We start from the raw sequence: 57,061 nt of genomic DNA, 5'->3' as shown, positions 1-57,061 counted from the left end.
GAAGACCCGCGCCACGCCGGCGCGCGGCCGGACCTCAAGGACAAGGTGACGGTGCCTGATGTGCTGGTGCAGCCGCACTCGGCCTCGCTCGGCATGACCTTTTATCAGGGCACGCAGTTTCCATCCGAATACCAGGGCGATGCTTTCGCGGCCGAGCACGGCTCCTGGAACCGGTCGAAGCGCACCGGCTACAAGGTGATCCGAATCCGCATGAAGGATGGCAAGCCGACCGGCGAGTATGAGGATTTTGTCACGGGATTCGTGGTGAGCGATACCGAGGTATGGGGGCGGCCGGTCGGTGTTGCCGTGGCGAAAGATGGATCGCTGCTGGTGTCGGAGGACGGCAACGGCACGATCTGGCGGGTGAGCCGCTAGCCTCGCCACGATGGAGGTGCACCCTCGCCCCTTGTGGGAGAGGGTGGCTCGCCGCATAGCGGCGAGACGGGTGAGGGGTTCTATCGGCGAACTCGTCTGCGTGTGCGGAGAGAAACCCCTCATCCGGCGCCATAGCCGAAGCTTTGCTTCGGCGTTCTTAAGAACGGCGGCCGAAGGCCGCCTACGCCACCTTCTCCCGCAAGGGGAGAAGGGAAGACGCACTGCGCTTGCGGCGCTCACCCCCGTCGCACACTCGCGCCGCCATCCACCGGCAACGTCACACCCGTGATGAAATTCGCCTCGTCCGACGCCAGGAACAGCGCGGCATTCGCGACGTCCCACCCCGTGCCCATCTTCCTGCGCAGCGGCACCTTGCTGTCGCGCTCGGCTTCGACTTCGGCGCGGGTCTTGTGCCATTCGCGGGCGCGGGTGTCGACGGCCATCGGCGTGTTCATCAGGCCCGGCAGGATGACGTTGGCGCGGATGCCGTATTCCGCGTTCTGGTAGGCGAGCTGTTCGGTGAAGGCGATCATCGCCGACTTCGTCGCCTTGTAGGCGACGTAAGGGTAGGTGGTGATCGCCGCCATCGAGGAGATGTTGATGATCACGCCGCTGTTCTGCGCGCGCATGATCGGGATCACCTCTTTCGCCGCCCAAATGCAGCTCTTCAGATTGATGGCGACGACGCGGTCGAACGCCTCCTCGGTGATTTGCAGCAGCTCGGCGTCGCCGCCGGAGAGGCTGACCCCGACATTGTTGTGCAGCACGTCGATCCGGCCCCAGCGCGCCTGCGCCTCCGCGACCATCGCCTTGATGTCGGCGGACTTTGTGACGTCGGCCCTGAACGCCGCGGCGGTGCCATGCTTCGCCGCGATCATGGCGGCGGTTTCCTGCGCGGATTCCAGATGATGATCGACGCACAACACCCTGGCACCCTCGCGCGCGAAGGTCAGCGCAGTGGCGCGGCCGTTGCCCATGCCCTCGCCGGGGCTCTGCCCGGCGCCCACGACGACCGCAACCTTGTCCTTCAAGCGCATGTCAGTTCACTCCCGGGATCGGGTACTGCTGGAGTACCTCTTTGTAATATGGCTCGTTGTCGATCTTCATGGTGGCGAGCACGCGCACCACGCCGCAATAGAAGGCGATGGTCAGCACGAGGTCGACCATGTGTTCGTCCGAGAGATGCTGCTTGATCTCGGCAAAAGTCGCATCCGACATCGCGAGTTCGCGTACCATCTCGCGGGCACCTTTCAGGATCGCCTTGGCCTGTGGCTCGAGCGTCGAGGGCTTGCCCTCGGTCTCAGCCATCAGGCCGGCGATGTCATCATCGGTGACGCCGAACTCCCTGCCGATCTTCACGTGATGAGTGAACTCGTATTCCGATTTCTCCATCCAGCCGATCTGGAGGATCGCAAGCTCGCGCAGGCGCGGGTCGAGCTTGCTCTTGAAGCGGATGTAGCCGCCGATGCCGTTGAAGGCGCGCGCCATCTCCGGCGAATTGACCAGCAGCTTGTGCAGATTGGTGTTGCGCTTGAGCATGTCGCGATATTCGGGCGCGACCTGGTCGGCCTCGAGATAGGGCAGGCGGGCCATCCCTGATGTTCCTTTCAGTGTTCTTGTGATTCACGTTCGGGCGCTTGCAGCGTCACCCCGCCGTCCACCACCAGCACCTGTCCGGTGATGTAGCGCGCAAAATTGCTGAGCAGGAATTTGACGGCATGACCAACGTCCCAGCCGGTGCCTTCCATTTTCAGCAAAGACGCCTTGGCCCGCTGGGCGCGCGCCTGTTCGCTCATGCCGCGGCCATAGACCATCGGCGTGTACATCGGCCCGGGGCAGATGCAATTGACGCGGATGTTGTCGCGGCCGTGATCGACCGCCATTGCGCGGGTCAGGCCGATGATCGCGGCTTTCGAGGTCGAATATGTCGTCAGGCCGCGCGGCCGCAGCGCCGAGATCGAGGAGATGTTGACGATCGCGCCGCCCTTGGCGGTCTTGATCATTGCGGGGATCGCGTGCTTGGAGAGCAGGAACATGCTCTCGACATTGACCTGCATGACGCGGCGATATTGCTCGGGGGCTTCATCGACCACGCTGCCGCGGCTGCCGATGCCGACATTGTTGTCGAGGAAATCGATCCGGCCCCAGCGGTCGAGCGCGGCTTCGACCAGCGTCCTGCAATCGCTATCGCTGGTGACGTCACCGCCATGAGCCGCGGCCGTGCCGCCTTCGGCTGCGATCATCTCCACGGTGCGTTCGGCGAGCTTGAGGTCGCGATCTGCCACCAGCACTTTGGCGCCGGCGCGAGCCAGTAGAATTGCGGCGGCGCGGCCGTTGCCGATACCGTCGCCGGCAGCGCCGCCGCCGCTGACCAGCGCCACCTTGCCGGCGAGACCGGGATCGTCCTCGGGCCCCTGCATGTCGTTTCATCCCAAATATTTTCGTGCAGTCTAGCAATCGCGCGGAGCGGCGAGAAGGGCCGGGCTCCCGCTTTCATGTCATTGACATCGCATGGAATTGCATGCCGCCGCACGAGAAGGGCGAACGGTCGACCCGCGCCGTTAGGAACCGACCTCGCGCGATCGCGTTTGCTGCCGGAGCCTTTCCCGCGTTAGGCTCTGTCCCGGGGCTTCCCAACCGCCAGTGGCTTGCCGATGAATCTGCTCGATCCACAAGGGCCTGTGGCTGCGGCCAACAGCACCATCCTGGTCGATTCCGTCTTCATCATGCTCGCGATCGTGGTGCCGACCATCATCGCCATCCTGGCGTTTGCGTTCTGGTTTCGCGCCTCGAATCCGAAAGCAAAGTTTCAACCCGACTTCGTCTATTCCGGTCGGGTGGAGATGGTGGTGTGGGCGATCCCCGCGCTCACCGTGATCCTGCTCGGGGGTGTCGCCTGGATCGGCTCGCATCAGCTCGACCCCGCAGCGCCCGTGCCCGGCACCGGCAGTCCGGTCCGCATCCAGGCCGTCTCGCTCGACTGGAAATGGCTGTTCATCTATCCGGACCAGCGCATTGCCACCATCAACACGCTGACGGTGCCGGCCGGCGCCGAACTGAATTTCCAGCTGACGTCGTCGAGCGTGATGAACGTATTCTTCATCCCGCAGCTCGGCAGCATGATCTACACCATGAACGGCATGGTGACGAAGCTGAACCTGCGCGCCGACAACGAGGGCAAGCTGCAGGGACTGTCGGCACATTTCTCCGGCGACGGGTTTCCGGACATGATGTTCGACGTCAACGTGGTCTCGCCGCTCGCCTTTCCGGATTGGGTGGCGACCACGGCGAAGAGCGATGCCGTCCTCAATGAGGACAGCTACAAGAAGCTGATGCAGCAGGGCATCGAGAAGGGCAGGCCGAGCTACAGGCTCGATGATCCCCGACTGTTCGACCTGATCGCGACCCAGCATATTCCGCCGGGACCGGGGCCGGAGCTCGCATCCGAAGCAGGCCGGTCGCACAGTGGAGGCCATGATGCTCGGTAAGCTCGATTGGTCGGCGATCCCGTTCGACCAGCCTATACCGCTGATCGCGGGCGCCGTGGTGCTGGTCGGGATTCTCGCCGTGCTGGCCTGGGTCGTGGTGAAGGGACATCTGCCCTATCTCTGGCACGAGTGGATCACCAGTGTTGACCACAAGCGGATCGGCGTGATGTACATCCTGCTGGCCTCGGTGATGCTGCTGCGCGGCGGCAGCGACGCCATCATGATGCGGATTCAGCAGGCGGTCGCCTACCAGTCGCAGGGCTATCTGCCGCCGGAGCACTACAACCAGATATTCTCCGCGCACGGCACCATCATGATTTTCTTCGTGGCGATGCCGTTCGTGATCGGACTGATGAATCTCATCGTGCCGCTCCAGCTTGGCGTACGAGACGTCGCTTTCCCGACGCTCAATTCGGTCGGCTTCTGGCTAACCGCGACCGGTGCGCTGCTGGTCAATCTCTCGCTTGTCATCGGCGAGTTCGCCCGGACCGGCTGGCTCGCGTTTCCGCCGCTGTCGGAACTGTCCTACTCGCCGGGCGTCGGCGTCGATTATTACGCGTGGTCGCTGCAGATCTCCGGCGTCGGCACGCTGGTGGCCGGCATCAACCTCGTAACGACGGTGCTGAAGCTGCGCACCAAGGGCATGAACTATCTGCGCATGCCGATGTTCTGCTGGACCACGCTGGCCTCGAATCTCCTGATCGTCGCGGCTTTCCCGATTTTGACCGCCACCCTCGCGATGCTGCTGCTCGACCGCTATCTCGGCTTCCACTTCTTCACCAATGAGGCCGGCGGCAATGTCATGATGTTCATGAACCTGATCTGGGCCTGGGGGCATCCCGAGGTCTACATCCTGGTGCTGCCGGCCTTCGGCATCTTCTCCGAGGTGGTGTCGACCTTCTCCGGCAAGGCACTGTTCGGCTATCGCTCGATGGTGCTGGCGACCATGGCGATCTGCGTCATCTCCTTCATGGTTTGGCTGCATCACTTCTTCACCATGGGGGCGGGCCCCGACGTCAACGCCATCTTCGGCATCGCCAGCATGATCATCGCGATACCGACCGGGGTGAAGATCTACAACTGGCTGTTCACGATGTATGGCGGGCGCATCCGCTTCGAGACGCCGATGCTGTGGTCGATAGGCTTCATGGTCACCTTCATCATCGGCGGATTGACCGGCGTGCTGGTCGCGGTGCCGCCGGCCGATTTCATCCTCCACAACAGCATGTTTCTGGTCGCGCACTTCCACAACGTCATCATCGGCGGCGTGCTGTTCGGCGCATTCGCCGGCTTTGAGTACTGGTTCCCGAAGGCGTTCGGCTTTCGCCTCGACGACCGTTGGGGCAAGCTCGCGTTCTGGTTCACTTTCCTCGGCTTCTACGTCACCTTCATCCCGCTCTACGTCGCCGGCATGCTCGGCATGACGCGGCGCATGCAGCACTACGACGTCGCGGCGTGGCGGCCCTGGATGCTGGTTGCAGCCGTCGGCATGGCCGTGCTGACGATTGGCGTGATCTGTCAGATCGTGCAGCTCGTGGTCAGCATCCGCAACCGCGAGGCCCTGCGCGACCGTACCGGTGATCCCTGGGATGGTCGCTCGCTGGAATGGGCGACGTCGTCGCCGCCACCGGTTTTCAATTTCGCTTTCAATCCCGATGTGCGCGGCGAAGATGCCTATTGGGACGTGAAGGCTCGTGCCCAGCAGCAATCGCTCGAGCACGGCCGACCGGAATATCAGGACATCGAGATGCCCAGGAATTCGCCGACCGGCTTTGTCTGCGCGTTCTTCGCTACCATCATGGGCTTTGCGCTGATCTGGCACATCTGGTGGATGGTGATTTTGGGTGGTATCGGAGCGTTCGCGACGTTCGTCGTGTTCGCCTGGCGCGACCATGACGAATACGTCATTCCGGCCGCAGAGGTCGCGGCGATCGACCGCGTTAATCTCGAGGAGCGGCGCGATCTTGTCAGCATGGCGGGGACAGTCTGATGTCAATGACCGCGACCGCCGGCCATGCGCACGCCGATCCCCACCACATCGGGCTCGTCATCGAGCATCCCGGCCCTGCGCCGAAGCGCATCGTGACCGCCTATGGTTTCTGGATCTTCCTGCTCTCCGACATCGTGATGTTCTCCTGCTTCTTTGCGGCCTACGCGGTGCTGGCCGACCAGACCGCCGGCGGCCCGAAGGGTTCGGAGATATTCGAGCAGCGGAACGTCGCGATCGAGACTGTCTGCCTGCTGCTGTCTAGTTTCACGTGCGGCATGGCGAGCATCGCAGCCGATGTGCGCAACCGGTTCTGGTTCTATCTCGGGATGGCGGTGACGTGTTTGCTCGGCCTCATCTTTCTCGTCATTGAGTTTCGCGAATTCGCTGATCTCGTTGCCCGCGGCTATGGCCCATCGCGCAGCGCTTTCCTGACCTCGTTCTTCTCGCTGGTCGGCTGCCACGGCCTCCACGTCTCGGCAGGCATATTGTGGCTGCTCACCATGATGGCCCAGGTCTTCGCAAAGGGTTTTCGTGCCGACGTGCTGCGCCGGATGATGTGCTTTGCGTTGTTCTGGCATGCGCTCGACATCGTCTGGGTCGGAGTCTTCTCGGTCGTCTATTTGCTTGGGAGTGGCGTATGAGCGATCAGACGCATATGCCGGCCGGTCATGACCTTGCGCCGGGCGATGAGGAGCAACACAGTGTCGGGACGCGCATCCTCGGCTACGTGGTCGGTCTTGTCCTCGCGCTGCTGCTGACAGCGACCTCGTTCTTTATCGCCGGCACGGATCTGGTCTGGCAGCCTTCGATTCCCGTCGCGCTGATCGTGCTGGCGATCGCGCAGATGGGCGTGCACCTCGTGTTCTTCCTGCACATCACCACCGGCCCTGACAACACCAACAACGTGCTGGCGCTGGCCTTCGGACTGCTGGTGGTGTTCCTGGTGGTCGGTGGTACCGTCTGGATCATGGCGCATCTGAATGCGAACATGCCGGCCATGGATCAGATCATGCCGATGCGCCGCTAAGGGCGCACAAAAAAGAAGAGCCGCTTGTTGTGACAAGCGGCCCAAGTCTAGGGAGGAAACGCCCGAGCAAAGCAATCGGGCCGGAGCCGGATTGCCGCCAAGGAAACGCTCGCGCAAAGCGCTTGCGTACGCTTACAAATGCAGCAACTCCCGATAGAGTTCAATTCCGGATGAATACTGTCTCCGGCTGCCGCTCACGGGTGCGTGATGGGCTGCGCTATTTCGGTCGTCGGCAATTGTACGCCTTGCGGAAGCCCGCAGCCTGGGCGTCGTCCTCAGAGCAGAACCAGCGGTCCGGCTTGGTGGTCGCGGGGTAGCTCGGACAGCCCCGTAAATGGTAGATGCCGATATTGCCGGTCACGCGCGCGCGGACCGCAAGCTTGCCCTTGATGCCACAGCTCGGCGGCATCGTCAGATCCTCAGGAAACAACACCGCGCGAATCTCCTTGTCGCGGTCGGTGCGGCAGGCGGCGCCCAGGAGCGCGCCGTCCTTCTTGCCGGCGCGGAATTCTTGCGGTGCAACAAAGCAGCCCTTCCAGATTCCGGCCGAGGTTGATTTCGCGTCGGCCGCGGCCGACTTGACGTTCGCCTTGACCGGCTCGCGAGCAATGGCATAGCCGAGCTTGACCAGCTGCTCGTTCAAGCTGGTCTTGTCGCCCTCGGCCGTGCAGATCGCGCGGTGCCGCTTGCCAAAACTCTTTTCCGGTCCGACATCGTCGCAACGCACCGATCGCTTGCCAATCAGCTTGGCGAGCTGGTCGCGGGCCTCGATGCCGCAGGTCCAGGGATCGGCGTGATCGTCGATGCAGACCTGGTCCAGCTCGGGTGCGTCGACGCCGTCAAGGCGGTAGGTGACGTCGCCGAGCTGGATGGCGTTGCCGTCGCGGACCGTCGCGGCGGCGGTCAGCGCCGAGGCGGGGCCGGATGTGCCCAGAAATCCGGACAGGGCAATAAAGCAAACGAGCGCAAAAGCGCGCGCGCTGGCAAAGGACTTTCGGAAGGACATAAGGTCTCGCTATCGATGGCTCGTGCGCCTTGTTCCTAGCATCCGGATGTGGCGATACCAATGGTCTGCGCCCCGCGAAGTGCGACATTCCGGCCTCGCGGCTTTACTCAGCCGTAGCTCTGATCCTATCGTTCGCCGGCCTTGCGGAGCGGAGGCCGAATCGCCCGGGAAGCGGCGAAGGGAGGAAAAATTTGCGATGAAAGACCCCGTGGACGTCCTGATCATCGGCGCCGGCGCTTCGGGCGCGGCGGTGGCGTGGTCGCTGGCCGAGACCAAGATGCATATTCTCTGCCTGGAGCAGGGCGGCTGGATGAACCCGGCGGAATATCCCAGCACGGGCCGGGACTGGGAGGCCAAGTTCTACGGTGAGTGGTCGTCCAGCCCCAACGTCCGCGGGCGGCCCGAGGACTATCCGATCAACGACGACGATTCGCTGATCAAGGTCGTCAACTACAATGCGGTCGGTGGCTCGACGGTGATGTACACCGCGCACTGGCCGCGGCTGCATCCCTCCGATTTCAAGGTGAGGACGCTCGACGGCGTCGCCGACGACTGGCCGATCGACTACGACGCGCTGACCCCGTTCTTCGAAGAGAACGACCGGATGATGGGCACCTCCGGCCTGTCGGGCGATCCGCTGTCACCGCTGACGCATCCGCCGATGCCGCCACAGCCGATGGGGTTGTCCGGTGCGATCATCGGCAAGACCATGAACAAGCTCGGCTGGCACTGGTGGCCGTCGGATACGACGGTCGCGACCATGGACTACGAGGGCCGAGCGCGCTGCATCAACCTCGGCCATTGCACGCCGGCCTGTGCGCAAGGCGCGAAGTCCTCGACCGACATCACCTATTGGCCGCACGCGGTCCGCGCCGGCGTCGAGCTGCGTACGCACTGTCGGGTGCGCGAGATCACCACCGACGAGAACGGCATGGCCACCGGCGTGGTCTATTACGACAAGGATGGCGTCGAGCAGTTCCAGCCGGCGCATGTCGTCATCATCGCCTGCAACGGCGTCGGCACGCCGCGGCTGCTGCTGAATTCGGCATCGAACCGCTTTCCGAACGGGCTTGCCAATTCGTCCGGCCTCGTCGGCAAGAACCTGATGTTCCATCCTTATGCGCAGATCTACGGCTATGTGAAGGAGCCGACCGATAGCAACCGCGCGCCGCCGACCTGCCTGTGGAGCAAGGAATGGTATGACACGGACCTCTCGCGCGGCTTCGTGCGCGGCTATGGCGTTCAGTTCGTGCGCGGCGCGGGGCCGGTGTTCGAGGCTGTCGTCAGCGAGCAGAAGGGGATATTGCCGTGGGGCGCCGATCATCACCGCATCTTCCGCAAGCTCAACGGCCACCGGCTCGGCTTTTCCGCGATCTGCGAGGACCTGCCGGAGGAGCATAACCAGGTCACGCTCGATCCGGTGTTGAAGGACAGCCACGGCATTCCCGCGCCGAAGATCAACTACACGATCAGCGAGAACAGCCGGAAGATGATGGAGCATGCGCTGGCGCGCGGCCGGGAGATTCTCGAGACCGCGGGGGCGAGCGACATCTGCGTCAACTCGCCGATCCCGTGGGGCGGCTGGCATCTGCTCGGCACGGCGCGCATGGGCACTGACCCCGAACGCTCCGTCGTCAACGAATGGGGCCGCTCGCACGACGTCAAGAATCTCTTCATCGTCGATGGCAGCATCTTCGTCACCTCGGGCGGGGTGAATCCGACGTCCACCATTCAGGCCCTTGCGCTCTACATCGCCGACCAGATGAAGCAGCGCCTCGCCAATTTGTTCGATTGAGGCCGACATGTCCGCAGACAATCAACTGACACGCAGCCAGCGCGACGACCTCCGCGCTATCGCCGCGATGATCGTGCCCGCCAGCGACGAGTACAAGGTGCCGGGCGCCGACGATCCCGCGATCCAGGCCGACATGCTGGCGACGCTGGGGCGTGACGCCAAATTGGTCGCGGCGGCGCTCGACCATCTGGGGCGGCTCGCGGGCCAGCCGTTGGCCGAGCTCGATGCGGCCAGGCGCGATGCGGTGGCGCAGGAGTTTCGCAGTTCCGGCGGCGCGGCTGCCGCGACGCTCGTCCGCGTGGTGCTGCAATGCTACTACCGCGACGACCGTGTGCTGCGCTCGCTCGGGCTCGAGCTACGCGCGCCGTTCCCCCTGGGTTACGTGCTGCCGGATGGCGACTGGTCGCTGCTGGACCCGGTCAAGACAAGGGCGGGCACGCTGCGACGGGCACCCTAGCCACCTGGGCAGTCCAGCCTTGCGCCCCGGGCGGGTCCCTTGCGCCTAAAGGAGCAGGCCACCATCTGTGTGAGCCTCAAGGACTCCTACCATGTTGGATTTTACTTCAGACATCGTCGATGACGCCGCGTCATCGCGGGCGACAGCGGCTGTCCGGGACAACGACCGGGCCCTGCTGGACGCCTATTCCAATGCCGTCATCGACGTGACCGACCGGGTCGGCCCAGCCGTCGTGCGCGTCGAGACCGGACCAAAGGTGCCGAACGGCCGCGAGCGCGGCGGGCTCGGCTCGGGCATCGTGATCTCGCCGGACGGACTCGTGCTCACAAATAGCCACGTGGTCGGCTCGTCGAAGGAGATCCGGCTGCGCGACGTCGAGGGCCATGTCGGCGACGCCCGGGTGCTCGGCGTCGATCCCGACACTGATCTTGCGCTGCTTCGCGCCAACGGGGTGCGGGACTTGCCCTATGCGGCGCTCGGCAACTCCAAGACCTTGCGGCGCGGCCAGCTCGTGATCGCGATCGGCAACCCGCTCGGCTTTGAATCGACCGTTACCGCCGGCGTGGTCTCGGCGCTCGGGCGCTCGATCCGCTCGGTCAGCGGCCGCACCATCGAAGACGTGATCCAGACCGATGCCGCGCTCAATCCCGGTAATTCCGGCGGGCCGCTGGTGTCGTCGAATGCCGAGGTGATCGGCATCAACACCGCCATCATCAATGGCGCGCAGGGCATATGCTTCGCGGTCGCCAGCAACACCGCGCAATTCGTGCTGTCGGAGATCATCCGCCACGGCTATGTCCGCCGCGCCTATATCGGCGTGGCCGGCCAGACCGCACCGATCCCGCGGCGGCACGCGGTGCTGGCCGGCGTCGAGAACAAGATGGGCGCGCTGCTGGCGCAGATCGAGCCGGACGGGCCGGCCGCGAAGGCGGGCCTGTTGTCCGGCGATGTCGTGATCGGCCTCGACGGCGTCGAGATCAACGGCGTCGACGATCTGATCCGTGTGCTCGATCGCGACCGGATCGGCCGGCGGCTGGCGATGGACGTGTTGCGGCTCGGCCGCCTGCGGGCGATCGACATCGACCCGGTCGAACGCAAGCCGGCCCGCTAGCGTGTGGGCGCCGAAGCGAGGTATGACGGTGTCATGCCTCGCTTCGGGAACCCCGCCGCATGATGCCGGCGCATGAGACCTACGATGTCATTGTCGTCGGCGCCGGCGCCGGTGGCATGACGGCAGCGGCGGTGGCCGCCGCCGAGGGCCTGCGCGTGCTGGTGATCGAGAAGACCGCCTTCGTCGGCGGCACCACCGCATGGTCCGACGGCATGGTCTGGATTCCCGCCAATGCCAAAATGAAAGAGGCGGGGCTCTCCGATAGCATCACGGACGCCGTGCAATATTTGTCGAGCACGGTGCCGGAGCCCGCCAATGCGGGCCTCCGCGCCGCTTTCCTCGCGCGCGGGCCGGAGGCGGTCGCCTATCTCGAAGCCAACACGCAAGTGCGGCTCCAGCCGGTGAAAGCCTGTCCGGACTATTATCCGGAGCGGCTGGGCGCGACGCCGGGCGGGCGCGTGCTCGAGCCGGTCGTCTTCGACGGCGCGCGGCTGGGCGGGCATTTCGCGCGGCTGCGCGCGCCGCTGCCGGAGTTCACGCTGTTCGGCGGCATGATGGTCAACCGCCTCGACATGCCGCATCTGCGCCGGGCCGGACAATCGCTGCGCTCGACTCTTCGCGCGGCGCGGCTGGTTTCCGAGTATGCGTGGCAGCGGCTGCGCAGCCCGCGCGGCACGACGCTGCATCTCGGCAATGCGCTCGCCGCGCGGCTGTATGCCTCGCTGCTGGACCGGCAGGTCGAGATCCTCTTCAGTGCGGACGTCGAGGATTTGTCGCTCCAGGGCGCGCGCGTCGGTGGTGTGCTCATCCGTCATGGCGCGCGCGATCGGCTGATCGCCGCGCGACGCGGCGTGGTGCTGGCGACCGGCGGCTTTTCGCACGACGCGATCTTGCGCAAACGCTTGTTCCCACCCGCGGCCGGATTTATCTCGGCGGCCCACACGTCCGCTACGGGCGACGGGCTCCGCCTTGCGACTGCAACCGGCGCAGCGCTCAATACGGATGCGACGAGCCCGGCCTATTGGGTGCCGACCTCGCTGTTCCGGCGTACTGACGGAAGCCGTGGTGTTTTCCCGCACATGGCGACCGACCGCGCCAAGCCCGGCGTGATCGCGGTCAATGCGGCCGGCCGGCGCTTCGTCAACGAGGCACTGTCGTACCACGAGTTCGTTCTCGCCATGCTGCGTGACGGCAATGGCGAACCGGACTGGCCGTTCTATCTGATCTGCGACCGCCCGTTCCTGTGGAGCTACGGCCTCGGCCGCATCCAGCCGTTCACGCGCAATATCCGGCGCTACGCGGCGAGCGGCGAGTTGGCCGAGGCCGCTGATATCGCGCAGCTCGCAGGGAAGATCGGCATCAAGCCGTCGACACTCGCGGCGACCATCGCCAACTACAATTCCGATGCGAAGGAGGGCCGTGACCCGGAATTCGGTCGCGGCAGCACCATCTACCAGCGCCATCTCGGCGATAGCAGCCACAAGCCGAACCCCTGCGTCGCGCCCATCCTCTGCGCGCCGTTCTATGCGATGCGGATCTATCCCGCCGATCTCGGCACGGCGACCGGCATGAAGGTGGATGCACAGGCGCGCGTGTTGCGCGAGGACGGCGCGCCGGTTGCGGGCCTCTACGCCTGCGGCAACGACATGGGCTCGATCATGAACGGCAATTGTCCCGGGCCGGGGATTGCACTGGGGCCGGCGCTGACGTTCGGGTACATCGCGGGAAGGCATCTGGCGGAGGGGGCGGTGACGGCGAGTGCGGCGACGGCAACTGCCTGATTGTCGTCTCCGCTATATCCCCGTCATTGCGAGCGAAGCGAAGCAATCCAGAATCGTTCCGCGGAGGCAGTCTGGATTGCTTCGTCGCAAGGGTTCCTCGCAATGACGGCGAGAGAGTTCGGGCCTACCGCTACTCCGCAGCCGCCGCAAAGCGGCTGTTCTCCAGTTCCGCTTCCAACCGCGCCTTCTCCGCCGCCGCCAGCTTGATGTTGGCTTCCTTGACATGCCCGAAGCCGCGGATCGTCTCCGGCAGCCGCGCGAGCCTCGCCAGCAGCGGGATCTGCTCCGCTTTCAGCCCGGCGATCCGCTGATCGATCATGTCGAGATAATCCGCGATCAGCTTCCGCTCGGTCCGGCGCTCCTCGGTGCGGCCGAACGGATCGAACGCGCCGCCGCGCAGGAACTTTAGTTTGGCCAGCACGCGGAAGGCGTGGATCATCCAGCCGCCGAATTCCTTCTTCTGGAGGTGTCCGGTCGTCTTGTCGCGCTGTGCGAAGATCGGCGGGGCCAGATAGAACTTCAGCTTGAAGTCGCCGTCGAATTTCTCCGAGACCTTCTTGGAGAAGCTGCCGTCGGTGTAGAGCCGCGCGACCTCGTACTCGTCCTTGTAGGACATCAGCTTGAACAGGTTTTTCGCGACAGCCTCGGTCAGCTCCATGGATGCGGGGGAGGCCGCATTCTCCGCCTTCCGCACCTTGGCGACGGCGGCGAGGTAACGGTCGGCGTAAGCCTTGTCTTGGTAGCCCGTCAAAAACTCCGCGCGCGTCGCGATGATGTCGTCGAGCGACTTCGTCGGCGCGGCGGCCCGGCTCCGGAATTGCAGCACGCTGCGCACCCGCGACATGTCGTGGGCGGCGAGGCGTCCCCAGGTGAAGGCGAGCTTGTTCATTTCGATCGCGGCGCCGTTGATCTCGATGGCGCGGAGCAGCGCGTCCAGCGATAGCGGGATCGCGCCCTTCTGGAAGGCAAAGCCGAGCATGAAGGGATTTGTCGCGATCGAATCGCCCATCAGCGCGGAGGCAATGCCTGTCGCGTCGATGATGTCGAGGTTCTTGTCGCCGACAGCGTCGCGCAGCACCGTCTGCATCGTGCCCATCTCGAAATCGAGATCGGGATTTTGCACGAAGCTTGCGGTCGGCTGCAGGTCGGCGTTGATATACGCTTTCGTGGTTCCGCGCTCGGCGCGGCTGAGCGCAGAGGGACCTGCCGAGACGATCATGTCGCAGCCGAGGATGACGTCGGCGCCGCCCGTGGTGATCCGGACCGCGGAGATGTCTTCCGGCTTCGCGGCGATGCGCACATGGCTCATCACGGCGCCGTTCTTCTGCGACAGGCCGGTGAAATCCAGCGCCGAGCAGCCGCGGCCGTCGACATGGGCGGCCATGCCGAGCAGCGCGCCGATGGTGATGACGCCGGTGCCGCCGATGCCGGTGACGAGGATGTTGTAGGGGGCGTCCAGCTCACGCGCAGGCGGCAGCGGCAGGTCGGCGAACAACTGGCCTGAGTCCACCGCCGAGGTCTTGATTCGCTTGAGCGTGCCGCCATGGACGGTGACGAAGCTCGGGCAAAAACCCTCGACGCAGGAGAAGTCCTTGTTGCAGTTCGACTGGTCGATCTGGCGCTTGCGGCCGAACTCGGTTTCCAGCGGCTGCACCGAGACGCAGTTCGAGGCCTGCGAGCAGTCGCCGCAGCCTTCGCAGACCAGCTCGTTGATGAAGGCGCGCTTGGCGGGATCTGGATAGAGCCCGCGCTTGCGGCGGCGGCGCTTTTCCGCGGCGCAGGTCTGGTCGTAGATGATGACCGTAAGGCCCTTGATGTCGCGCAGTTCGCGCTGCACGGCGTCGAGGTCGCGGCGGTGATGGATGGTCGCGCCTTGCGGGAAGTAATTGCCATCTGGATACTTACCCGGATCGTCCGACACGATCGCGAGGCGCTTGACGCCCTCGGCCCAGACCTGATGCGCGATCTGGGCGACGTTGAAGCCGCCTTCGGCCGGCTGGCCGCCGGTCATCGCGACGGCGTCGTTGTAGAGGATCTTGTAGGTGATGCTGATGCCGGCGGCCGATGCCGCGCGAAGGGCAAGCAGTCCGGAATGGGTGTAGGTGCCGTCGCCGAGGTTCTGGAAAATGTGCTGCTCGGTGGTGAAGGGCGCTTGTCCGATCCAGTTCACGCCCTCGGCGCCCATATGCGAGATCAGATCGGTGCGGCGGGTCGGCATGCTCAGGGCCATGCCGTGGCACCCGATACCGGCCATGGCGCGGCTTCCTTCGGGCACGCGCGTCGAGGTGTTGTGCGGGCAACCCGAGCAGAAGAATGGCGTGCGCGCGAGCTTGATCTGCGCGGAGGCCGGAACAGGAGTGTCGAAGGCCTCGAGCCGGGCGAGGCGCTGCTCCAGCACCGGGCTATGGTGGCCGAGCTTGCGCAGCCGCGCCACCAGCGCGGCTGCAACGAGGGTCGGCGTCAGCTCGCCCTCGCTCGGCAATAGCGGCGCGCCGCGCTCGTCGCGTTTTCCCGTCACGGTCGGACGCCTGGACGCATCGATGTTGTAGAGGATGCGCATCAGCTGGTCTTCGATGAAGCCGCGCTTCTCCTCGACGACCAGCACGTCCTGAAGTCCTTCCGCGAAGCGCTTGGCGCCGGTTTCCTCCAGCGGCCAAGTCAGTGCGACCTTGTAGATGCGCAAGCCAAGGTCCTGCGCGTCCTTGTCGGTAATGCCCAGATCGGCCAGGGCCTGCCGCAGATCGAGATAGGCCTTGCCGGTCGCGACGATGCCGAGCCGTGCCGGCCTGGAGTCGAGCACGATGCGGTCGAGCTGGTTGGCGCGGGCAAACGCCTGTACCGCCGCCATCTTCGGGCCGAACAGGCGCCTCTCCGCCTCGAGCGGCGGATCGGGCCAACGGATGTTGAGGCCGCCGGGCGGCATCTCGAAATCGTCGGGGAGCTTGATCTGGATGCGTTCGGGATCGCTATAGATCGAGGCTGAGCTTTCCACGGTTTCGCTGATTGCCTTGAAGCCGACCCAGCAGCCGGAGAAGCGCGACAGCGCAAAACCGTAGAGGCCGAGGTCGAGATAATCCTGGAGCGTCGCCGGATTGATGACGGGGATCAGCGCCGCCGCGAAGACCTGCTCGCTCTGGTGCGCCAGTGTCGAGGATTGGCAGCCGTGGTCGTCACCGGCGAGCGCGAGCACGCCGCCATTGAGCGAGGTGCCGGCGGCATTCGCGTGCTTGAGCGCATCGACCGAGCGATCAACGCCAGGGCCCTTGCCGTACCAGATACCGAACACGCCATCGACCTTGGCACCGGGAAACAGACCGACCTGCTGGCTGCCCCAGACGGCGGTCGCCGCGAGGTCCTCGTTGAGGCCGGGGACGAAGGCGATGTCGTGCTGCTGGAGATGTTCCTTCGCGCGCCACAGCGCGTGGTCGTACATGCCGAGCGGGGAGCCGCGATAGCCCGAGATGAAGCCCCCGGTGTTGAGGCCCTGAAGCCGGTCGCGTTCGCGCTGCAACATGGGCAGCCGGACCAGCGCCTGCGTGCCGGACAGGAAGATCCGCTTAGATTCGAGCCGGTATTTGTCGTCCAGCTCGACCTGCATCAGCGTCATTTCAGGAGTCCTCATCTCTTGTTCGGCTTTTATTTGACTTGGTATTCGACTTTGGGGTTTGCGCTGCGGGAGGGAGGAGCGGCTGCGCGACGCGAATTGTGACAGTCAGAGGCATGCACAGCGAAGTCAATATCGCTGGCCGCATCCGTGGCGCTCCTGCTGGTCATGGCTTGCTTGCGGAGAACACGATGCCTGCAAGCGCGTTCGATACCGAGATCACGGAGACGGCTGAGGCGCTGATCGGGCCATGGCGTCACCCGCACCAGATGCTCCACGCAGAAGTATTGCGCGGCACGGCCGAAGGTCGCTCTACATGGCGACGCTGAATGCCTCTTGCGCACCTTACGGGGAGGAGTATCGCCGGCCGTACGGAGCGGGTCGCTAACGCCACCTTCGTCGTTCCGGGGCGCGCGTACGCGGGCCCGGAATCCATTTCACCGCGTGTTCAGCCGCCCGGGTCGACGCTTACGCGTCGCCCCGGAATGACGACAGAAAGCGCTCATCCTTTGGGCAAATGCACGTCGCAAAGCCGCCGCACAGCGAATAAGCAGACCCCGGCTTTTCCAATAACATTCTGACAGCGCAGTAAATTTTCCTGCGCCGTCGGTTCAACCCCAATTGTACACAATGGCATGGCGCTTGCAGAACTCCTGCAGAGAGAGTTCTCGCGGGGGCCTTGAGTCATGTTGAACTCAACCAAGCCGACACTGGGTGTCATCATCGCCGAACCGGAGCCGGTCAAGCTCGACTGGCCGGCCACCGCGCTTCTCATCATCGACATGCAGCGCGACTTCATGGAGCCCGGCGGCTTCGGGGAGACGCTGGGCAACGACGTCAGCCAGCTCGCGCGCGCGGTGAAGCCGATCGGTGCCGTGCTGAAGGCCGCGCGGGACACCGGCATGCTGGTGATCCACACGCGCGAGGGCCATCTGCCCGATCTCTCCGACGCGCCGCCGGCGAAAATCGAGCGCGGCGCGCCATCCTTGCGCATCGGCGACCCCGGTCCGATGGGGCGCATTCTCATTCGCGGCGAGGCGGGCCACGACATCATTCCGGAGCTCTATCCGCTCGACAACGAGATCGTGATCGACAAGCCCGGCAAGGGCGCGTTCTACGCCACCGAGCTCACCGACGTGCTGGAGAAATACGGCATCGAGAATCTCCTGGTGTGCGGCGTCACCACCGAAGTGTGCGTCAACACCACCGTGCGCGAGGCCAATGATCGCGGCTATCGCTGCGTCGTCATCTCGGACGGCTGCGCGTCCTACTTTCCCGAGTTTCACGAGATGGGCCTGAAGATGATCAAGGCCCAGGGCGGCATCTTCGGCTGGGTCGCAAGCTCAGCCGCGGTACTGGAGGCGATGAAGATTTCCACATCAGCGTAGGGGCATCACGATGAGCACAGGCACGACAGGGACGGCCGGCACCTCCGAGTTCAAGCCGGCACTATGGACACCGGGCGACTGGAACGCGTTTTTCGGCTTCGGCACCAACATCCTCGTCAACATGCTGGTGCTCACGGGCCTGTTGCGCTTCGTGTTGAAGATGCCTGACAGTCTCGTGTTCGGCCGCATCCTGCCCGCGCTCGGGTTGATGATGTGCCTTTCCACCTTCTACTACGCGTTCCTTGCCTATCGGCTGGCGCAGAAGACCGGCCGCAACGACGTCTGTGCGCTGCCCTCGGGCGTCAGCGTGCCGCACATGTTCATCGTCACCTTCGTGATCATGCTGCCGATCACGATCAAGACCGGTGATCCGCTCAAGGGCTGGTCGGCTGGCCTGGTCTGGGTGTTCTTCCAGAGCTTCATCCTGATGATCGGCGGTTTCATCGCGCCGTTCATCCGAAAGATCACACCGCGCGCGGCGCTGCTCGGCACGCTCGCCGGCGTATCCGTCACCTTCATCTCGATGCGGCCGGCGCTCGAAATGTACATGACGCCGCAGATCGGCCTCGTCTGCTTCGCCATCATCCTGGTGAGCTGGTTCGGCGGCGTGAAATATTGGCGCGGCATTCCCGCCGGTCTCGTTGCGATCGCGGTGGGCATGGTCATCGCCTGGGGCTCGAACCTGTTCGGCCTCGGTCTCGGGGGGCTCAGCGTCAAGGGCGTCGGTGATGCCTTTGCCAATTTCGGTTTCTCGGTGCCGATCCCGGCGGTGGGCTACGTCTTCTCCGGTTTCGAATTCCTCGGAATCATCCTGGTCACCGCCATTCCGTTCGGCATCTATGATCTCGTCGAGGCTATGGACAATGTCGAGAGCGCGGAAGCCGCCGGCGACGAATATCCGACCACGCGCGTGCTCACCGCCGACGGAATCGTCAGCCTGATCGGCTGCCTGATGGGCAATCCCTTCATCAACGCCGTCTATATCGGGCATCCCGGCTGGAAGGCGATGGGCGGCCGGATCGGCTATTCGGCCGCGACCGGCATCATGGTGGTGGTGCTGGCCTGGTTCGGCATCATCTCGGTGCTGCTGGCGCTGGTGCCGGTCGTCGCGATCTCGCCCATCCTGCTCTATATCGGCATGCTCATTGGCGCGCAGGCGTTCCAGACCACGCCGGTCAAGCACGCGCCCGCGATCGTGCTGGCACTGACGCCGCATCTCGCGGCGTGGGCCAAGCTCCAGATCGACACCATGTTGGGCTCGACCATGAATGCGGCTGCGACGGTCGGCGGAATGGCCGCCGACAAGGCCGACGCGGTCAAGGCTGCGGCGATCGCAGCCTTGCCGCAGCAGGGCGTGTTCTATCACGGGCTCGAAGTGATGGGCGGCGGCTCCATCCTCGGCGGCCTGATCCTCGGCGCGATCGGTGTCTTCATTATCGAGCGCGATTTCGAGAAGGCCTCGGCGTTCGCCTTGGTCGGTGCAGTGCTGACCTACTTCGGCTTCATGCATGGCGAAGCCGTGGGCATCGGCGGTGGCTTCGGCGTCACGCCCGCGGTCGCGTTCGCCTATGCCGTGATGGCCGCCGGTCTGTTCGCGGCCAGCAGGCTCGGCGCGAGCGAGCCCTACATGCCGCATGCGGACATGCACGCGGCACCGGCGGAGTAGCTACCCGCCTTTGACGGCACCCGCGGTGAGCCCGGCGACGATCTGTCGCTGGGCGAACACCGTCAGCAGCAGCACCGGCAGGGTGACTATCAGCGCAGCGGCCGCGAGCGGCCCCCAGCTCAACTGGTCGAACGAGATCATGTTGTAGACGGCGACGGGCAGGGTGCGGGTCTCGCGTCCGGCCAGCACGATGCCGAAGACAAAATTGTTCCAGGAGAAGATCACGGCCAGGATGAAGGCGACCGCGATGCCGGGCTTGGCGATCGGCAGCGCGACGTGTCGGAAGACCTGCCAGCGCGTGGCGCCGTCGATGAGGGCTGCTTCTTCCAGTTCCATCGGCGTCGTCTCGAAATAGCCGATCATGATCCAGATCACGATCGGCACCGTGACCACGAGGTGGATGATGATCTGCGGCACCAGCGTGCCGAGCAGTCCCAGCCACTGGAACATGAGAAACAGCGGGATCAGATAGGACAGGCCCGGCGTGATGCGGGCGATCAGGATCACGATCGCGGATTTGTGCGCGGCCATCCGCGCAATCCCGTAGCCGGCGGGAACGCCGACCAGCAGCGCAAGCAGCGTCGCGCTCCCTGTCACGATCAGGCTGTTGATGAAATAGGTCAGGAAGCGGTTGGAAGCGAGCACGTCGGCATAGTTCTTCCAGGCGACATGTTCGGGAAAGAACACCGGCGGGTAGGCGGCGTTGTCGATCTCGAATTTGAGCGACAGCGACAGCATCCAGAGGAAGAACAGGATCGCCGGCGACACGATGACGAACACCGAGAACCACAGGCCGATCTTGCCGATGATTTGCCTTGGACTCATGTGCCGCTCGCGATCTCGGTCCACAGCATGCGCTGGCGCGCATAAAGCATCACCGCCGCAAGCAGGACGATCAGCAGGAAGAACACGACAGCGATCGCCGAGCCGTAGCCGAGGTCGTAATAGGAGAAGGCGACGCTGTAGAGATAGATATTGATCGTCTCCGACGCCGATCCCGGTCCGCCCTGGGTGATTGCGAAAATGATGTCAAAGCTCTTCACGGCATCGATCATGCGGATCATGCCGGCGATGAACAGGAACGGCATGATCAGCGGCAGGGTGATGAAGCGGAACACTTGCCAGATGCTGGCGCCATCGATCTGTGCACTTTCATAAGGCTCGGTCGGGATCGCGGCCAGGCCGCCGAGCACGATCAGCATGACCAGCGGCGTCCATTGCCAGGTCTCGACCAGCACCAGCGAGGGAATGACGGTCGCGGGATGGAATACCCAGAGCTGCGCTGGGATTCCAACCAGCGACAGCAGATAGTTCAGTACGCCGAGCTGCGGGTGGAACATCATGGTCCAGACCAGCGCGATCGCCACCGGCGTCGCCATCATCGGCATGATGAAGACGCCGCGCAGAAAGCCGCGGCCAGGAAATTTCTGATGAAACACCACGGCCGCAAACGTGCCGAGCACGAGCGGCAGCAGCACGGACAGTATGGTGTAGACCAATGTATGTCCGACGGCCTCAATGAACCGCGGATCGCTCGTCAGCCGCAGATAATTGGACAATCCAACGAAGGTGGTCGACGAGCCGACCTTCCACTCGTTCAGGCTCATCCAGATCGTGAAGACCCACGGAAAGATGATGATCGCGATCACGACGACCAGCGCCGGCACCACGAACGGCCAGTAGGACGGCGGCCGCAACTCCTTCTCCGGCGCGGCATCAGACTGTGCCGCACCCGGAGTCGATTGTGTCAACGCACTCACGCCTTCTCGCTACGCTCCAGGATCGGCCGGTACTGATCGTTGGCCTTCTTCAGCTCGGCGGCAGGATCGGCGCCGGACAAGGTCGCAGTGACCGCGGCCCCGACGATGTCGCGGAATTCGGCGACCGGAATCACGACGGGCAGGCCCAGCTTGCTGATCTTGCCGGAATCGATCACCGATTGCAGCCATTCCTTGGTCTTGACGCCCTTCTGGACCTCGGGATCGCCGAGGATCGAATTGCGGAACGGTACGCCGCCGCCGGCCTGCAGCAGACGCGCGCCTTGCGTTTTCGAGACCACCCATTGGCAGAGCAGATAGGCGGCTTCCTTGTTCTTGCTCGCAGCGGCAACGCCGATGCCGTCGCCATAGGTCGAGGAATATTGGCCCTTGGGGCCGGCGGGCACGACGGTGTAGCCGACCTTGCCGACGACGCGCGAGGCGGCCGGATCTTCCAGCGGTGGTGCCCAGCCGACGCCGTCGATCCACATCGCGGATCGGCCTTGCGTGAACGAGGCCATCGACTCCATCCAGTTGAAGCCGGCGACGCCTGGAGGTGCCGATTTCGTCAGGAGCGTCTGATACAGCTTGGTCGCGGCAATGGCTTCCGGACCGTCGGTCAGGATATTGCCCTTGGCGTCGAGGAATTCCCCGCCATAATTGAGGAAGAAGTTGCTCCACATCGCCATGTTGGCGTTGCGCAGGCCGCGCCCGACAAAGCCGTAGATGCCTTCCTTGGTGTCGGTGAGCTTCTCGGCCGCCGCAGCCATCTCGTCGAGAGTCTTGGGAACGGCGACGCCCTTCTTCGCGAACAGCTCCTTGTTGTAATAGAGGATGAAATAATCGACCGACCACGGCAGCGACAGCATCTGGCCCTTGTCGTTCCTGGCGTATTGCAGGCCCGCGGCCGAGAAGTCGCTTTCGACGAGATCGGGCGCGGTGAGCGCCGGGTCCTTCATGAAGGGCGTCAAATCGGCAAGCCAGCCGGCCTTCTCGAACTGCCGCTTCTGCACGTGATAGCTGAGATGGACGACGTCGAAGCTCGGACGGCCCGAGGTGAACTCGATCACCACCTTCTGGCGCTGCTGCTGCTCGGGAATCTGCTCCGCTTCGACCTGGATGCCGGTGAGCTCGGTGAACTCCTTGACGTATTTTTGCAGATTGTCGCCGCGAGGCCCCTTGGCGAGGATCACCTCGAGCTTGGTCCCTGCGTATTTCTTCCAGTTCACGTCGGCGCGCGCCGGCAATCCCGTCAGGCTGAGCGCGCCAGCTGCGGCAGTGCCCGTCAAGAGCGTACGACGCGAGATTTTGTGGTTGACCACTTGAGGTCCCTCCCTGTGACTCAATTTGGGCGGATACTAGCGGCCGTTCTGCGTCTGCCTAGCCCTAATCTGTGGAATTCAGGGCCGCACGGCCGGCGTTTCCATCGGCAAGCCATGCGCTCGCGACATCAGATAGAGTTCGAGCGCGACCAGCTCGGGCGCGCCGAAATCATAGGCCTGGGCGCGGACACCCGTCATGCAGCTGCGTAGCCGGCGCTCCAGCGACCCCAGCGTCTGCCATTCCAGGCGATAAAGCGGATAGCCGGTCGGCTGTCCCTGCGTGATCGGCGCGCCGGCAAGTCGCTTATCGAAATTGTCGTCGTGGCAATTGGTGCAGGCAAGGTTGAGCTGGCCCTGGCGCTGCATGAAGAGGTCGCGGCCCTGTTCGACGAATGGCTTCAGTTGCGGATCGTCGCCGGCCGTGATCGCGGTGCCGCGCGATTGGTGCGCGACGAAGGCGGACAAGGCCAGCAGGTCGCGACTCTCGTAGGGGAGCGCCGGTGCCTGCTGATGATTGCTGCGGCACAGATTGATGCGCTGGTCGAGCTTGACCGGGCGCGCCAGCGCCTTGTCGAAGGCCGGGTAGCGCGCCGCGACGCCTTTCATGCTGCCGTGTGCATCGCCATGGCAATCCGCACAGGCCTTGTCGGCGCTACCGGTCCTCTTCGTCCACAACGCCTCACCGTCGAGCACGAACAGCATGCCGGGATTTGAGCTGTCGTCATCCTGCATCGCGCGGGTGTCGGGCCCCATGAACGAATAGCCGGAGCGGCGCGCGTCCGGCGGAATCTCGCCGGCGAGCAGGGCAGGGCTCGTGGCGAGGAGCGCCGCGGCCGATATCGCGCGCCAAAAACTCATTCGACGGTGATCGACGCCGATGCGCTGGACGAATAGCCGTTGTCGCCGATCCATTCGAACTCGAACTTGCCGCTCTCCTTCGCGACCGTGAAGAACGACAGATAGGGATTGGCTGCTATCGCCGGAAAGAGATCGGCGCGAAAAACCTCGGTGCCGTTATAGCGGCACGTAAAGCTGGTGATGATGTCGCGCGGGACCAACGCGCCGTCCGCGGTATGGCGGAAGCCGGTCTCCATGATGTGCGAGGTCAACGTGCGGATTTCGATGATTTCGCCGCGTCTGGCTTTCGCGGGAACGTTGATGAGCGCGGCCATCAGTTCATCTCCTCGGTGCAGGCGGCCAGCGTCACGACGATTTCGGTCGTGACCTGCCAGAACGTGTCGTCGGAAAGGCGCGCTATCGCCACCACCTTCTGGGTGTCGGCGAGCCGGATCCGGGTCGAGACCTGGGCGCGACCAGAGGAGGGGCCGAGATGGAAGTTGCCGATGTTGGGCTGCGGGTTCTTCTCGTTGAAGACGTGAATGCTCTTGACGTAGTCGTCCGCCGTCATCGGGCTCGCGACGCTCACGGTCAGCGGCACCGTGTTGCCGTTCTCGACCAGCGGCGGAATGTCGAGCTTCACCTTACCGGTGCGTACAGGTGCTTCGCCGACGACGTTGCGGATCGCGGCGTTTAGCATCGCCGGTGTCGCCTCGAGCGGCCGCAGCGTGACGATCGGGATCGTCCCGGCGACCGTTACGCTTCCGGCAAGGTTCAGGAATTGTCGTCGCGTGGTTGGCATGAACAGTCCTAGTCCCGAAGCGTTGCGAGAAAAGCCACGATGTCCTCGATCTCGGTGGCGGACAAGATCGGTTTGCCGGCGAAATTTCGCCCGACCCGCACGAGGTGATCGGTGCGATAATAGGACGGCATGATGGTCTCAGGGTTGAAGCGCGCTGCATCGACCAGTCGAAGCCGCAACTGGCTCACCGTCCAGCGGTTCCCCGCACCCGAGAGATCAGGCGCGAGGTCGCCCTGGAACCGGGTTTCCGGGAACGGACCGGAATGGCACAGGATGCAAGTCGTCGTGCGTGCCAGCACCAGCGCGCGCCCGCGCGCGGCATCGCCGGGCGCGCCGGTGAGCGATTCCGCAATGCCGTCGCCGGTGATGTTGTAGGGCAGGAGCTCCTCGGCTCCCGCATGGCAGGCGAAGGCGACACTGGCGGCGATCAGCGCTGCGATATGGACCAATGCTCTAGCCAAAGGTGTCCGCCGTGATGGTTTGAAACCAGCGCTCGGCTTCAGCCGCCTCGCGGGCGCGCAATTCGCGCGGCGCATCGATCGGGCTGGTCGCGCCGCCCTCGACCTCGGCGAAGATGTCGCCCCTGGGCTGGTAATTGCCCGCGAGCGAAAAGCCGTAGCCGGGTGCGACGATGTTGTAGCAGACGCCTGTCAATCGCGGCGTTTCTGGTGCGCGGCCGGCAAGGAGGTTCACGATCACGGCGGCGCAGGCCTTGCCCTGTGCGCTTGCCGCGGATGCCGATTTGGGAATGCCCCCGCCGAGGCAGGCATCGCCGATGACGTGGATGTTCTGGACAAGCTTCGACTCGAAGGTGACGGGATCGATCGGGCACCAGCCGGTGGCATCCGCAGCGCCCGCGACCTCGGCGATGCGTCCGGCACGCTGCGGCGGGATGACGTTGGCGACGTCAGGGATATAATTGCCGAACTCGGTGACGATGGTCCTGGTCGCGGCATCGACCGAGGTCACGCGGCCGCCTTGCGACAGCCCGATGCGTTCGATCATGTCGCCGTAAAGCTCCTTCCACGCCTTCTCGAACAGTCGCTGCTGGGAGAAATTGTCCTTGGCGTCGAGGACCAGCACTTTCGAGCGCGGCTTCTTGGTTTTCAGGTAATGCGCAATCAGGCTGGCGCGCTCGTAAGGAGCAGGCGGACAGCGCGAGGGATTGGCGGGGATCGCAATGGCGACAGTGCCGCCGTCCGGCATGGCCTCCAGCTGCCGACGCAGCAACAGCGTCTGCGCGCCGGCCTTCCAGGCATGCGGCATCTTTTCGGATGCCGCGTCGTCGTAGCCAGGCAGAGCCTCGAAATGGAAGTCGATGCCGGGAGAGAGGACGAGACGATCATAGGGCAGCGCAACGCCATCGGCCGTCACGACGCTGCGCAGCTGCGGCTCGATTGTGGTTACGGCTTGGCTGATCACCGTCACGCCTTCGGCACCAAGCCTATCATAGCCAAATTGCTGAGCTTCGATGTCGCGCAGGCCGGCAATTACCTCGTTGCTGAAGGGACAGGAGGTGAAGGCTGCATTGGGCTCGATCAGGATGACTTGCAAGTTTGCCTGCGCGCGCTTCAGCGCGCGGGCGCACGCCGCACCGCCAAAACCGCCGCCGACCATGACGACGCGGCCCGCCGATTGCGCGCGCAGGATCGAAGGAACGGCGAATGATGTAGCCGCGGCGGCGATGCCGAGGACGGCATCCCGCCGTGTCACCGACGCATTCATGAGGCTTGTCCGGAAAGGGTGCCGCGGCGGCCGTTACGGCCGCCGCGGCGTTTCTCAGGCGAAGGTGATGTTCTGGTCGCGCAACGGCACCGAGCGGATGCGTTTGCCCGTCGCCGCGAAGTAAGCATTGAGCACCGCCGGCGCCGCGACGCCGATGGTCGGCTCGCCGACGCCGCCCCAGAACCCGCCGCTCGGCACCATCACCGATTCGACCTTCGGCATCTCGTTGATGCGCATCGAATTGTAGGTGTCGAAGTTGGTCTGCTCGATCTTGCCGTCCTTGACGGTGCAGCCGCCGTAGAACAAGGCGCTAAGGCCATAGACGAAGGAGCCTGCGATCTGTCGCTCCACCTGCGCCGGATTGACGACGTAGCCGGGATCGGTGGAGGCGACGATGCGATGCACCTTGATCTTGTTGCCGTCGGTCACCGAGATTTCGGCGGCGCCGGCGACATAGCTGCCATAGCCCATGACCTGCGCGATGCCGCGATAGATGCCCTGCGGCGCCGGGGTGCTCCAGCCGATCTTCTCCGCCACGGCATTGAGCACCGCCAGATGCTTGGGGTGATTGCCCATCAGCTTGCGGCGGAATTCGAGCGGGTCCTGGCCTGCGGCCTGGGCCAGCTCGTCCATGAAGCATTCCATGTAGATCGCGTTGTGATTGACGTTGACGCCGCGCCAGAAGCCCGGCGGAACGTGCGGGTTGCGCATCGCATGCTCGACCAGGAGGTTTGGCACGGAGTAACCGAACGCGGCTTCGCCGGACTGGGCGACGCCCTGGAACGCGGCAGGATCCATGCCGTTCTGCAGCGCTTCGGGACGGAGCGAGAACAGGATCGATTGCCCGGACAGGCGGTAGTGTAGTGCGACCAGATTGTTGTCCGCATCGAACGCGCCGGTCATTTTGCACTGGGTGATCGGGTGATATCGGCCGTGCGCCATGTCCTCTTCGCGCGACCACAACAGCTTGATCGGCGTGCCCGGCATCTCCTTGGCGATCAGGACGGCTTGGCGGACATAGTCGGTCTGGCCGCGCCGGCCGAAGCCGCCGCCGGGCATCACCTTGTGCACGTCGCACTTCTCCGCCGGCAGGCCCGACGCTTCCAACGTGGCCGCGAAGGCCGCCTCGCCATTTTGCGTGCCGCACCAGACCTCGCATTTGTCCGCCGTGTAGAGCGCCGTGGCGTTCATCGGCTCCATGGTGGCGTGGTTCTGGTAGGGATAGTTGTAGACGGCCTCGATCTTCTTGGCGGCACCGGCAATCGCCGCCTTCGCGTCGCCGTTCTTGTTGCCGACATAGGCCGGCTGCCCGTTGTCGAGGCCTTCGGTCAGCCATTTCGCGATCGACTCGCTGGAGACCTTGGCGTTGTCGCCCTCGTCCCAGACGATCGGCAGCGCCTCCAGCGCGGTCTTGGCGTGCCACCAGGTGTCGGCAACGACCGCGACCGCGGTGTCGCCGACCTTGACGACCTTCTTGACGCCCTTCATGCCGGTGATCTTGGCTTCGTCATAGCTCTTCAGCTTGCCGCCGAACACCGGGCAGTCCTTGATCGCGGCGTTCAGCATGCCCGGCAGCTTGACGTCGATGCCGTAGATCATGGTGCCGGTGGTCTTCTCGGCGGTGTCCAGCCGCTTCACGCCCTTGCCGATCAGCTTCCAGTCCTTGGGGTCCTTCAGCTTGACGTCGGCCGGTGGCGTCAACTTGGCCGCAGCCTCCGCGACCTTGCCGTAGGTCGTGGTCTTGCCGGTCGGCGTGTGGGTGATGACGCTGTTGGCGGCCGTGCATTCCGACGCCGGCACTTTCCACGCCTCGGCGGCAGCCTGGATCAGCATCACGCGTGCGGTGGCACCGCCCTTGCGGACATAGTCTTGCGAAGAGCGGATGCCGCGGCTGCCGCCGGTCGAGAAATCGCCCCAGACGCGCTTGCGGGCGACGCTCTGGCCCGGTGTCGGATATTCGGTCGAGACCTTCGACCAGTCGCATTCGAGTTCCTCGGCGACGAGCTGGGCAAGGCCGGTGAGCGAGCCCTGGCCCATTTCGGAGCGGGCGATGCGGATGACGACGGTGTCGTCGGGCCTGACCACGACCCAGGCGCCGATCTCGGGGGAGCCGTCGGCCGCGCGGACCATTGCGGGGCCGCCGAAGGGGATATCGAGGCCGATTGCGAGACCTGCGCCGACCGCGGCGGTGCCGATGACGAAGGCACGGCGGTTCATCCTGGGAGAGACATGCTTGTTCATGTGGCGGCTCCTTACGCGCTTGCGATCGTGTGGATCGCTTCGCGCACCTGCTGGAAGGTGCCGCAGCGGCAGATATTGGTGATGGCCTCGTCGATGTCGGCGTCGGTCGGCTTCGGCTTCTCGCTCAGCAGCGCCGCGACCGCCATGATCATCCCGCTCTGGCAATAGCCGCATTGCGGCACGTCCTGGGCAATCCAGGCTTCCTGCACCTTGTGCAGTGCGTTGCCGGAGGCGAGCCCTTCGATGGTCGTGATCTTCTTGCCTGCGGCCTCGCCGACTGAAACGCCGCAGGAGCGGGTGGCGACGCCGTCGATGTGAACGGTGCAGGCGCCGCATTGTGCAATGCCGCAGCCATATTTCGTTCCGGTCAGGCCGGCATTCTCGCGGATCGCCCACAGCAGGGGCGTATCCGGCTCGACGTCGAGCGTGAAGGTTTTTCCGTTGATTGTTAGGTTTGCCATCGCAGTCCCCTGATTGGCCCAATCCACCGATTGGACTCAGGGGCGCAATGTGTCCGGCAAATTGGAAACGTTCAAATCAATAGTCCGAGGGGTAGCCGCTGGAGATTCCCGCCCTGGACGCCCGCGGCACGGCTTGGGGCGCCGTCCTCCGGCTTCCGCGCCAACGCCCCCGGAACCGAGAGCGACAGTTTGTCCCTTTTGCCGGGATGCAAGTCGACAATGCTCTGCTACAGTGGAATCAGCCAAAAAGGGGTTCCATGAACGTACCGCAGCCTTGCAAAGTCCTGATGCTCTATCCGCTGTTCTCGGCAGAGTCCTTCTGGAGCTTTGGCGAATCCTGCAAAGTGTTGGGCGTGAAGCGCCCCGCGGCCCCTTTGGGGCTGATCACCGTTGCCGCGATGTTGCCCGAGCACTGGACGGTCCGGCTGATCGATTGCAACACGGAAGCCTTCAGCGACGAGGATCTTTCCTGGGCCGACGTCGTCTTCACCGGCGGTATGATGCCGCAGCAGGCCGACACGCTGCGCCTGATCGAAATTTGCCGTGCCGCGGGCAAGCCGGTGGTCGTCGGCGGTCCCGATCCCACCTCGAGCCCCCATATCTATGAGAGGGCCGACTTCCAGGTGCTCGGCGAGGCCGAAAGCGTTCTCCACGAATTCGTCGCGGCCTGGGACAGTGGCGCACGCTCCGGCGTCTTCATCGCGCCGAAATTCCAGGCCGACGTCACCAAGACGCCGGTGCCGCGCTTCGACCTGCTGAAGTTCGAGGACTACCTTTATCTCGGTGTGCAGTATTCCCGCGGCTGCCCGTTCACCTGCGAGTTCTGCGACATCATCGAGCTCTATGGCCGGGTGCCGCGAACCAAGACGAACGAGCAGATGCTGGTCGAGCTCGACAGGCTCTACGCCATGGGCTACCGCGGCCATCTCGACTTCGTCGACGACAATTTCATCGGCAACAAGAAGTCGCTGCGGCTGTTCCTGCCCCAGCTCGCCGAATGGCAGCGCGCCCACGGCTATCCGTTCGAATTGTCGACCGAAGCCTCGGTCAATCTGGCCGACGATCCCGAGCTATTGAACCTGATGGGCCAGGCGAATTTCTTCGCCATCTTCGTCGGCATCGAAAGTCCGGATCCGGCGACGCTGGTCGCGATGCGGAAGAAACAGAACACGCGGCGCAACATCGCCGAGAGCATCCACAAGATCTACGCCGCGGGCATGCTCGTCACCGCGGGTTTCATCGTCGGCTTCGACAATGAGAAGCTCTCGATGGCGGATGCCATGATCGACTTCATCGAAGAGGCGGCGATCCCGGTCAGCATGGTCGGCCTGCTCTATGCCTTGCCGAACACGCAACTGACGCGCCGCCTGGAGCGCGAAGGCCGGCTGCATCCGGGCCATGATTTGGCGCCGACCATCGGCGCGGATCAGTGCACCGCCGGGATCAACTTCGACCCGGTGCGCCCGTTGCGCGACATCCTGACGGACTACAAGCGCGTGCTGGAGCACATCTACAGCCCGGAGGCCTATGCAAGGCGCATCGATCGTCTGATGACGCTGCTCGACCGCTCGCGCCAGCGCCAGGAGCTCGCCGAAGGCGATATCCGCGCCCGGATCGGCGCGATGGAAACGGTGCACAAGGTGGTCACAGCCCTTCCCGAGGCGCGTGGGCCGCTGTGGCAGACCTTCATGAACTGCGCCAAGCGCGACACCACGTCGGCGCGGATTGCCGTGCAGATGATCGCTGCCTATGCGCATCTCGGGCCGTTCTCGCGCAAGGTCATCGCTGCCATCGATGAGCGTCTCGCAGCACTCGACGAGGGGACGGTCGTTCCGGTCGCGACTGTCGAGGTGACGGCGGCCCGACATCTGGCCTGACGGTCTACTTCACCGCCAGCCGCAAAAAGCTCATCACGCTGCCGAGCGCGGCAAAGCCCGCGCCGAGTGCCAGCGCTACGGTCGCACCGTCATGACCGGCGAGCGAGAAGCAGGCTGCGGCGAGCGCCGCACCCGTCGTCTGCCCCGTCAGGCGCGCGGTGGCGACGATGCCCGAGGCGCTGCCGCTGCGATGTGGCGGCGCGCTCGACATCACCGCCTTCATGTTCGGCGCCTGGAAGAAGCCGAATCCCATGCCGCAGATCACCATCCGCCAGATGATGTCGGGGATCGCAGGATTGGCCGGCAGCATCGCCAGCAGCGCCATGCCGAGGCCGAGCAGCACGAGCCCGATGCCGCCGAGCAATCCGACCGCGTGCCGGTCGGAGAGGCGTCCTGCGATCGGCGCCATGATGCCGACCACCAGCGGCCACGGCGTCATGAAGAAGCCGGTCTCGACCTGCGAACGCCCCAGCACGTCCTCGAAATAGAACGGCAGCGAGACGAAGGCGAGGCCCTGCACCGCGAACGAGCACACCGCCGTCGCCGCCGACAGCGCGAACATCGGCCGGCTGAACAGGTCGATCGGCAGCATCGGGGCCGGATGATCGGCATGGCGGCGCGTCAGGATGAAGCCGAGCACCAGGGCCGTGACCAGCTCGATGCCCACGACCACGGGTGAGAGATTATGCGCAGCACTGCCGATACCCGTGATGAACAAGCCGAGACAGGCCGACGCGAGGGCCGCGCCGAGAAAGTCGAAGCCATGATCGGCGCGGGGCGTCTTCGGCAGCATCGCAAATCCGATGCCGATCGCGACCAGGCCGAACGGGATGTTGACGGCGAACAGCCATGGCCACGGGCCGACCGCGAGGATGGCGGAGGCGATCGAGGGACCGAAGGTGAAGGCGGTCGCGACCACCAGCGCGTTGTGGCCGAAGCCGCGGCCGAGCATTCGGCCGGGATAGACGAAGCGCACCAGCGCCGTGTTGACGCTCATGATGCCGCTCGCACCCAGCCCTTGCAGCGTGCGCGCGACCAGCAGGCTCTCCAGCGACCACGCCACCGCGCAGAACAGCGAGGCGATGGTGAACAGGATCAGGCCGCCGAGATAAATGCGCTGGTGCCCGACGATCTCGCCGAGCGCGCCGAGCGGCAGCAGCGTCGCCACCAGCGCGATCTGGTAGACGTTGACCACCCAGACCGATTGCTCCGGGGTCACATGCAGGTCGCCGGCAATGGCGGGCAGCGCGATGTTGGCGACCGCGGTGTCCAGCGAGGCCATCGCCAGCGCGGTGAAGATCGCGGCAATGGCCCAGCGCCGCTGTGCGGGCGGAAGGCCGTCGGAAATGGTGTGGTCGGGCTTGCGCGCGGCGGCAGGTAACGTGATTGTCATTGCGTTAGCGCGTTGCTCCGGCGGCCGGCTCCATGGGACTTGGCATGTACTACGGCGCGGCCGCCTTCCACAGGCATATGCTTGCATGCAGTGTATGCGCGAAGGCTGGGCGATGAACCTGCGCGCCGGCGTATGATCACGCGAACTGCTGCAATGTCAGGGGAGCGCCATGCACATCGTCGTTTTGCCCGGTGACGGCATCGGGCCCGAGATCACGACCGCGACATCAGGCGTGCTGCGCGCGGCCTCCGAGCGCTTCCAGCTCAATCTGCGCCTGGAGGAGCATGCGGTCGGCCATGCGAGCCTCAAACAATTTGGCACGACGGTGCGCCCCGAGCTGCTCGACATCGTCCGCGCCGCCGACGGCCTGATCCTCGGGCCGACCGCGACCTTCGACTTCAAGGACGAAACCCATGGCGAGATCAACCCGTCGCGGCACTTTCGCAAGAACCTCGACCTCTACGCCAATGTCAGGCCCGCACGCACCTTTGCGGGGCGGTCCGGCCGGGTCGGCGATTTCGACCTCGTCGTGGTGCGCGAGAACACGGAGGGGTTTTACGCCGACCGCAACATGGAGCAGGGCAATGGCGAGATGCTGGTCACGCCTGACGTCGTGATCTCGCTGCGCCGGATCACGCGCCTGTGCTGCGAGCGCATCGCGCACGCGGCGTGCCGGCTGGCGATGAAGCGACGCAAGCATCTCACCATCGTGCACAAGGCCAATGTGCTCAAGCTCGGCGACGGCATGTTCCTCGACATCTGCCGCGCGGCGGCGAAGACCTATCCCGGCCTTGGGGTCGACGACATCCTCGTCGACGCCATGATGGCGCATGTGGTGCGTAACCCCGACCGCTTCGACGTCATCGTCGCCACCAACATGTTCGGCGACATCCTGTCCGATCTCACCGCCGAGCTCTCGGGCAGCCTCGGCCTCGGCGGCTCGCTCAATGTCGGCGACAGCTTCGCCATGGCGCAGGCCGCGCATGGCTCGGCGCCTGACATCGCCGGACAGGACGTTGCTAATCCGGTCTCGCTGATCCTGTCGACGGCGTTGCTGCTGGCCTGGCACGGCCAGAACAGCGGCGCGGTGCGCTACGAGGAAGCCGCACGTGCGATCGAGGCGGCGGTGGCAAAAGCGATCGGCGAGGGCAGGGCGACGCGCGATGTCGGCGGCAAGCTCGGCACCATCGCGGCGGGAGCGGCGATCGCGGAGATCCTGCAGGCGGGGTGAGTGGTCATGCGGGGTCTTGCGTGTTTTTTTAAGGGCCCAAAACAAAAAACGCGAAAACAACCCCATGCACAGTAGAAGGCCCCTTGATCAATAAGGGATTTTCGAATCGCATCGCGACGACATTCGCGGCGGCCCTGACGTTGACGCGTCGGGCAAAACACTGGCAGGATGCCAGGATTGCACCGATCGGCAAAAGACCATCGGGTGCTTCCTGTGAAGGAGCGATGTGCGCTTCCTGTGGTGAAGCAGATCCAGGCGTGCAGCTCCGGCATTCCGCTTTCGAAGTGCTAAGTTTCTTTTTCTTTTTCGCTGATTTTGCTCGATCCATTTGCAGAGGTTTATTGCCATGAAAATGTCTGTGCCAATTTTGTGGGCAGCCGTGATCCTCACCGCGACCGCTGCCTTGGCGCAGAATGGGCTTCCGGCCTGGGCGTTCTTGTGGGACCCGACCGTCAAGGTGCCCCCGGCTGACGACAAGCCCAATCAACTCGCCGGCAGCAACGCCGCGTTCAGCTGGAAGCAGGCGCGCGATCTTTTCTTTGCGCCTGATTGGCATCCGGACGACCACCCGGCCATGCCGGAAATCGTTGCCAACGGACGAAAGCCGGATGTCCGCGCTTGCGGATCGTGCCATCGCGTCGAGGGCACCGGCGGTCCTGAAAATGCGAGTCTCGCGGGCTTGCCGGCGAGCTATCTCGTTCAGCAGCTGGCTGATTTCAAAAGCGGCGCGCGAAAGATGTCGGGGCCGGAGAGGCCCTCCACACAATTGATGATGGCGTCAGTCAAAGCCATGACCGACGCCGAGATGCGCGCTGCGGCAGATTATTTCTCTGCGCAGAAGCCCAAGCAGATCATCAAGGTCGTCGAAAGCGAAAGCATTCCAAAGACGGGGCCGTCCCGCTTGTTCTACGTCAAAAGCCCGGAGGGCGGCTCCGAAACCCTCGGCCCGCGCATCGTCGAGGTACCGGACGATGTGGATCAGTTCGAGCTTCGAGACTCCCGGGCGACCTTCACAGCCTATGTTCCGGTTGGAAGTCTGGCGAGGGGAGAAACACTCGCCAAGACGGGCGGATCGGGAATAACCGTCGCCTGCGGTAGCTGCCACGGTCCGGAGTTGAAAGGCGTCGGTGATATTCCGCCAATTGCCGGGCGCTCGCCGACCTACATCGTGCGCCAGCTTCATGAGTTTCAAAGCGGGGGCCGCGTGGCAAGCGCAAGCTCCCTGATGCAACAGACCGTCGAAAAGTTGTCGCAGAACGACATGATCGCGCTGGCTGCCTACGTGGCGTCGCTCTCGCCATGACCCGAGCCGCTGCTGCGGGGAATGACGTCGCTCCCTAGCGTGGAGCGTCGGTTGGCATGGGCATCGGCAGGTCCCGAGTCTGGGGAGAGCAGAAGTCATCGCCTCCGGTGCAGACTGCCGCCTTTGCCCCGATCCGGTCGTCAGTTCGCTTGGAGCAACGTAGAACAATGGCTGTTCTCAGCCGGAGTGTATGAGACTGGATTGGTAATGAAACGACGAGAATTCCTGATTTTGGTTGGTGTGGCGTCTGCGTTGCCGCTGGCAGCGCGAGCACAGCAAGCAAAGCGAATGCCCCGAATTGGCCTTCTCCTCCCTCCACCGCGGAATTTGGAAGTCGACGCGTTCCTCAAGGGGCTCAGCGATCTCGGTTGGGTTAACGACGTGAACGTTCATGTCGAATACCGCGACGCCGGTGGCGACGACGCCAGGCTGCCGGCGCTTGCGAATGAACTTGTCGCTCTTGATGTTGACGTTCTCGTCACAGCCACATATCCCGGGATTCTTGCCGCTCACAACGCGACGGCAAAAATTCCGACCGTGATGATCGTAGGCCCCGATCTGGTGACCATAGGGCTTGCAGCCAGCATGGCTCATCCTGGCGGCAACATCACGGGGCAAACCTTTTTCCTGACAGAACTGGCTGCAAAGCGCTTGGAGATTCTCGCAGGCTTGGCTCCCTCGACGCGACGCGTAGGGGTGCTCATGCAGCGAGGAAATCCACTGAACAACACCACAATGAGCACCATGAGGAACGCGGCGCAGGCATTGAAGATGGAGCTACTACCTATCGAGGTCGACGTCCCCGGCGATCTCGAAAGCGCGCTGTCACTCGTCGGCTCTAACCCGATGGACGGCCTCGTGATCACGGATGCAAACGCGTTTGTCACCAACACGTCCATGGTCGCCGCGATTGTGGACAAGTGCCGGGTGCCATCGGTTGCCGCACCCATTGTCGCCTCCCGCGGGGCGGCCCTGATGGGTTACGGGGTGGACTTCACCGCAATGTTCCGCCACGCGGCTGTTTTCGTCGACAAGGTATTGAAAGGTGCTAACCCCGCCGAGATTCCCATCGAGCAGCCGACGCAGTTCAAGACCGTCATCAATCACAAGACCGCAAAGGCGCTCGGCGTGGAGATAGCTCCGTCCTTGCTGGTGCGCGCGGACGACGTGATCGAATAACAGCGCCAACCTCTGCAGTAGCCTCGTTCTCCGCGATCGCGGAGAACTTGCCGCTGGGATGAGGTCGCCCTGCGGGGGCCTTGCGTGTTTTTTACGGATGCTTCGGGGTGGCGCCAGCTATATGCCCGATTTGGTAAGTCGAGCCAGCGTAGCGAGTTGCCGCATCCATTGCATTCTAGGCCGGGCTGGATAGCCACCCCAGGTCGTTCCCGGGGGAACGTTGGTCATAACTCCCGAGCCCCCCGCCACCCTTGCACCCTTGCCAATCGTGACGTGAGGAGCGATCGCAACTCTGCCACCGAGGACGACAAAATCTTCAATCGTAACGCTGCCACTAAGCCCCGATTGTGCGACGATAATACAATGGCGGCCAATGACTACGTTGTGACCGATCTGACAGAGATTGTCGATCTTTGTAGCTTCTCCGATGATCGTGTCTCTTATGCCGCCCCGATCGATCGTCGTGCCGGCCCCGATCTCTACGTCGTCGTGGATAATGACTCGCCCGGTCTGCGGGACTTTTTGCCATCGGACACCGGCGACATAGCCAAAACCGTCCTGCCCAATATGGGAGCCCGGATGGATGACGACCCGCTCACCCATAAGCGTATGTGTAATCGAACAGCCCGCGCCAATCGTGCAGTTGCGGCCTATCAGAACATCCGGGCCGATCACGGCCGTGGCGGAGATGATGCTTCCCGCTCCAATCTCAGCTCGGGGTCCGATCACGGCTCCCGGATCAACCGTGATTCCGCCAGCAAGGCGCGCAGTTGGATGGATCGTCGAGCCGGAAGCTATGTCGCTGGCTTCGTAAACGGAGGTGGGCCGAAGAGACCGGGGATAAAGTTCGCTATGGACGTCAACAAATGCCTGGTAGGGCTGCTTCGCAAGCAGCGAGATGAGAGTACTTGGGGCGCAGTTTTCGAAGCGATGAAGCATCAGGCAGGCCCCGGCGCGCGTTGTAGTCAGCGCGTCGGCGTACTTGCCGCTTTCGATAAAGACGAGGTCATTCGGCCCGGCGAGTTCGAGTGGCGCAACGTTTGTAATCAGATGTGAAAGTCGTGTCGCGTCGTGACATTCGGCGCCGGTTAGCGAGATAATTCTGGCTACCGTCAAGCCTGCGGGGCTATCGAAGAACTTGCCGTCTCGCATATCCCCACCCCCATTGCGGAACGATTGCGAATAGGATGAGGCGATATCGCTGCAACCTGAATCGCCGCTCTTGCTGGTCTTGCGTCCAACCTTGAAAAGCTCCGTAAGGGCAATTCACCAAGTCTGCTTCATCCTTTCTCCAATTGAAGCTCGATCGCTCGATTTCGGTACGATTACGATGACCAGCGATTCTTTTGAGAGGAGAACGAACCAACCTGTCGTCGGTTGATTTAGATCAATGGTCAAGGACCATCTGTTGCGGGGCTCGAAAGAACCCGACAATACTGCATGTGGGCTAACTCGGTGGCGATAAGGCTCCATCGCTGTCCATAAAGGGCCAAGATTCATCAGGACGGCATTGATCAGCCGCGGGCCCGCTAGCGATGGCTTACGTTGTTTTCGGCTAGGCTAACGACGCTAAACGGCAACTATCCCGTCTGGAAGGACCTCGCGCCGCACGATTGCAAGGCTGCCATCGGGCAGGCCGTCAAATCCTTTTGGAGGTATGGAGATGATTGCGGGCGGTTCGTCGCCGCTCTACTGGTGTCCTTAGCCGGTTCGTCAGGGCGAACTGGAACTTTCTGCTCCTCCTGAAGACATCCGGAAAGGACCTGCCTCCGGGGCTGATGGACGCCAGGGATGATAGCCTCAGAACTGATACCTCCTCAGCCCCCCATCCACCGGGATCACCGTGCCCGTGATGTACCGCGCTACGGGTGACGCCAGGAACACCGCGAGCGCGGCGAGGTCTTCCGGCTCGCCCCAATAGCCGACGGGAATCTCTTCCTCCGCGAACCGCTCGCGATAATCAGGCGCGTAGTTGCGGCGGATCTGTTCGCTCATGATGCGGCCGGGCGGGATGCAGTTGATGGTGATGCCGTGCTCGCCGATCTCGCGCGACAGGCCCTTGGCCCAGGCGTGCACGGCGGCTTTGGCGGCAAACGCGGCGTTGAGGCCTTCCGGCTCGGACTTGCCGGTGATGTTGACGATGCGGCCCCATTTGCGTTCGATCATCTGCGGCAGCAGCGCATGCGCGATGCGGCGGTAGCTGGTGAAATTCAGCGCGATCGCTTCGTCCCATTGGCTGTCGGGCGCATCGACGGGGAGGGGGCGGCTGCCGCCGGCATTGTTGATGAGGATGTCGACATGGCCGAGCTCGCTCACGGCGAAGGCCGAAATCTTCTCCGCCGCGTCCTTGGCCATCACGTCCTGCTCGAATGGCGTGATCAGACCGGAGCCGACTTCCGTTACCAGCTCGGCGAGCAGGTCGGTGCGCCGTGCCACGCCGACGACGCGCACGCCTTCGGCAGCCAAGCCCTTGGCGATGGCGCGGCCGATGCCGACGCTCGCTCCGGTGACGACGGCGGTTTTCGATTTGAGCCCGAGATCCATGGTGACACGCCCTCTTGTTCGCTGTCAGCTTGTCGCTGTTCGTTTTTCTGTTCGTTTCCTGCCGTGTCCCGGCCAGCCTGATTTGCCCGACCGGGACGAGCAGTGGTAACCAAGAGCCGCGTTGAAGGAAACACGAAAAAGAAAAGGCGCCGAGCGATGGTCTGGGATCCGCAGCAATATCTGAAATTCTCCGGTCACCGGCTCCGGCCCGCCGTCGACCTCTTGATGCGGATTCCGGATGCTGGTCCGCGTGCGGTTGCCGATCTTGGCGCCGGCGCCGGCAACGTCACCAAGCTGATCAAGGAGCGTTGGCCGGACGCGACGGTAACCGGTGTCGAGGGCTCGGCCGAGATGGTTGCCGCCGGCCGCAAGGCGGCGCCGGACGTGGAATGGTCACACGAGGACCTCGGTCACTGGCGCCCGACGAAGCAATATGACGTCGTCTACTCCAATGCCGCGCTGCACTGGCTGCCCAATCATGCGGCACTGTTTCCGTCGATCATGGAGAAGGTGACGCCCGGCGGAATGCTCGCTGTGCAGATGCCGCGCAACTTTCTGGCGCCCTCGCATGTGCTGATTGGCGAGACCGCGCTGAACGGTCCCTGGCGGTCCAAGGTCGAGCATCTCGTCACGCCGCCGCCGGTCGAAGCGCCGGCCTATTATCACGGTCTTCTCGCTCCGATGTCGGCCAATATCGACATCTGGGAGACCGAATATCTGCAGGTGCTGGAAGGCGAGAATCCCGTGAAGGAATGGACCAAGGGGACCTGGCTGACGCGCTATCTCGACATCTTGCAGGGCGACGAGAAGGCCGCGTTCGAAGCCGCCTATGGGATGCGGGTCGCGAAAGCCTATCCGAAGAACGCCGCGGGACAGACGCTGTTTCCGTTCCGGCGTCTGTTCATGGTCGCCCAGCGCAACGGCTGATCGCACTGCCGCAATGCGACATAAGCGCTCGCTTCCGGGAACGGCAGCGGGTGCCGGGTTGCGCAAGATGGCTTGGCTGCGGCAAATTGGGCTTAGGTCTAGTTGTTCGGGTGGCGGATTGCTGCCACTACTGAAACCGGAAAACAAAAAAAACCCGGTTTTAGAGGTTGTTGGGAGGTTCGTTCATGCGCAAGCTGCTTCTTGCGGCCGCCGCCGCAGCTATCTTCGTGGCTCCTGCCTTGTCTCCTGTCTTGGCCCAGGCCCAGAGCCCGATCGTCATCAAATTCAGCCACGTCGTCGCCAACGACACTCCCAAGGGCAAGGGCGCCTTGAAGTTCAAGGAGCTCGCGGAGAAATACACCGACGGCAAGGTCAAGGTCGAAATCTACCCGAACTCCACGCTGTACAAGGACAAGGAGGAGATCGAGGCGCTGCAGCTCGGCTCGGTGCACATGCTCGCGCCTTCAACCGCCAAATTCGCCCCGCTCGGTATCAAGGAGTTCGAGGCGCTCGACCTGCCCTGGCTGTTCAAGGACGACCAAACCTATTCCAACGCGATGAAGGGCACGATCGGCAAGTGGCTGTTCGAGAGGCTCGAGACCAAGGGCATCACCGGGCTCGCTTATTGGGACAACGGCTTCCACATGCTCTCGGCCAACCGCGCCCTGATGAAACCGGCCGATTTCCAGGGTCTCAAATTCCGCATCTCCGGATCGAAGGTCGCCGACCAATATCTCCGGATCATGGGCTCGATCCCGCAGATCATGGCGTTTTCCGAAGTCTACCAGGCTTTGCAGACGGGCGTGGTCGACGGCTGCGAGAACACCGCGTCCAACTACCTGACGCAGAAGTTCTACGAGGTGCAGAAGGACATCACCGTGTCCTATCACGCGCACCTGCAATATGCTGTCATCGTCAATTCGAAATTCTGGTCCGGCCTGCCGCCCGATATCCGCGCCCAGCTCGAAAAGGCGATGAACGAGGCGACCGACTACACCAACCAGATCGCGCACCAGGAAAACGAAGATGCGCTGGCCGAGATCAAGAAGACGGGCAAGACCACGCTGCATTATCTGACTGACGCCGATCGCAAGGCGTGGCAGGAAGCGATGCAGCCGACCTACAAATGGGCGAAGGGGCGGGTCGGGCAGGAGGTGCTCGATCTCGTCGCCAAGGAACTCGACGTCAAGATGAACTGACGCCGGCGCGCTTTGAGAACAACCATGAACGGTCGGGGGTGATCGCACTCCCGGCCGTTGCTCTTGAATGATCAGCCAAGCTGAGGGGACCAAGTTGCTGCGTGCATTGAATCGTGTGCTCGATCATCTCGAGGAATGGCTGATCGCGACGATGATCGCGGCCGCGACATTGCTCATCTTCGTTGCCGTGCTGCACCGATATGGTGCCGGGCTGTCGATCGACATCGCCAAATGGGCGGAGGCGCGCAACCTGGCCTTGCTGGCCGTCCCCGCGCGAGCCGCGTTCGTCTGGCTTGCCGCTCTCGACCTGTCCTGGGCGCAGGAACTCTGCATCTACATGTTCATCTGGATGGCGAAGTTCGGTGCGGCCTACGGGGTGCGCACCGGCATCCATGTCGGCGTCGACGTCCTGGTCAATATCCTTCCCGGCGGATCGCGCCGCCGCGTCATCACGTTCGGCCTGATGTGCGGCGCCCTTTTCACTGCCATCGTATGCTATTTCGGGGCCGCGTTCGTCGGCCAGATGTGGCAGACCGGCCAGCAATCCAACGATCTGGAAGCGCCGATGTGGCTGGTGTATCTCACCATCCCGCTCGGCTCCGGGCTGATGTGCTTCCGCTTCCTGCAGGTCGCCTGGTCGTTCTATCGCACCGGCGAGTTGCCGCATCACGACATGGCCGGCGTCGAGGGCGTCGAAATAGACCCGGTCCATCCGGCCCCGGTCACGCGCAGTCAGGTCGTCCGCGACGAACGCAGCCCGCTCGGCTGGGTCCTGATGTTGTTGCCGGTCCTGATCGTCGCCGTGTGCTTCGCCCATTCGGCGCACGTGATCACGCTGCCGCAGGGCCTGCGTGTCGCCGTCGTCTTCGGCCTCCTGCTGTCGTTGATGCTCACGGGTATGCCGATCTCGATCGCGCTCGGTCTGACCGTGCTCAGCTTCATGTTCACGTTGACCGACGTGCGGACGGAATCGGTGGCGCTGAAGCTGTTCACCGGCATCGAGAGCTTCGAGATCATGGCGATCCCGTTCTTCATCCTTGCCGGCAACTTCCTGACCCATGGCGGCGTGGCGCGCCGGATGATCACGTTCGCGACTTCGCTGGTCGGCCATTGGTACGGCGGCCTTGCGCTCTCGGGCGTGGTCGCCTGCGCGCTGTTCGCCGCGATTTCCGGCTCGTCGCCGGCCACCGTGGTGGCGATCGGATCGGTGATCCTGCCCGCGATGATCGCGCAGGGATTTCCGAAGAGGTTCGGGGCGGGCGTGATCACGACCTCGGGCTCGCTTGGAATTCTCATTCCACCCTCGATTCCGATGGTGCTTTTTGCCGTCTCCACCAACACCTCCGTCGGCAAGCTGTTCATCGCCGGCATCGTGCCGGGAATGGTGCTCGCTATGCTGCTCGGCGCCACGACGTTCTATCGGGCCTGGCGTAACGACTATCCGAGGATGCCGAAAGCAACCCTCTCCGAGCGCTTCGATGCGTTCCGCAAGTCGATCTGGGGTATCCTGCTGATCGTGATCGTGATCGGCGGCATCTATAGCGGCCTGTTCACACCGACCGAAGCTGCAGCCGTCAGCGCGGTGTACGCCTTCATCGTCGCCGTGTTCATCTACAAGGATCTGAAGCTGCGAGACGTGCCGCGGGTGCTGCTGTCTTCGGCGAATCTTTCGGCGATGCTGCTCTACATCATCACCAACGCCGTCCTGTTCTCGTTCCTGATGACTTACGAGAACGTGCCGCAAGCGCTCGCGCAATGGATGATCGACCAGGGTCTCGGCTGGATCGGCTTCCTCCTCGTCGTCAATCTCCTGCTGCTATTGGCTGGCAACGTGATGGAGCCGTCCTCGATCATCCTGATCATGGCGCCGATCCTGTTTCCGGTTGCGATCAAGCTCGGCATCGATCCGATCCATTTCGGCATCCTGATGACGGTCAACATGGAGGTCGGGCTGTGCCATCCGCCGGTCGGCCTCAATCTCTACGTGGCCTCGGGCATCGCCAAGATGGGCATCACCGAGCTCACGGTCGCGGTGTGGCCATGGCTGCTGACCATGCTGGCGTTCCTGGTGGTCGTGACCTATTGGCCGGGTCTGTCGCTGTGGCTGCCGAGATTGCTGGGCATGTAGCTGCGAACACGCTGCTTCTCTCCACCTGTTGGCGCGGGGCTACGCATTGCTGCGTCCTCCCGCCATGGCAATCGGCCGCGAGATGCGGTTAGATGCCGCGCAACAGGCGGGGGAGGAGATCGAGATGACGGATACGTCCAGCAACGAGCCGAAGGGCGCAACACCGTCCGTCATCGCGCAGCAAACGGCGATGCTGAACGCGCTGCCATTCTCCGACACGCGGGATTTCGACGACGCCGCGCGCGGCTTCCTCGGCACGATCGAGAACGCGGCGATCACCAGTCCGCAAGGGCGGACGGTCTGGAGCCTCGAGCCGTACGGCTTTCTCGCCGCCGAGCAGGCGCCGACCACGGTCAACCCGAGCCTGTGGCGGCAGTCGCGGCTCAACATGCAGCACGGCCTGTTCGAGGTGGTGCCCGGCGTTTACCAGGTGCGTGGGCTCGACATCGCCAACATGACGCTGATCGAAGGCGACAGCGGCGTCATCGTCGTCGACACCCTGACCTCGATCGAGGGGGCGCGCGCCGCGCTCGATCTCTACTACAAGCATCGCGGCCAGCGACCGGTCGCGGCCGTGATCTTCACGCACACCCACACCGACCATTGGGGCGGTGCGCGCGGCGTTCTGGAGGAGGATGCACTCGCGAGCGGCCGCGTGCCGATCATCGCGCCGAACTTGTTCATGGAGCATGCCGTCTCCGAGAACATCATCGCGGGACCTGCGATGCTGCGGCGGGCGCAGTACCAGTTCGGGCCTCTCCTCGCCAAGGGAGCGCGCGGGCAGGTCGATTGCGGCCTCGGCAAGTCGATGGCAGCAGGTTCAGTGGCGCTGCTGCGGCCGACCGATTTGATCATGGCGACCGGCGACCGGCGCGTGATCGACGGCGTCGTATTCGAATTCCAGATGGCGCCGAACAGCGAAGCGCCGGCGGAGATGCATTTCTTCATCCCGCGCTACAAGCTTTTGAACCTCGCCGAGAACTGCACCCACAATTTCCACAATCTGCTGCCGTTCCGCGGCGCCGACGTGCGCGACGCGCTGGCCTGGTCGAAATATCTGGGCGAGGCCTTGCAGCTCTGGGATGGCAAGGCGGAGGCGATGTGCGGCCAGCATCACTGGCCGGTGTGGGGACGCGAACGCATCGGCACGATGATCCGGCAGCAGCGCGACCTCTATAAGTTCGCGCATGACCAGACCATTCGCCTGATGAACCACGGCCTCACCGCGGCCGAGATCGCCGAGACGATCCAGCTGCCCGAGAGCCTGGAGGGCGCCTGGCACGGCCGCGGCTATTACGGCCACATCCGGCATAATGTGAAGGCGATCTATCAAAAGTATCTGGGCTGGTACGACGCCAATCCGGTCAACCTCGATCCGCTGCCGCCGGTGGAGTCGGGCAAGAAATATGTCGAGTACATGGGCGGCGCCGACGCCATCCTCGCGCGGGCGCGTGTCGATTTCGACAAGGGCGAATTCCGCTTCGTGGCGCAGGCGCTCGGCCATGTCGTCTTTGCCGAGCCGGACAATCAGGCCGCGCGTGCGTTGCTGGCGGATACGCTGGAGCAGCTCGGCTACGCCGCCGAAAGCGCGACCTGGCGCAATGCCTATCTGTTCGGCGCGCAGGAATTGCGCCAGGGCATGCCGAAGGTGCCGGCACGCCCGCCGATGCCGCGCGAGACGCTGGCGGCGCTGCGCACCTCACAGCTCTGGGACGTGCTCGGCATCCGCCTCAACGGACCGAAGGCGGAAGGAAAGCACATCGTGCTGAACTGGAGCTTTTCCGACACCGGCGAGACCTTCGTGCTCAATCTGGAGAACTGCGCGCTGACTTACACGGAGGGCATGCAGGCGGACAATGCCGATGCCAGCTTCACGCTCGCGCGGTTGACGCTCGATGAAGTGATCGCAAAACTGACCAGCTTTCCCGAGGCCGTGGCCGCCGGCAAGGTCAAGTTCGCCGGCAACCCGATGCGCCTCGCCGAGCTGATGGGCCTGATGGACGAATTCCCGCGCATGTTCGAGATCGTCGAGCCCAAGCGGGCGGTGGTGAGGTAGGCTGCCGCCTTCTCCGTCATTGCGAGCGCAGCGAAGCAATCCAGAATCCCTCCGCGGGGACGGTCTAGATTGCTTCGCTGCGCTCGCAATGACGGTTGATAGAGATGATCGCGCCCCACGCAAATGTCGATGGCCGGGACATGCCCGGCCATGACGATCGCGATGGGATGGGCGCGTGGTCCTGCTACTCCGCGCTGCTCACCAGCTTGATCCGCGGCGCCTGTTCCTCGCCAAGGCTGCGATAGGCCGCGAGATAGTCCAGCGCCATGCGCCGCGCCGTGAAGCGCGTCTCGAACTGCTTGCGGATGACGGAGCGGTCGAGTTGCGGCAGGCGGCCGACGACGCCGGCTGCGCTGAGGACGTCCTCGACGACGAAACCGGTGAGGCCCTCGTCGATGATCTCCGGCACCGAGCCGCGGTTGAAGGCGACGACCGGCGTTCCGCAGGCCATGGCTTCGATCATCACCAGGCCAAACGGCTCGGGCCAGTCGATCGGCAGCAACAAGCCAAGCGCGCCGCTCAAGAAGTCCGACTTCTCGTGATCGCTGATCTCGCCGATGAATTCCACCAGCGGATTGTTCTCGATCATCGGCCGGATCAGCTCGTCATAGTAATCCTGGTCCGCACGATCGACCTTGGCGGCGATCTTGAGCGGAATGCCGCAATGCGTCGCGATCTTGATGGCGCGGTCGACGCCCTTTTCCGGCGCGATGCGGCCGAGCACGGCGAGATATTCCTGTTTCGCCGGCTTCGGCGTCAGCAGGTTCTCCGGCAGGCCGTGGTGGATCGTCCTCACCCAGTTCGCCTGCGGCACCGGCCGCCGCTGCGCATTCGAGATCGAGATGACGGGGACCTTCGAGAAGGTGTTGAAGACCGGTTGATGCTCCGGCAAGTCGAGCCGGCCGTGCAGCGTGGTCAGGAACGGCGTCGGCTGCCGGTAGAACAGCGACCACGGATAATAATCGAGATGGAAGTGGAGGAAGTCGAACTCCTCGTCGTCACATTTCTGCCGTACCCGTTCCAGCATCACCATGTGCAGCGCATTGGGATCGCGCACGGAACCGTCGAGGCGGAGCGCCCGCGGCCACAGCGCATCCAGCTTTGCCGAGGTTTGCGAGTCGCCGCTCGCGAACAGCGTCACATCGTGCCCAAGGGCCACCAGCTCTTCCGTCAACCAATGCACCACCCGCTCGGTGCCGCCATACAGCTTGGGTGGAACAGCCTCCGTCAACGGAGCTACCTGCGCGATGCGCATCTCACCATCTCCTCTGTGCGATCATGATTGTAGAAAGCCCCCGCCTGTTCGGCACCGGCACGCCAGACAAAGGAACGTTCCCGCACTTGCGAAGTTCCTCCTTCCGAACGTTACTTATTCGACACGTCGGATGCCCGTCGCGATGCTGCCATCACATCATCGCAGAACGCCCGCATCCGCATGTCGTGATGAGTGTGCCCGGGAACCGAGGCGAAGTGGTCGATGTTCAGTCGACTAACAGAAAAATTGAAAACATCACGACGGGGTCGATAGTCACATGGATCATCTTTCTGGATACGCGCACCGGCCGTTTGCCTTTGTTTTGCGCTATCTTCGGCGTCGGCTGGCGTCGCATCTCGTGATCCTGACGGCTGTGGTGGCGGCCGTTGCCTGCTCCGTAGGCACGCAGTACGGCGTCAAATCCCTCGTCGACAGCTTGTCGGCCGGCGCTGCGCATGGTGGGAGCGTATGGCTGGCATTCATTTTCCTCATGACGCTGATCGCCGCCGACAATTTCCTTTGGCGGATCGCGAGCTGGACGGCCAGCTTCACCTTCGTCCGTGTCACGGGTGATCTGCGCCGTGACATCTTTCGTCATCTAACCGGCCACGCGCCGAGCTACTTCTCCGACCGCATGCCCGGCATGCTGACGAGCCGCATCACGGCGACGTCGAATGCGGTGTTCACGGTCGAGAACATGTTCGTCTGGAATGTGCTGCCGCCGTGCATCGCAACGGTTGCGGCCATCGCGCTGATTGGAACCGTCAGTCCCTATATGGCGCTCGGCCTGATGGTGATTGCCGGCGGCATGGTGCTTGCGATGTTCCGCCTCGCGGCCGCGGGGAAACCGCTGCATGACGACTTCGCCGACAAGGCCGCCGTCGTCGACGGCGAGATGATCGACGTCATCAGCAACATGCCGCTGGTGCGCGCGTTCTGCGGCATCGGGCACGAGCATGAGCGGTTCGACGCGACCGTGAACCGGGAGCTGACCGCGCGCGGCCGCAGCCTGCGCTATCTGGAGAAGCTGCGGCTTATCCATGCCGGCGTCACTGTCGTGCTCACGATCGCCCTGATGGCCTGGGCGATCATGCTCTGGCAGGATGGCCGGGCGACCACCGGCGACGTCGTGCTGGTCTGCACCCTCGGTCTCTCCATTCTGAACGCGACGCGCGATCTCGCGGTGGCGCTGGTCGACGTCACCCAGCACGTTGCGCGGCTGACCGAGGCGATCGCCACGCTGCTGGTGCCGCATGAATTGCGCGACCATCCCGAGGCCGAGCCGCTGGTGAAGAGCGGCGCCGCGATCGCGTTCAACAATGTCACCTTCGGCTATCCGGGCGGCGAAAAGATATTCGAGCGCTTCAGCCTGCGCCTGCAACCCGGCCAGCGCGTCGGCCTGGTCGGCCAGTCCGGCGGCGGCAAGTCGACGCTGTTCACGCTGCTCCAGCGCTTCTACGACACCGACGAGGGCAGCATCACCATCGACGGCCAGGACATTTCCAAGGTGACGCAGCAGAGTCTGCGCGAGGCGATCTCCGTCGTGCCGCAGGACATCTCGCTGTTCCACCGCTCGATTCGCGAGAACATTCGCTATGGCCGCCCGAACGCGACCGACGACGAGGTGCTGCGTGCCGCGATTGCGGCGCGCTGCGATTTCGTCGAAAGCCTGCCTGGTGGTCTCGACACCATGGTCGGCGACCGCGGCGTCAAGATGTCCGGCGGTCAGCGCCAGCGCATCGCAATCGCGCGCGCCTTCCTGAAGGATGCGCCGATCCTGCTGCTGGACGAGGCGACCGCCGCGCTCGACAGCGAATCCGAGGAGGCGATCCGCGAGGCGTTGTCGCGGCTGATGCGCGGCCGCACGGTCATCGCGATCGCGCATCGCCTCGCCACCCTGCGCAATTTCGATCGCGTGGTCGTGTTGAGGGGTGGTAAGATCATCGAGGACGGGTCGCCCGAGCGTCTGATGCAGGGCCACGGGCCCTATCGTGAGCTGGTCACGCAGGAAATGAGCCGGCTCGCCCAGGCCGCCGCGTAAACCAACAGTCGCGTTCGAGTCGGTTGCGTGTCGAAACAAGCGCAGGGGAGCTGCTGATGTCGGCTGAAGCCGTTACCCAATTCGTCTCCGTGACGCGGACCGTGGACCAGGTCGCGGAGCAGCCTTTCTATATTCCGATGACGGGACCGTCGGCGCGGCCGCGGCGTTCGCTCAAGCACGACGACACCTTTATCGTGCTCGACAGCCATGGCGACATCGGCGCTTCGGCCGGCGGGCCCGACGGCCTGTTCCATCACGACACGCGCTATCTTGCCAGGCTCGAGCTCGTGCTCGACGATCTCCAGCCATTGCTGCTGGGCTCGAACCTGCGCGACGACAATTCAGCCCTGACCGTCGATCTCACCAATCCGGACATCTACCGGCAGGGCAGCCTCGTGCTGCAAAAGGACCTGCTGCACATCGTGCGCACGATCTTCCTGTGGCGCGGCACCGCCTATCAGCGCATCGGCGTGCAGAACCACGGCGACCGCCCGGCCGGCTTCGCGCTGACGCTGTTGTTCGACAACGATTTCGCCGATCTGTTCGAGGTCCGCGGCGAGCGGCGCCCGCGCCGCGGCATCGGCTCGAGCCGGCTGTTGGGACCGACCGACGTGCTGTTCGACTACCGCGGTCTCGATGACGCCGAGCGCACCACGGGCCTACATTTCGACCCGCGCCCCACGAAGTTGTCGGTGAATGCCGCGACCTGGCAGCTCGAACTCGACCCTCACGAGTCGAAATCCCTGTTCGTGGCGGTGTCCTCCAATCGGCCGATCGCGGAGAAGCCGGCGCGCTTTTTCCAGAGTTTGCTCGCCCATCGCCGCGAGATGCGGCAATCGACGATGGGGGCGGCCAGCATCGAGACCTCCAACAACATCTTCAACGAGGTGCTGTGCCAGGCCATGGCCGACCTCAACATGCTGATGACGGAGACGCCGCAGGGGCGCTATCCCTATGCGGGGATTCCCTGGTACTCGACGACGTTTGGCCGCGACGGGCTGATCACGGCGCTGCAGATGCTGTGGGTCGATCCGCGGATTGCCAAGGGTGTGCTGCGGCGGCTCGCCCATTTCCAGGCCAAGGCGGTCGATCCGCTCGCCGATGCCGCGCCGGGCAAGATCCTGCACGAAATGCGCGGCGGCGAGATGGCGGCGCTGCGCGAGGTGCCGTTCGCGCAATATTACGGCAGCGTCGATTCCACGGCCTTGTTCGTCCTGCTGGCGGGAAGCTATTTTGAGCGCACCGGCGACGAGAAGACGTTGACCGAGCTGTGGCCGGCCATCGAGGCGGGGTTGGCCTGGATCGACGGCCCCGGTGACCCCGACAAGGACGGCTTCGTCGAATATCAGCGCGCCACGGAAAAGGGCCTCGCCAACCAGGGCTGGAAGGATGCCTACGACGCGATCTTCCATGCCGATGGCCAGCTTGCGGAAGGCAATCTCGCGCTGGCCGAAGTGCAGGGTTACGTCTTTGCCGCCAAGCGGCTCGCCGCGCGCTGCGCGCTCCGGCTCGGCAAGCCCGATCTCGCCAGGAAGCTCGAGGCCGAGGCCAAGACGCTGGCCGAGCATTTCGAGGCCGCGTTCTGGTGCGAGGAGCTCGGCACTTATGCGCTTGCACTCGACGGCAAGAAGCGGCCCTGCAAGGTGCGGACCTCCAACGCCGGCCAGGTCCTGTTCAGCGGCATGATCCGCGAGGACCGCGCGCGCCTCGTCGCCGCCGATTTGATGCGGCCGCATTTCTTCTCGGGCTGGGGCATCCGCACCGTCGCTGTCGGCGAGGTGCGTTACAACCCGATGTCCTATCATGACGGGTCGATCTGGCCGCACGACAATGCACTGATCGCGCTCGGGCTTGCGCGCTACGGGCTCAAGCATTCGGTCGCGCATGTCTTCAAGGGACTGTTCGACGCCGCGACCTACATGGACCTGCGCCGGTTGCCCGAATTGTTCTGCGGCTTCCGGCGCGAAAAGCGGCGCGGCCCGACGCTCTATCCGGTCGCCTGCGCGCCGCAGGCCTGGGCCAGCGCAACCGCGTTCACGCTGCTGGAGGCGGCGCTGGGCATCGAGTTCGACGTGGCGCGCGGCGAGATCCGGCTGCGCAATCCGCATCTGCCGGCGTTTCTGCACGAGGTGATCTTGCGCGATCTGCGTCTGGGCGAGTCCAGCGTGGACCTGCGCGTCAGCCGCCATGGCGACGACGTGGCGCTGGAGGTGTTGCGCACGCGTGGCCAGATCCAGGTCTCGATCGTGCTGGCGCGCTGACGGCGCGCCGCAAGGAGGGTGCATGCGTACCGCCGGATGGTTGGCCCTAGGCGTCGTGATGGTCTGCGGAATGACGCTCGCCGTGTCACGTGCCGCGGAGGAGTCGCCCGCACCCGCGACTGAAGCGAACGCACCGCCGACGGCGCAGCCGTCGGCGTCATCGGTCCCCGTCACGCCAAAGAATGCCGCGCCACCGCCGTCGGTCACGATCATCGGCGCGAGCGATGCGCACGGTGTGCTCGGCCGTGACGTGCTCAGCGCGGCGAACGAGGACATGGGCCGCATCGTCGACGTCATCGTCGATCGGAGCGGGCACGTGCGTGCCGCCGTGATCGATTTCGGCGGCTTTCTTGGCGTCGGCAGCCGCAAGATCGTGGTGGACTGGAACGCGATGCGGTTCGGCAAGATCGTCAACAAGAAGGACAGCATCACGCTGGAATTGACCAAGGCACAGGTCGCAGCCGCGCCGGAATACAAGGAGGACACGCCGATGGTGGTGCTCGGCGCGTCCGGCAGCCTGCAGCCACTGCAAGCCGTTCAGTGAGGCGCGGGGAGGAATGGCCGCCGGTGCTGTTGTCGAGGAAGCCGAATCATGCGGATCGCGAGGGTCGCGTTGAGCAGGACAAATTTGCGGCGCCGTCGCCTGCCGGCATTCCGGCGCCGTCGCGCCAGAGCCTGCGCGGCCTCGACTGGTTCATCTTCTTCCTCGCCGATGTTCAGACCGGATTCGGGCCGTTCATCGCGGTCTATCTGACGACCCAGAAATGGACCCAGGTCGAGATCGGCCTTGTGCTGTCGATCGGCGGCATCGTTGCCCTGATCGGCCAGATGCCGGGCGGCGCCATCATCGATGCCGCAAAGTCCGAGCGGCTGGTCGCAGGTCTCGCGATCGCCACCATCGGCTGCTGCGCGCTCGCCTATGCGGCGATGCCGATCTTCCCCGTGGTGGTGGCTGCGGCCACCTTGCACGCGGCAGCGAGCTGCGTACTGGGACCGGCGATCGCGGCGATCAGCCTCGGTCTGGTCGGCCCGCTCGCGATCGGCGAGCGTCTCGGCCGCAACGCGCGCTTTGCCTCGCTTGGTAACGGCGTTGCGGCCGCCGTGATGGGAACGGCCGGCTATCTGCTGTCGAGCCGCTCGGTCTTCCTGGTCACGTTCCTACTCGCAATCCCCACTTTGATCGCGCTCTCTCGCATCCGCGAGCACGAGGTCGACATCGCGCGCTGTCACGGCGAGATGCCGCGCGAGGCGGAGGATCGAGGCGACACCAATATCTGGCATCTGATCCGGCAGCGGCCGCTCATTGTCTTTGCGCTCAGCGTGCTCCTGTTGCAGCTCGCGAACGCCTCGATGATGCCACTGATGGCAAGCGCGGTGACTGCGCGATCGAGCGAGTGGGCGACGGTGCTCGTCGCCTTTTGCATCGTCGTGCCGCAGGCGATCGTGGCGCTGCTGTCGCCGAGCGTCGGGCGCAAGGCGCAAGCGTGGGGGCGCAGGCCGCTGCTGCTGATTGGATTTGCGGCGCTGACGATTCGCGGCCTGCTGTTTGCGACCGTGCGGGATCCGTATCTGCTGGTGCTTGTGCAGGTGTTCGACGGCCTCACCGCGGCGGTGTTCGCGGTGATGATCCCGCTGATCGTGGCCGACGTCGCCTTCGGCAGCGGCCATTTCAACCTTGCGCAGGGCATCGTCGGCACGGCCATGGGCATCGGCGCGTCGCTGAGCACCGCGCTTGGCGGCTATGTCAGCGATAAATTCGGCAATGCCATGGCGTTCACCGGACTGTCCGGCGTCGCGGCGACGGGACTTCTGCTGATTCTGCTTGTGATGCCGGAGACGCGGCGCAAGGGCATGATCGCAGCAAAAGAAATGGCCGGCTGAATCAATTCAGCCGGCCATGAGCGGGTGGGAGAGGGGAGATCAGGCGTCGAGATTGTGCAGGCGTGCCCGGTTGCGCAGCACGATCTGGCGGGCGCCCGAGAAGCCGAGAATGCCCTGGGCGTGAAGCTGCGACAGCGCGCGCGAGACGGTCTCGAGCGTGAGACCGAGATAGTCGCCGATGTCGCGGCGGCACATCGGCAGCGCCATCATTCCGGCAACCGCGAGGCGGCGGTCCATTTCGAGCAGGAAGGTAGCGACGCGCTCCATCGCGGTCTTGCGGCCCAGCAGCAGCATATGGTCTTCGGCATGGCGAAGCTCACCAGCGGTCATGGCCCAGAGCTTGCGGGCGACCTGGACGTCGGTGGCTGCGGCCTTCTCGAGGCTCGCGCGCTTCACGAGGCGCACCGTGGTGTCGATGATAGCTTCAGCGGCAAGGCGATGGGTGGTGCCGGATTCGAGGCCGAACACGTCGCCGGAAAGATGGAAGGAGCCGATCTGGCGGCGACCGTCGGAGAGAAGCTTGTAGCTGCGCACGGCGCCGGTGACGACCTGATAGACGTACTCGGCCGGCTCGTCCTCGCCATAAATCTCCTCTTCCTTGCGGTAGGAGAACTCGGTGGCAACGAGGCCGACATGGCCAGCGATCGCACCGAACTGGTCGGAGACGGGATGGCCCGGGGCGATCTTGCTGCCGTTGATCTGGGTCTTGATCGCCTGGGTGTTGATCGTCTGGGTCAGCATCTGCGCCATCTCCGTTGTGATGACGCTTTGGTACGCGGTATCGGGTGCCTCGAAAATTTCGCGAGATATCTTAAGGGGGGTGCCTTACGTAGAATCCCTTAGGTCAGCTATGGACCCGGTTCTGGATGGCGTGGCGAATGCGTTTGACCAGGTTTTCGTCCAGAAGCGGCTTCAGAATCACTTCATTCACGCCTGCGGCCGCCGCCCGGGCCGAGATATTCGAGTCGGGATAGCCGGTGATCAGGATCACCGGGGTATCGCCCTCGGACTGGCGCAGTCGCCCGGCCAGCTCGATGCCGTTGATGTCGGGCATTTTGTAGTCGATCACGTAACAGTCTGCACCGGACGGGCTCGCCGCATTGAGCAGCGCCGTGGCGTTCCTGAAGGTCCGCACGGCAAAACCGTCGATTTCCAACAGGAAGCGCAGGGAGCCCAGCACGGCGGCGTCGTCATCCACCACATAGACGGTTGGTTTCGCGGGTGACGACATCGGGAGCCGCTCGGGATGGGAGCTGATCGCAATCATTCCGATCTGGTAGCACAGGGCGGGCGGACGGTTTTGACTTGCCTCAATCCTGGTGACTTCAATCGTTGAGCATTCCGGCCCGCATTGCCAGCCGCACCAGTTCCGACAGGCTGTTGGCCTGCATCTTGGTCATCACATTGGCCCGGTAGACCTCGATGGTGCGTGGGCTGATGTCGTACTCGCGGGCGATCAGCTTGTTGGAGAGGCCCGCAATCAGCCCCTCCATGACCTGGCGTTCCCTGGGGCTCAGGGAAGCGACGCGAGCGGCGACATCCTGGGCGATGGCCTCGTTCTTGGCCGCCGGCTCGCCCTCGCGGATCGCGGATTCGATCATGGCGACGAGGCGGTCATCTTCGAACGGCTTTTCCAGGAAATCCATGGCACCGAGCTTCATCGCCTCGACCGCGAGCGGCACGTCGCCATGGCCGGTCATGATCAGGATTGGAAACCGGCTGCGCTGCGCCTTCAGGCGCTTGAGAAGCTCGATGCCATCGATACCGGGCATCCGCACGTCGGAGACGACGCAGCCGAAGGCGAGGCCGGGCAGAGCGTCGAGAAAACTCTGCGCGTTGTCGAACAGCGTGACGCCGAAGCCAGCTGAATCCAGCAGGAAATTCAGCGAATCTCGCATCGCCTCGTCGTCGTCAATGACGTAGATGATTCCCTTGGTCGTCATGGATCAGTTCTCGTCGGCTGCCGGCAACGTGAAGCGGAATGTCGCCCCACCCGATGCGTTGCTCTCGGCCCACATCCGGCCGCCGTGAGCCTCGATGATCGAGCGGCTGATGGACAGTCCCACTCCCATGCCGGTGTCCTTGGTGGTGAAAAAAGTCTGAAACAGGTTCGGCATGACGTCGTCCTGGAAGCCGGAGCCGGAATCGGAGACTTCGATCTCGATCATGTCGTCGGCGACGCGGGTGTTGGTGACGACGAGCTCGCGCCGAGGCGACTGCGCCATCGCTTCCAGCGCGTTGCGGAACAGATTGACCAGCACCTGCTGGATTTGCACCCGGTCGGCGAGCACGAGATCGGCATTGGGATTGAGGCTGAAGCGAAGCTGCACGTCCTGCTCGCGCGCGCCTGCCAGCCCGAGGGCGCCGGCCTCTTCGATCAGCTTGGACAGGCTCTCGATCCTTTTCTCCGATTCGCCGCGGGAGACGAAGTCGCGCAAGCGGCGGATGATCTGGCCGGCGCGCAGCGCCTGCTCGGCGGCGCGGTCCAGCGCGCTCTCGATCTTCGGCGTATTCGGATCCTGGCTTCCGGCGAGCAGCCGCCGCGACCCCTTCATGTAGTTGCTGATCGCTGCCAGCGGCTGGTTGAGCTCGTGAGCGAGCGCGGACGCCATTTCGCCCATCGCGCTCAGCCGCGAGACGTGGACAAGTTCGGACTGCAGTTCCTGGAGCCGCGCCTGGGTTTTCTGATGCTCGGTAAGATCGCGGACGAAACCGGTAAAATAGGGCTCGCCGCCCGACTGCATCTCGCCGATCGACAGGTGCATCGGGAAGGTCGTGCCGTCGCGACGCTTGCCGGTCACGATCCGGCCGATGCCGATGATGTGCGGGTCGCTGGTGGTGCGGTAGCGCGCGATGTAGCCGTCGTGACGTGAGCTGTCGGGCTCCGGCATCAGGATGCGGACGTTCTGGCCGATCGCCTCCGACTCGACCCACCCGAACAGGCGCTCGGCCGCCGCGCTAAAAAGCTGGATGACGCCGTGGCCGTCGATGACGATCATGGCGTCGGGAATCGTCTGGAGGATCGAGCGGAGGTGACTCTCGCGGGTGCGCAGGGTTTCCTCGACCTGCTTCTCCTCATCGACATCGAGAAAGATGCCGCTGAGATGTCGGGCGGCGCCGGCGTCGTCCCGAATCAGCCCCGCGCGGGCGCGGATCCACTGCGTTCTGCCCGACGCCCCCGTGACCCTGAACGACACGTCGAAGCTGCCGCCCCGTTCGGAGACGCGCCGGATCGCACTCTCGATCCGCTCGCGGTCGTTCGGCTCCAGCCGGGACAGGAACAGCGGGTAGCTCACCGATTGGCCGGATTCGATTCCGAACAGGATTCTGGCCGTCTCCGACCACTCCAATTCCAGTGTCTTGAGATCGAGATCCCAGGTCCCGACGCCAAATCCTTCGATTCGAACGCGGAAATGTTCGCCCCGGCCGTCATCTTGCGGATGAATCACACGGGTCGGCGCCACACGATCACTCCCATTCTGATGCGGGGAACCGCACAGCGTTATCGTCGGCAATGTACCCAAGGAGGGGCCAGAGGCAAGTTCCGATGTCTTATACCATTGGCAGATTTCGGGCCCGCGCGGTGATCCAAGGTTTTGATCTATCTCATCCTGCCAGCCGGCGGCCGGCTTACGATCGGATCAAAGCTCATTGCCCCGGAGACTCCGATGACATACGCGACCGTGATGGTCAGCCTGGCGCTCGATCAGCCCAACGAGGCGCGGCTTCAGGTCGCGGGCGAGCTTGCCGAACGATTTGGGGCGTCGATCATCGGCGTTGCCGCGGCGCAGTTCGCCCCGCCACTCTACTTCAGCGATGGCACTGCAGCGCAGGCACTGATCGATGAGGGAGAAGCCTCGGTCAAGCGACGCCTGGGCGAGCTCGAGGCGCAATTCCGCGCCGCGATCAGGAATCGCGGCGGACATGTGGAATGGCGCAACGCCATGGATTTCCCGGCGCGCTTTACGTTCGCCCAGGCGCGTTGCGCCGACGTCGTCGTCGCCGGCGGCCAGAGCCCGGCCTTCTCCGACGCCTTCGCGCTCGCGAGCCCAAAGGATCTGGTGATGCAAGCCGGCCGGCCGATCCTGGTCGTGCCTGACGGCGTCAACTGGCTCGACCTGCGCAGCGTCCTGGTGGCGTGGAAGGATACGCCGGAAGCGCGGCGAGCGCTGGCCGATGCGCTGCCGATCCTGCGCAAGGCCAGGGATGTCACCGTCCTTGCAATTCCCGAAGGCGACGACGACCGCCCCGCCGCGGTGGCTGGCGTGACCGACGTGACGGCGTGGCTTGCCCGCCATGGCGTGACCGCGATCGCGCGCGTTTCCGAAGCGGCCCGCAACGAAACCGTCGCCGGGCAATTGGAGAAAATTGCCGGCGCTGTCGGCGCCAGCCTGATCGTCGCCGGTGCCTACGGTCATTCGCGCTTCCGCGAGCTGATCCTCGGCGGCGTCACCCAATATCTGGTCACTCAATCTGCCCGCTGCGTGCTGCTGTCGCACTGACGCGGGAGCGGTGCAAGACGAATCAAAGAGGACGCGCCGTGTACAGATTCCTTGAGCAGACCGTCGACGGCTACATGACGCACGACGTCAGGACGGTGAGGCGCGACCTCGACCTGCTCGCGCTCAGCGAGATGTTCGAACGCGACGATTTCAATTCCTATCCAGTCGAGGACGACGGGCAGGTCGTCGGCATCGTCACCAAATTCGACATCCTGAAGTGCTTCGCCTTCACGCCGAGCCAGATGCTGCCGCGCTACCACGACCTGATGAGCCGCAAAATCGGCGACGTCATGACTCCCGACTTCATATATGTCAGCCCCGACACGCGGCTGACGCGCGTGCTCCAGATCATGGTCGAGCACCGCATCAGGAGCATCATCGTGCTCGACGGAGCGCAGAAGCTGGTCGGAATCGTCGCCCGCGAGGACGTCATCGCGGCGCTCAAGGCGAC

General features: G+C 64.0%; 49 protein-coding genes and 1 pseudogene (2 of these 50 cut by a window edge). 27 read left to right on the top strand and 23 right to left on the bottom strand.

Features of this window, described 5'->3' with window-relative positions:
* Positions 1-375, top strand: the final stretch of a protein-coding gene (locus tag ACVIN2_RS09650; RefSeq protein WP_456765439.1) for a PQQ-dependent sugar dehydrogenase. 957 nt of this gene lie to the left of the window's left edge; 375 of the gene's 1,332 nt are visible here — the last part of the coding sequence; its start codon lies beyond the left edge, outside the window; the stop codon is at positions 373-375.
* A gap of 236 nt (positions 376-611) precedes the next feature.
* Here the strand turns inward: ACVIN2_RS09650 and ACVIN2_RS09645 are convergent, their stop codons facing one another.
* Genes ACVIN2_RS09645 through ACVIN2_RS09635 form a run of 3 tightly spaced genes read right to left on the bottom strand, consistent with a single transcriptional unit; the run spans position 612 to position 2,795 of the window.
* The gene (locus tag ACVIN2_RS09645; RefSeq protein ID WP_456765438.1) at positions 612-1,412 is read right to left on the bottom strand and encodes an SDR family NAD(P)-dependent oxidoreductase; all 801 of its coding nucleotides are present in this window, start codon (positions 1,410-1,412) and stop codon (positions 612-614) included.
* Between the two features lies 1 nt (position 1,413).
* The gene (locus tag ACVIN2_RS09640; protein WP_456765437.1) at positions 1,414-1,968 is read right to left on the bottom strand and encodes a carboxymuconolactone decarboxylase family protein; all 555 of its coding nucleotides are present in this window, start codon (positions 1,966-1,968) and stop codon (positions 1,414-1,416) included.
* A gap of 14 nt (positions 1,969-1,982) precedes the next feature.
* A complete protein-coding gene (locus ACVIN2_RS09635) occupies positions 1,983-2,795 on the bottom strand; it encodes an SDR family NAD(P)-dependent oxidoreductase (RefSeq protein ID WP_456765436.1) in 813 nt (270 codons plus the stop codon).
* A 234-nt stretch (positions 2,796-3,029) separates the two neighbouring features.
* On the opposite strand from ACVIN2_RS09635, the gene ACVIN2_RS09630 reads away from it, so the two are divergent.
* The 4 genes from ACVIN2_RS09630 to cyoD are packed head-to-tail and all read left to right on the top strand — an operon-like array spanning position 3,030 to position 6,880.
* A complete protein-coding gene (locus ACVIN2_RS09630) occupies positions 3,030-3,863 on the top strand; it encodes a cytochrome ubiquinol oxidase subunit II (protein WP_456765435.1) in 834 nt (277 codons plus the stop codon).
* Complete coding sequence (gene cyoB / locus ACVIN2_RS09625) at positions 3,853-5,853, top strand: cytochrome o ubiquinol oxidase subunit I (protein ID WP_456769684.1); 2,001 nt, start codon at positions 3,853-3,855, stop codon at positions 5,851-5,853. The genes ACVIN2_RS09630 and cyoB overlap by 11 nt, the downstream gene beginning before the upstream one ends.
* A complete protein-coding gene (locus tag ACVIN2_RS09620; protein WP_456765434.1) occupies positions 5,853-6,494 on the top strand; it encodes a cytochrome (ubi)quinol oxidase subunit III in 642 nt (213 codons plus the stop codon). The genes cyoB and ACVIN2_RS09620 overlap by 1 nt, the downstream gene beginning before the upstream one ends.
* Entirely contained in the window at positions 6,491-6,880 is a 390-nt protein-coding gene (gene cyoD / locus ACVIN2_RS09615; protein WP_018457172.1) for a cytochrome o ubiquinol oxidase subunit IV, read from the top strand. Before ACVIN2_RS09620 ends, cyoD begins: the two co-directional genes overlap by 4 nt.
* Before the next feature lie 217 nt (positions 6,881-7,097).
* Here the strand turns inward: cyoD and ACVIN2_RS09610 are convergent, their stop codons facing one another.
* Positions 7,098-7,886: a thermonuclease family protein gene (locus ACVIN2_RS09610; protein ID WP_456765433.1), complete on the bottom strand. Its 789-nt coding sequence runs from the start codon at positions 7,884-7,886 to the stop codon at positions 7,098-7,100.
* A gap of 196 nt (positions 7,887-8,082) precedes the next feature.
* Between ACVIN2_RS09610 and ACVIN2_RS09605 the strand changes: the two genes are divergently transcribed.
* The 4 genes from ACVIN2_RS09605 to ACVIN2_RS09590 all read left to right on the top strand — a co-directional run bounded on the left by ACVIN2_RS09605 (position 8,083) and on the right by ACVIN2_RS09590 (position 13,030).
* The gene (locus ACVIN2_RS09605) at positions 8,083-9,681 is read left to right on the top strand and encodes a GMC family oxidoreductase (protein WP_456765432.1); all 1,599 of its coding nucleotides are present in this window, start codon (positions 8,083-8,085) and stop codon (positions 9,679-9,681) included.
* A 7-nt stretch (positions 9,682-9,688) separates the two neighbouring features.
* Positions 9,689-10,138: a hypothetical protein gene (locus tag ACVIN2_RS09600; protein ID WP_456765431.1), complete on the top strand. Its 450-nt coding sequence runs from the start codon at positions 9,689-9,691 to the stop codon at positions 10,136-10,138.
* Positions 10,139-10,229: 91 nt separating this feature from the next.
* Positions 10,230-11,249 (top strand): S1C family serine protease, encoded by a 1,020-nt coding sequence (locus ACVIN2_RS09595; protein WP_456765430.1) that lies wholly within the window; start codon positions 10,230-10,232, stop codon positions 11,247-11,249.
* A 59-nt stretch (positions 11,250-11,308) separates the two neighbouring features.
* Positions 11,309-13,030 carry an FAD-dependent oxidoreductase gene (locus ACVIN2_RS09590; protein ID WP_456765429.1) on the top strand — a complete coding sequence of 574 codons (1,722 nt, stop codon included), beginning with the start codon at positions 11,309-11,311 and terminating at the stop codon, positions 13,028-13,030.
* Positions 13,031-13,160: 130 nt separating this feature from the next.
* On the opposite strand, the gene ACVIN2_RS09585 is transcribed toward ACVIN2_RS09590, so the two are convergent.
* On the bottom strand, positions 13,161-16,637 hold the full coding sequence (locus ACVIN2_RS09585; RefSeq protein ID WP_456769683.1) for an indolepyruvate ferredoxin oxidoreductase family protein: 3,477 nt from the start codon (positions 16,635-16,637) through the stop codon (positions 13,161-13,163).
* Between the two features lie 113 nt (positions 16,638-16,750).
* On the opposite strand from ACVIN2_RS09585, the gene ACVIN2_RS09580 reads away from it, so the two are divergent.
* The 3 genes from ACVIN2_RS09580 to ACVIN2_RS09570 all read left to right on the top strand — a co-directional run bounded on the left by ACVIN2_RS09580 (position 16,751) and on the right by ACVIN2_RS09570 (position 19,688).
* Positions 16,751-16,963, top strand: a complete 213-nt coding sequence (locus tag ACVIN2_RS09580; protein WP_456765428.1) for a hypothetical protein — start codon at positions 16,751-16,753, stop codon at positions 16,961-16,963.
* A gap of 357 nt (positions 16,964-17,320) precedes the next feature.
* On the top strand, positions 17,321-18,022 hold the full coding sequence (locus ACVIN2_RS09575; protein ID WP_456765427.1) for a cysteine hydrolase family protein: 702 nt from the start codon (positions 17,321-17,323) through the stop codon (positions 18,020-18,022).
* Positions 18,023-18,032: 10 nt separating this feature from the next.
* Complete coding sequence (locus tag ACVIN2_RS09570; protein WP_456765426.1) at positions 18,033-19,688, top strand: regulator; 1,656 nt, start codon at positions 18,033-18,035, stop codon at positions 19,686-19,688.
* On the opposite strand, the gene ACVIN2_RS09565 is transcribed toward ACVIN2_RS09570, so the two are convergent.
* The 10 genes from ACVIN2_RS09565 to ACVIN2_RS09520 form a co-directional block, all read right to left on the bottom strand.
* Complete coding sequence (locus tag ACVIN2_RS09565) at positions 19,689-20,513, bottom strand: carbohydrate ABC transporter permease (RefSeq protein WP_456765425.1); 825 nt, start codon at positions 20,511-20,513, stop codon at positions 19,689-19,691.
* A complete protein-coding gene (locus ACVIN2_RS09560; protein WP_027516623.1) occupies positions 20,510-21,448 on the bottom strand; it encodes a carbohydrate ABC transporter permease in 939 nt (312 codons plus the stop codon). The genes ACVIN2_RS09565 and ACVIN2_RS09560 overlap by 4 nt, the downstream gene beginning before the upstream one ends.
* A complete protein-coding gene (locus ACVIN2_RS09555) occupies positions 21,445-22,767 on the bottom strand; it encodes an ABC transporter substrate-binding protein (protein ID WP_456765424.1) in 1,323 nt (440 codons plus the stop codon). Before ACVIN2_RS09555 ends, ACVIN2_RS09560 begins: the two co-directional genes overlap by 4 nt.
* A gap of 78 nt (positions 22,768-22,845) precedes the next feature.
* Positions 22,846-23,625 (bottom strand): sulfur oxidation c-type cytochrome SoxA, encoded by a 780-nt coding sequence (gene soxA / locus ACVIN2_RS09550; protein WP_456765423.1) that lies wholly within the window; start codon positions 23,623-23,625, stop codon positions 22,846-22,848.
* Positions 23,622-23,939 carry a thiosulfate oxidation carrier complex protein SoxZ gene (gene soxZ / locus ACVIN2_RS09545; protein WP_456765422.1) on the bottom strand — a complete coding sequence of 106 codons (318 nt, stop codon included), beginning with the start codon at positions 23,937-23,939 and terminating at the stop codon, positions 23,622-23,624. The genes soxA and soxZ overlap by 4 nt, the downstream gene beginning before the upstream one ends.
* Entirely contained in the window at positions 23,939-24,406 is a 468-nt protein-coding gene (locus ACVIN2_RS09540; protein ID WP_456765421.1) for a SoxY-related AACIE arm protein, read from the bottom strand. The genes soxZ and ACVIN2_RS09540 overlap by 1 nt, the downstream gene beginning before the upstream one ends.
* 8 nt (positions 24,407-24,414) lie before the next feature.
* Positions 24,415-24,867, bottom strand: a complete 453-nt coding sequence (gene soxX, locus ACVIN2_RS09535; protein ID WP_456765420.1) for a sulfur oxidation c-type cytochrome SoxX — start codon at positions 24,865-24,867, stop codon at positions 24,415-24,417.
* Complete coding sequence (locus tag ACVIN2_RS09530; RefSeq protein WP_456765419.1) at positions 24,860-26,131, bottom strand: FCSD flavin-binding domain-containing protein; 1,272 nt, start codon at positions 26,129-26,131, stop codon at positions 24,860-24,862. The genes soxX and ACVIN2_RS09530 overlap by 8 nt, the downstream gene beginning before the upstream one ends.
* 54 nt (positions 26,132-26,185) lie before the next feature.
* Positions 26,186-28,372 carry a molybdopterin cofactor-binding domain-containing protein gene (locus tag ACVIN2_RS09525; RefSeq protein WP_456765418.1) on the bottom strand — a complete coding sequence of 729 codons (2,187 nt, stop codon included), beginning with the start codon at positions 28,370-28,372 and terminating at the stop codon, positions 26,186-26,188.
* Between the two features lie 11 nt (positions 28,373-28,383).
* Positions 28,384-28,833, bottom strand: a complete 450-nt coding sequence (locus ACVIN2_RS09520) for a (2Fe-2S)-binding protein (protein ID WP_007594050.1) — start codon at positions 28,831-28,833, stop codon at positions 28,384-28,386.
* Between the two features lie 257 nt (positions 28,834-29,090).
* Here ACVIN2_RS09520 and ACVIN2_RS09515 point away from each other — a divergent pair, with 257 nt between their 5' ends.
* Entirely contained in the window at positions 29,091-30,710 is a 1,620-nt protein-coding gene (locus ACVIN2_RS09515; protein WP_456765417.1) for a B12-binding domain-containing radical SAM protein, read from the top strand.
* A 4-nt stretch (positions 30,711-30,714) separates the two neighbouring features.
* Here ACVIN2_RS09515 and ACVIN2_RS09510 read toward each other — a convergent pair whose 3' ends face one another.
* Complete coding sequence (locus ACVIN2_RS09510; RefSeq protein WP_456765416.1) at positions 30,715-32,103, bottom strand: MFS transporter; 1,389 nt, start codon at positions 32,101-32,103, stop codon at positions 30,715-30,717.
* Positions 32,104-32,272: 169 nt separating this feature from the next.
* Here ACVIN2_RS09510 and ACVIN2_RS09505 point away from each other — a divergent pair, with 169 nt between their 5' ends.
* The 3 genes from ACVIN2_RS09505 (at position 32,273) to ACVIN2_RS09495 (ending at position 35,816) form a co-directional block, all read left to right on the top strand.
* A complete protein-coding gene (locus ACVIN2_RS09505) occupies positions 32,273-33,334 on the top strand; it encodes an isocitrate/isopropylmalate dehydrogenase family protein (RefSeq protein WP_456765415.1) in 1,062 nt (353 codons plus the stop codon).
* A gap of 346 nt (positions 33,335-33,680) precedes the next feature.
* On the top strand, positions 33,681-34,637 hold the full coding sequence (locus ACVIN2_RS09500) for a c-type cytochrome (RefSeq protein WP_456765414.1): 957 nt from the start codon (positions 33,681-33,683) through the stop codon (positions 34,635-34,637).
* Between the two features lie 207 nt (positions 34,638-34,844).
* Positions 34,845-35,816 (top strand): ABC transporter substrate-binding protein, encoded by a 972-nt coding sequence (locus ACVIN2_RS09495; protein ID WP_456765413.1) that lies wholly within the window; start codon positions 34,845-34,847, stop codon positions 35,814-35,816.
* Positions 35,817-35,933: 117 nt separating this feature from the next.
* Here the strand turns inward: ACVIN2_RS09495 and lpxD are convergent, their stop codons facing one another.
* A complete protein-coding gene (lpxD, locus tag ACVIN2_RS09490) occupies positions 35,934-36,968 on the bottom strand; it encodes a UDP-3-O-(3-hydroxymyristoyl)glucosamine N-acyltransferase (RefSeq protein ID WP_456765412.1) in 1,035 nt (344 codons plus the stop codon).
* Positions 36,969-37,616: 648 nt separating this feature from the next.
* Positions 37,617-38,360, bottom strand: coding sequence for an SDR family NAD(P)-dependent oxidoreductase (locus tag ACVIN2_RS09485; protein WP_456765411.1), 744 nt, complete (start codon positions 38,358-38,360; stop codon positions 37,617-37,619).
* A gap of 156 nt (positions 38,361-38,516) precedes the next feature.
* Here ACVIN2_RS09485 and ACVIN2_RS09480 point away from each other — a divergent pair, with 156 nt between their 5' ends.
* From ACVIN2_RS09480 to ACVIN2_RS09460, 5 genes and pseudogenes are all read left to right on the top strand, one after another.
* A complete protein-coding gene (locus ACVIN2_RS09480; protein WP_456765410.1) occupies positions 38,517-39,287 on the top strand; it encodes a methyltransferase domain-containing protein in 771 nt (256 codons plus the stop codon).
* 185 nt (positions 39,288-39,472) lie between these two features.
* Complete coding sequence (locus ACVIN2_RS09475; RefSeq protein ID WP_456765409.1) at positions 39,473-40,486, top strand: DctP family TRAP transporter solute-binding subunit; 1,014 nt, start codon at positions 39,473-39,475, stop codon at positions 40,484-40,486.
* A gap of 67 nt (positions 40,487-40,553) precedes the next feature.
* Positions 40,554-41,114: pseudogene (locus ACVIN2_RS09470) on the top strand (TRAP transporter small permease); the annotation flags it as partial.
* A gap of 219 nt (positions 41,115-41,333) precedes the next feature.
* Positions 41,334-42,614, top strand: coding sequence for a TRAP transporter large permease (locus tag ACVIN2_RS09465; protein ID WP_456769682.1), 1,281 nt, complete (start codon positions 41,334-41,336; stop codon positions 42,612-42,614).
* 124 nt (positions 42,615-42,738) lie between these two features.
* Positions 42,739-44,670 carry an alkyl/aryl-sulfatase gene (locus ACVIN2_RS09460; RefSeq protein WP_456765408.1) on the top strand — a complete coding sequence of 644 codons (1,932 nt, stop codon included), beginning with the start codon at positions 42,739-42,741 and terminating at the stop codon, positions 44,668-44,670.
* A gap of 184 nt (positions 44,671-44,854) precedes the next feature.
* Here the strand turns inward: ACVIN2_RS09460 and ACVIN2_RS09455 are convergent, their stop codons facing one another.
* Positions 44,855-45,925: a glycosyltransferase family 4 protein gene (locus ACVIN2_RS09455; protein ID WP_456765407.1), complete on the bottom strand. Its 1,071-nt coding sequence runs from the start codon at positions 45,923-45,925 to the stop codon at positions 44,855-44,857.
* A 277-nt stretch (positions 45,926-46,202) separates the two neighbouring features.
* Here ACVIN2_RS09455 and ACVIN2_RS09450 point away from each other — a divergent pair, with 277 nt between their 5' ends.
* From ACVIN2_RS09450 to ACVIN2_RS09435, 4 genes are read left to right on the top strand one after another with little or no spacing between them, the layout of a single operon-like run.
* Entirely contained in the window at positions 46,203-47,966 is a 1,764-nt protein-coding gene (locus tag ACVIN2_RS09450; protein WP_456765406.1) for an ABC transporter ATP-binding protein, read from the top strand.
* Between the two features lie 56 nt (positions 47,967-48,022).
* Positions 48,023-50,227, top strand: coding sequence for an amylo-alpha-1,6-glucosidase (locus ACVIN2_RS09445; RefSeq protein ID WP_456765405.1), 2,205 nt, complete (start codon positions 48,023-48,025; stop codon positions 50,225-50,227).
* 22 nt (positions 50,228-50,249) lie between these two features.
* Positions 50,250-50,771, top strand: coding sequence for a PRC-barrel domain-containing protein (locus ACVIN2_RS09440; protein ID WP_456765404.1), 522 nt, complete (start codon positions 50,250-50,252; stop codon positions 50,769-50,771).
* 23 nt (positions 50,772-50,794) lie between these two features.
* A complete protein-coding gene (locus ACVIN2_RS09435; protein WP_456765403.1) occupies positions 50,795-52,108 on the top strand; it encodes an MFS transporter in 1,314 nt (437 codons plus the stop codon).
* A 39-nt stretch (positions 52,109-52,147) separates the two neighbouring features.
* Here ACVIN2_RS09435 and ACVIN2_RS09430 read toward each other — a convergent pair whose 3' ends face one another.
* The 4 genes from ACVIN2_RS09430 to fixL all read right to left on the bottom strand — a co-directional run bounded on the left by ACVIN2_RS09430 (position 52,148) and on the right by fixL (position 55,572).
* Positions 52,148-52,849 (bottom strand): helix-turn-helix domain-containing protein, encoded by a 702-nt coding sequence (locus ACVIN2_RS09430; RefSeq protein WP_456765402.1) that lies wholly within the window; start codon positions 52,847-52,849, stop codon positions 52,148-52,150.
* Positions 52,850-52,952: 103 nt separating this feature from the next.
* Positions 52,953-53,375: a response regulator gene (locus ACVIN2_RS09425; RefSeq protein ID WP_456765401.1), complete on the bottom strand. Its 423-nt coding sequence runs from the start codon at positions 53,373-53,375 to the stop codon at positions 52,953-52,955.
* 58 nt (positions 53,376-53,433) lie between these two features.
* Positions 53,434-54,051, bottom strand: coding sequence for a response regulator FixJ (fixJ, locus tag ACVIN2_RS09420; RefSeq protein WP_007607675.1), 618 nt, complete (start codon positions 54,049-54,051; stop codon positions 53,434-53,436).
* Positions 54,052-54,054: 3 nt separating this feature from the next.
* Positions 54,055-55,572, bottom strand: coding sequence for a sensor protein FixL (gene fixL / locus ACVIN2_RS09415; RefSeq protein ID WP_456765400.1), 1,518 nt, complete (start codon positions 55,570-55,572; stop codon positions 54,055-54,057).
* A 204-nt stretch (positions 55,573-55,776) separates the two neighbouring features.
* Between fixL and ACVIN2_RS09410 the strand changes: the two genes are divergently transcribed.
* Positions 55,777-56,610 carry a universal stress protein gene (locus tag ACVIN2_RS09410; RefSeq protein ID WP_456765399.1) on the top strand — a complete coding sequence of 278 codons (834 nt, stop codon included), beginning with the start codon at positions 55,777-55,779 and terminating at the stop codon, positions 56,608-56,610.
* A 38-nt stretch (positions 56,611-56,648) separates the two neighbouring features.
* Positions 56,649-57,061 carry the 5' portion of a CBS domain-containing protein gene (locus tag ACVIN2_RS09405; RefSeq protein ID WP_456765398.1) on the top strand. Its footprint extends 13 nt past the window's final position, so only the first 413 of its 426 coding nucleotides appear in the window; the start codon lies at positions 56,649-56,651; its stop codon lies off the right edge, out of view.

This window comes from Bradyrhizobium sp. USDA 3650 (assembly GCF_054057395.1).
The sequence above is the reverse complement of the archived record's forward strand: the minus strand, read 5'-3'. Positions and strand labels throughout refer to the sequence as shown.

What these genes read in the sequence shown, in the direction of transcription:
- ACVIN2_RS09515 (WP_456765417.1), top strand. Translation starts at nt 29,091, where the DNA reads ATGAACGTACCGCAGCCTTGCAAAGTCCTGATGCTCTATCCGCTGTTC.
- ACVIN2_RS09525 (WP_456765418.1), bottom strand. Translation starts at nt 28,372, where the DNA reads ATGAACAAGCATGTCTCTCCCAGGATGAACCGCCGTGCCTTCGTCATC.
- ACVIN2_RS09505 (WP_456765415.1), top strand. Translation starts at nt 32,273, where the DNA reads ATGCACATCGTCGTTTTGCCCGGTGACGGCATCGGGCCCGAGATCACG.
- ACVIN2_RS09590 (WP_456765429.1), top strand. Translation starts at nt 11,309, where the DNA reads ATGATGCCGGCGCATGAGACCTACGATGTCATTGTCGTCGGCGCCGGC.
- ACVIN2_RS09620 (WP_456765434.1), top strand. Translation starts at nt 5,853, where the DNA reads ATGTCAATGACCGCGACCGCCGGCCATGCGCACGCCGATCCCCACCAC.
- ACVIN2_RS09645 (WP_456765438.1), bottom strand. Translation starts at nt 1,412, where the DNA reads ATGCGCTTGAAGGACAAGGTTGCGGTCGTCGTGGGCGCCGGGCAGAGC.
- ACVIN2_RS09605 (WP_456765432.1), top strand. Translation starts at nt 8,083, where the DNA reads ATGAAAGACCCCGTGGACGTCCTGATCATCGGCGCCGGCGCTTCGGGC.
- ACVIN2_RS09530 (WP_456765419.1), bottom strand. Translation starts at nt 26,131, where the DNA reads ATGAATGCGTCGGTGACACGGCGGGATGCCGTCCTCGGCATCGCCGCC.
- lpxD (WP_456765412.1), bottom strand. Translation starts at nt 36,968, where the DNA reads ATGCGAGACGGCAAGTTCTTCGATAGCCCCGCAGGCTTGACGGTAGCC.
- ACVIN2_RS09565 (WP_456765425.1), bottom strand. Translation starts at nt 20,513, where the DNA reads ATGAGTCCAAGGCAAATCATCGGCAAGATCGGCCTGTGGTTCTCGGTG.
- ACVIN2_RS09520 (WP_007594050.1), bottom strand. Translation starts at nt 28,833, where the DNA reads ATGGCAAACCTAACAATCAACGGAAAAACCTTCACGCTCGACGTCGAG.
- ACVIN2_RS09495 (WP_456765413.1), top strand. Translation starts at nt 34,845, where the DNA reads ATGAAACGACGAGAATTCCTGATTTTGGTTGGTGTGGCGTCTGCGTTG.
- ACVIN2_RS09445 (WP_456765405.1), top strand. Translation starts at nt 48,023, where the DNA reads ATGTCGGCTGAAGCCGTTACCCAATTCGTCTCCGTGACGCGGACCGTG.
- ACVIN2_RS09600 (WP_456765431.1), top strand. Translation starts at nt 9,689, where the DNA reads ATGTCCGCAGACAATCAACTGACACGCAGCCAGCGCGACGACCTCCGC.
- ACVIN2_RS09570 (WP_456765426.1), top strand. Translation starts at nt 18,033, where the DNA reads ATGAGCACAGGCACGACAGGGACGGCCGGCACCTCCGAGTTCAAGCCG.
- ACVIN2_RS09595 (WP_456765430.1), top strand. Translation starts at nt 10,230, where the DNA reads ATGTTGGATTTTACTTCAGACATCGTCGATGACGCCGCGTCATCGCGG.
- ACVIN2_RS09425 (WP_456765401.1), bottom strand. Translation starts at nt 53,375, where the DNA reads ATGATTGCGATCAGCTCCCATCCCGAGCGGCTCCCGATGTCGTCACCC.
- ACVIN2_RS09585 (WP_456769683.1), bottom strand. Translation starts at nt 16,637, where the DNA reads ATGACGCTGATGCAGGTCGAGCTGGACGACAAATACCGGCTCGAATCT.
- ACVIN2_RS09500 (WP_456765414.1), top strand. Translation starts at nt 33,681, where the DNA reads ATGAAAATGTCTGTGCCAATTTTGTGGGCAGCCGTGATCCTCACCGCG.
- ACVIN2_RS09440 (WP_456765404.1), top strand. Translation starts at nt 50,250, where the DNA reads ATGCGTACCGCCGGATGGTTGGCCCTAGGCGTCGTGATGGTCTGCGGA.
- ACVIN2_RS09610 (WP_456765433.1), bottom strand. Translation starts at nt 7,886, where the DNA reads ATGTCCTTCCGAAAGTCCTTTGCCAGCGCGCGCGCTTTTGCGCTCGTT.
- ACVIN2_RS09455 (WP_456765407.1), bottom strand. Translation starts at nt 45,925, where the DNA reads ATGCGCATCGCGCAGGTAGCTCCGTTGACGGAGGCTGTTCCACCCAAG.
- ACVIN2_RS09460 (WP_456765408.1), top strand. Translation starts at nt 42,739, where the DNA reads ATGACGGATACGTCCAGCAACGAGCCGAAGGGCGCAACACCGTCCGTC.
- ACVIN2_RS09450 (WP_456765406.1), top strand. Translation starts at nt 46,203, where the DNA reads ATGGATCATCTTTCTGGATACGCGCACCGGCCGTTTGCCTTTGTTTTG.
- ACVIN2_RS09480 (WP_456765410.1), top strand. Translation starts at nt 38,517, where the DNA reads ATGGTCTGGGATCCGCAGCAATATCTGAAATTCTCCGGTCACCGGCTC.
- ACVIN2_RS09580 (WP_456765428.1), top strand. Translation starts at nt 16,751, where the DNA reads ATGCACAGCGAAGTCAATATCGCTGGCCGCATCCGTGGCGCTCCTGCT.
- ACVIN2_RS09430 (WP_456765402.1), bottom strand. Translation starts at nt 52,849, where the DNA reads ATGCTGACCCAGACGATCAACACCCAGGCGATCAAGACCCAGATCAAC.
- ACVIN2_RS09630 (WP_456765435.1), top strand. Translation starts at nt 3,030, where the DNA reads ATGAATCTGCTCGATCCACAAGGGCCTGTGGCTGCGGCCAACAGCACC.
- ACVIN2_RS09640 (WP_456765437.1), bottom strand. Translation starts at nt 1,968, where the DNA reads ATGGCCCGCCTGCCCTATCTCGAGGCCGACCAGGTCGCGCCCGAATAT.
- soxA (WP_456765423.1), bottom strand. Translation starts at nt 23,625, where the DNA reads ATGAGTTTTTGGCGCGCGATATCGGCCGCGGCGCTCCTCGCCACGAGC.
- ACVIN2_RS09485 (WP_456765411.1), bottom strand. Translation starts at nt 38,360, where the DNA reads ATGGATCTCGGGCTCAAATCGAAAACCGCCGTCGTCACCGGAGCGAGC.
- ACVIN2_RS09475 (WP_456765409.1), top strand. Translation starts at nt 39,473, where the DNA reads ATGCGCAAGCTGCTTCTTGCGGCCGCCGCCGCAGCTATCTTCGTGGCT.
- ACVIN2_RS09540 (WP_456765421.1), bottom strand. Translation starts at nt 24,406, where the DNA reads ATGCCAACCACGCGACGACAATTCCTGAACCTTGCCGGAAGCGTAACG.
- ACVIN2_RS09635 (WP_456765436.1), bottom strand. Translation starts at nt 2,795, where the DNA reads ATGCAGGGGCCCGAGGACGATCCCGGTCTCGCCGGCAAGGTGGCGCTG.
- ACVIN2_RS09510 (WP_456765416.1), bottom strand. Translation starts at nt 32,103, where the DNA reads ATGACAATCACGTTACCTGCCGCCGCGCGCAAGCCCGACCACACCATT.
- soxZ (WP_456765422.1), bottom strand. Translation starts at nt 23,939, where the DNA reads ATGGCCGCGCTCATCAACGTTCCCGCGAAAGCCAGACGCGGCGAAATC.
- cyoB (WP_456769684.1), top strand. Translation starts at nt 3,853, where the DNA reads ATGCTCGGTAAGCTCGATTGGTCGGCGATCCCGTTCGACCAGCCTATA.
- ACVIN2_RS09410 (WP_456765399.1), top strand. Translation starts at nt 55,777, where the DNA reads ATGACATACGCGACCGTGATGGTCAGCCTGGCGCTCGATCAGCCCAAC.
- fixJ (WP_007607675.1), bottom strand. Translation starts at nt 54,051, where the DNA reads ATGACGACCAAGGGAATCATCTACGTCATTGACGACGACGAGGCGATG.
- ACVIN2_RS09575 (WP_456765427.1), top strand. Translation starts at nt 17,321, where the DNA reads ATGTTGAACTCAACCAAGCCGACACTGGGTGTCATCATCGCCGAACCG.
- cyoD (WP_018457172.1), top strand. Translation starts at nt 6,491, where the DNA reads ATGAGCGATCAGACGCATATGCCGGCCGGTCATGACCTTGCGCCGGGC.